At 32.1% G+C, this 55,306-nt stretch carries 43 protein-coding genes; 9 read left to right on the plus strand and 34 right to left on the minus strand.

Annotated features, from left to right (window positions below; genetic code table 11):
- Window positions 1-113 precede the first annotated feature (113 nt).
- The 10 genes from DWX74_RS07275 to prdR form a co-directional block, all read right to left on the minus strand.
- Window positions 114-998, minus strand: coding sequence for a sulfite exporter TauE/SafE family protein (locus tag DWX74_RS07275; RefSeq protein ID WP_006439716.1), 885 nt, complete (start codon window positions 996-998; stop codon window positions 114-116).
- Between the two features lie 175 nt (window positions 999-1,173).
- Window positions 1,174-2,181, minus strand: a complete 1,008-nt coding sequence (locus tag DWX74_RS07280) for a proline racemase (protein WP_006439715.1) — start codon at window positions 2,179-2,181, stop codon at window positions 1,174-1,176.
- A gap of 381 nt (window positions 2,182-2,562) precedes the next feature.
- The gene (locus tag DWX74_RS07285) at window positions 2,563-3,033 is read right to left on the minus strand and encodes a glycine/sarcosine/betaine reductase component B subunit (RefSeq protein WP_006439714.1); all 471 of its coding nucleotides are present in this window, start codon (window positions 3,031-3,033) and stop codon (window positions 2,563-2,565) included.
- 18 nt (window positions 3,034-3,051) lie between these two features.
- Window positions 3,052-3,825: a proline reductase cluster protein PrdD gene (gene prdD, locus DWX74_RS07290; protein WP_118549387.1), complete on the minus strand. Its 774-nt coding sequence runs from the start codon at window positions 3,823-3,825 to the stop codon at window positions 3,052-3,054.
- 93 nt (window positions 3,826-3,918) lie between these two features.
- Window positions 3,919-4,644: a D-proline reductase (dithiol) protein PrdB gene (prdB, locus tag DWX74_RS07295; RefSeq protein ID WP_083780550.1), complete on the minus strand. Its 726-nt coding sequence runs from the start codon at window positions 4,642-4,644 to the stop codon at window positions 3,919-3,921.
- Between the two features lie 75 nt (window positions 4,645-4,719).
- Entirely contained in the window at window positions 4,720-5,046 is a 327-nt protein-coding gene (locus tag DWX74_RS07300) for a CBO2463/CBO2479 domain-containing protein (protein WP_006439710.1), read from the minus strand.
- 63 nt (window positions 5,047-5,109) lie between these two features.
- Window positions 5,110-7,035: a D-proline reductase (dithiol) proprotein PrdA gene (prdA, locus tag DWX74_RS07305; protein WP_118549388.1), complete on the minus strand. Its 1,926-nt coding sequence runs from the start codon at window positions 7,033-7,035 to the stop codon at window positions 5,110-5,112.
- 157 nt (window positions 7,036-7,192) lie between these two features.
- Complete coding sequence (locus tag DWX74_RS07310; protein WP_118549389.1) at window positions 7,193-7,633, minus strand: sugar transporter; 441 nt, start codon at window positions 7,631-7,633, stop codon at window positions 7,193-7,195.
- Between the two features lie 47 nt (window positions 7,634-7,680).
- The gene (gene prdC / locus DWX74_RS07315) at window positions 7,681-8,973 is read right to left on the minus strand and encodes a proline reductase-associated electron transfer protein PrdC (protein ID WP_199647606.1); all 1,293 of its coding nucleotides are present in this window, start codon (window positions 8,971-8,973) and stop codon (window positions 7,681-7,683) included.
- Between the two features lie 415 nt (window positions 8,974-9,388).
- The gene (gene prdR / locus DWX74_RS07320; protein ID WP_118549391.1) at window positions 9,389-11,140 is read right to left on the minus strand and encodes a sigma-54 dependent transcriptional regulator PrdR; all 1,752 of its coding nucleotides are present in this window, start codon (window positions 11,138-11,140) and stop codon (window positions 9,389-9,391) included.
- A 154-nt stretch (window positions 11,141-11,294) separates the two neighbouring features.
- On the opposite strand from prdR, the gene DWX74_RS07325 reads away from it, so the two are divergent.
- From DWX74_RS07325 to prdC (DWX74_RS07335), 3 genes are all read left to right on the plus strand, one after another.
- Window positions 11,295-11,834, plus strand: coding sequence for a DUF4364 family protein (locus DWX74_RS07325; protein ID WP_118549392.1), 540 nt, complete (start codon window positions 11,295-11,297; stop codon window positions 11,832-11,834).
- Between the two features lie 149 nt (window positions 11,835-11,983).
- On the plus strand, window positions 11,984-12,232 hold the full coding sequence (locus tag DWX74_RS07330) for a TIGR03905 family TSCPD domain-containing protein (protein ID WP_199647608.1): 249 nt from the start codon (window positions 11,984-11,986) through the stop codon (window positions 12,230-12,232).
- A 768-nt stretch (window positions 12,233-13,000) separates the two neighbouring features.
- Window positions 13,001-14,302, plus strand: coding sequence for a proline reductase-associated electron transfer protein PrdC (gene prdC, locus DWX74_RS07335; protein ID WP_118549394.1), 1,302 nt, complete (start codon window positions 13,001-13,003; stop codon window positions 14,300-14,302).
- Window positions 14,303-14,667: 365 nt separating this feature from the next.
- Here prdC (DWX74_RS07335) and DWX74_RS07340 read toward each other — a convergent pair whose 3' ends face one another.
- The 4 genes from DWX74_RS07340 to DWX74_RS07355 all read right to left on the minus strand — a co-directional run bounded on the left by DWX74_RS07340 (window position 14,668) and on the right by DWX74_RS07355 (window position 21,172).
- Entirely contained in the window at window positions 14,668-16,404 is a 1,737-nt protein-coding gene (locus DWX74_RS07340) for an NADH-dependent [FeFe] hydrogenase, group A6 (protein WP_118549395.1), read from the minus strand.
- Window positions 16,398-18,233: an NAD(P)-binding protein gene (locus DWX74_RS07345; protein WP_118549396.1), complete on the minus strand. Its 1,836-nt coding sequence runs from the start codon at window positions 18,231-18,233 to the stop codon at window positions 16,398-16,400. The genes DWX74_RS07340 and DWX74_RS07345 overlap by 7 nt, the downstream gene beginning before the upstream one ends.
- Window positions 18,234-18,934: 701 nt before the next feature.
- Window positions 18,935-19,870: a phosphoglycerate dehydrogenase gene (locus tag DWX74_RS07350; protein WP_118549397.1), complete on the minus strand. Its 936-nt coding sequence runs from the start codon at window positions 19,868-19,870 to the stop codon at window positions 18,935-18,937.
- A gap of 39 nt (window positions 19,871-19,909) precedes the next feature.
- The gene (locus DWX74_RS07355; RefSeq protein ID WP_118549398.1) at window positions 19,910-21,172 is read right to left on the minus strand and encodes a D-alanyl-D-alanine carboxypeptidase family protein; all 1,263 of its coding nucleotides are present in this window, start codon (window positions 21,170-21,172) and stop codon (window positions 19,910-19,912) included.
- A gap of 259 nt (window positions 21,173-21,431) precedes the next feature.
- Between DWX74_RS07355 and DWX74_RS07360 the strand changes: the two genes are divergently transcribed.
- Window positions 21,432-21,926 carry a nitroreductase family protein gene (locus DWX74_RS07360; RefSeq protein WP_118549399.1) on the plus strand — a complete coding sequence of 165 codons (495 nt, stop codon included), beginning with the start codon at window positions 21,432-21,434 and terminating at the stop codon, window positions 21,924-21,926.
- A gap of 465 nt (window positions 21,927-22,391) precedes the next feature.
- Here DWX74_RS07360 and DWX74_RS07365 read toward each other — a convergent pair whose 3' ends face one another.
- Together DWX74_RS07365 and DWX74_RS07370 are read right to left on the minus strand one after the other, a co-directional pair.
- Window positions 22,392-23,330, minus strand: coding sequence for a DUF4253 domain-containing protein (locus tag DWX74_RS07365; RefSeq protein WP_118549400.1), 939 nt, complete (start codon window positions 23,328-23,330; stop codon window positions 22,392-22,394).
- Between the two features lie 143 nt (window positions 23,331-23,473).
- Window positions 23,474-24,124: a DUF1847 domain-containing protein gene (locus DWX74_RS07370; RefSeq protein WP_118549401.1), complete on the minus strand. Its 651-nt coding sequence runs from the start codon at window positions 24,122-24,124 to the stop codon at window positions 23,474-23,476.
- Window positions 24,125-24,366: 242 nt separating this feature from the next.
- Between DWX74_RS07370 and DWX74_RS07375 the strand changes: the two genes are divergently transcribed.
- From DWX74_RS07375 to DWX74_RS07385, 3 genes are all read left to right on the plus strand, one after another.
- Entirely contained in the window at window positions 24,367-25,212 is an 846-nt protein-coding gene (locus DWX74_RS07375; RefSeq protein ID WP_118549402.1) for a DMT family transporter, read from the plus strand.
- A 78-nt stretch (window positions 25,213-25,290) separates the two neighbouring features.
- The gene (locus DWX74_RS07380; protein ID WP_286164268.1) at window positions 25,291-25,806 is read left to right on the plus strand and encodes a DUF4365 domain-containing protein; all 516 of its coding nucleotides are present in this window, start codon (window positions 25,291-25,293) and stop codon (window positions 25,804-25,806) included.
- Window positions 25,803-26,960 (plus strand): hypothetical protein, encoded by a 1,158-nt coding sequence (locus tag DWX74_RS07385; RefSeq protein ID WP_118549403.1) that lies wholly within the window; start codon window positions 25,803-25,805, stop codon window positions 26,958-26,960. Before DWX74_RS07380 ends, DWX74_RS07385 begins: the two co-directional genes overlap by 4 nt.
- Window positions 26,961-27,054: 94 nt before the next feature.
- Here DWX74_RS07385 and DWX74_RS07390 read toward each other — a convergent pair whose 3' ends face one another.
- The 4 genes from DWX74_RS07390 to DWX74_RS07405 form a co-directional block, all read right to left on the minus strand.
- A complete protein-coding gene (locus DWX74_RS07390) occupies window positions 27,055-30,396 on the minus strand; it encodes a DEAD/DEAH box helicase family protein (RefSeq protein WP_334294638.1) in 3,342 nt (1,113 codons plus the stop codon).
- 6 nt (window positions 30,397-30,402) lie between these two features.
- Window positions 30,403-31,713: a restriction endonuclease subunit S gene (locus DWX74_RS07395; RefSeq protein WP_118549404.1), complete on the minus strand. Its 1,311-nt coding sequence runs from the start codon at window positions 31,711-31,713 to the stop codon at window positions 30,403-30,405.
- A gap of 4 nt (window positions 31,714-31,717) precedes the next feature.
- Window positions 31,718-33,181 carry a type I restriction-modification system subunit M gene (locus tag DWX74_RS07400; RefSeq protein WP_118549405.1) on the minus strand — a complete coding sequence of 488 codons (1,464 nt, stop codon included), beginning with the start codon at window positions 33,179-33,181 and terminating at the stop codon, window positions 31,718-31,720.
- A 170-nt stretch (window positions 33,182-33,351) separates the two neighbouring features.
- Window positions 33,352-35,448 carry a hypothetical protein gene (locus DWX74_RS07405; protein WP_147382055.1) on the minus strand — a complete coding sequence of 699 codons (2,097 nt, stop codon included), beginning with the start codon at window positions 35,446-35,448 and terminating at the stop codon, window positions 33,352-33,354.
- A gap of 1,289 nt (window positions 35,449-36,737) precedes the next feature.
- On the opposite strand from DWX74_RS07405, the gene dinD reads away from it, so the two are divergent.
- The gene (gene dinD, locus DWX74_RS07410) at window positions 36,738-37,574 is read left to right on the plus strand and encodes a DNA damage-inducible protein D (RefSeq protein WP_118549407.1); all 837 of its coding nucleotides are present in this window, start codon (window positions 36,738-36,740) and stop codon (window positions 37,572-37,574) included.
- A 105-nt stretch (window positions 37,575-37,679) separates the two neighbouring features.
- Here the strand turns inward: dinD and DWX74_RS07415 are convergent, their stop codons facing one another.
- The 7 genes from DWX74_RS07415 to DWX74_RS07445 all read right to left on the minus strand — a co-directional run bounded on the left by DWX74_RS07415 (window position 37,680) and on the right by DWX74_RS07445 (window position 44,963).
- Window positions 37,680-38,453, minus strand: a complete 774-nt coding sequence (locus DWX74_RS07415; protein WP_118549408.1) for a metallophosphoesterase — start codon at window positions 38,451-38,453, stop codon at window positions 37,680-37,682.
- 28 nt (window positions 38,454-38,481) lie between these two features.
- Window positions 38,482-38,967 (minus strand): nucleotidyltransferase domain-containing protein, encoded by a 486-nt coding sequence (locus tag DWX74_RS07420; RefSeq protein WP_199647610.1) that lies wholly within the window; start codon window positions 38,965-38,967, stop codon window positions 38,482-38,484.
- A gap of 150 nt (window positions 38,968-39,117) precedes the next feature.
- Window positions 39,118-39,351 carry a DUF1653 domain-containing protein gene (locus DWX74_RS07425; protein ID WP_118549410.1) on the minus strand — a complete coding sequence of 78 codons (234 nt, stop codon included), beginning with the start codon at window positions 39,349-39,351 and terminating at the stop codon, window positions 39,118-39,120.
- Between the two features lie 418 nt (window positions 39,352-39,769).
- Complete coding sequence (locus DWX74_RS07430) at window positions 39,770-41,140, minus strand: peptide MFS transporter (protein ID WP_118549411.1); 1,371 nt, start codon at window positions 41,138-41,140, stop codon at window positions 39,770-39,772.
- A gap of 487 nt (window positions 41,141-41,627) precedes the next feature.
- Window positions 41,628-42,488, minus strand: a complete 861-nt coding sequence (locus tag DWX74_RS07435; protein ID WP_118549412.1) for a DegV family protein — start codon at window positions 42,486-42,488, stop codon at window positions 41,628-41,630.
- A gap of 2 nt (window positions 42,489-42,490) precedes the next feature.
- The gene (locus tag DWX74_RS07440) at window positions 42,491-43,861 is read right to left on the minus strand and encodes a radical SAM protein (protein ID WP_199647612.1); all 1,371 of its coding nucleotides are present in this window, start codon (window positions 43,859-43,861) and stop codon (window positions 42,491-42,493) included.
- A gap of 526 nt (window positions 43,862-44,387) precedes the next feature.
- Window positions 44,388-44,963, minus strand: a complete 576-nt coding sequence (locus DWX74_RS07445; protein WP_118549413.1) for a TetR/AcrR family transcriptional regulator C-terminal domain-containing protein — start codon at window positions 44,961-44,963, stop codon at window positions 44,388-44,390.
- 308 nt (window positions 44,964-45,271) lie between these two features.
- On the opposite strand from DWX74_RS07445, the gene DWX74_RS07450 reads away from it, so the two are divergent.
- The gene (locus DWX74_RS07450; protein WP_118549414.1) at window positions 45,272-46,681 is read left to right on the plus strand and encodes a glutamate decarboxylase; all 1,410 of its coding nucleotides are present in this window, start codon (window positions 45,272-45,274) and stop codon (window positions 46,679-46,681) included.
- Window positions 46,682-46,735: 54 nt separating this feature from the next.
- Here the strand turns inward: DWX74_RS07450 and DWX74_RS11400 are convergent, their stop codons facing one another.
- The 7 genes from DWX74_RS11400 to alr form a co-directional block, all read right to left on the minus strand.
- Window positions 46,736-47,047: a 4Fe-4S binding protein gene (locus tag DWX74_RS11400; protein ID WP_118549422.1), complete on the minus strand. Its 312-nt coding sequence runs from the start codon at window positions 47,045-47,047 to the stop codon at window positions 46,736-46,738.
- Window positions 47,048-47,094: 47 nt separating this feature from the next.
- Entirely contained in the window at window positions 47,095-48,453 is a 1,359-nt protein-coding gene (gene rlmD, locus DWX74_RS07460; protein WP_118549415.1) for a 23S rRNA (uracil(1939)-C(5))-methyltransferase RlmD, read from the minus strand.
- Window positions 48,454-49,009: 556 nt separating this feature from the next.
- Complete coding sequence (locus DWX74_RS07465) at window positions 49,010-50,227, minus strand: NAD(P)/FAD-dependent oxidoreductase (protein WP_118549416.1); 1,218 nt, start codon at window positions 50,225-50,227, stop codon at window positions 49,010-49,012.
- Window positions 50,228-50,231: 4 nt separating this feature from the next.
- On the minus strand, window positions 50,232-50,678 hold the full coding sequence (locus tag DWX74_RS07470) for a 4Fe-4S dicluster domain-containing protein (protein ID WP_006439675.1): 447 nt from the start codon (window positions 50,676-50,678) through the stop codon (window positions 50,232-50,234).
- A 13-nt stretch (window positions 50,679-50,691) separates the two neighbouring features.
- Window positions 50,692-52,578 (minus strand): anaerobic carbon-monoxide dehydrogenase catalytic subunit, encoded by a 1,887-nt coding sequence (cooS, locus tag DWX74_RS07475; RefSeq protein WP_006439674.1) that lies wholly within the window; start codon window positions 52,576-52,578, stop codon window positions 50,692-50,694.
- A 287-nt stretch (window positions 52,579-52,865) separates the two neighbouring features.
- Window positions 52,866-53,312 (minus strand): RrF2 family transcriptional regulator, encoded by a 447-nt coding sequence (locus tag DWX74_RS07480; protein WP_118549417.1) that lies wholly within the window; start codon window positions 53,310-53,312, stop codon window positions 52,866-52,868.
- A 378-nt stretch (window positions 53,313-53,690) separates the two neighbouring features.
- A complete protein-coding gene (alr, locus tag DWX74_RS07485) occupies window positions 53,691-54,857 on the minus strand; it encodes an alanine racemase (RefSeq protein WP_118549418.1) in 1,167 nt (388 codons plus the stop codon).
- Between the last annotated feature and the right edge of the window lie 449 nt (window positions 54,858-55,306).

The raw sequence follows: 55,306 nt of genomic DNA on the forward strand, positions 1-55,306 counted from the left end.
GTACATAAGTTTTCCACAGTTTTAAATTATTATAATTTCCTTAGGAATAAAAAAACCGTTATGGAGAAATTCTCCATAACGGTTGATTTTTATTTTATAGATTCTATTTTTTACTAAGCCTGTTTTTTGCTTAAGTGTGGTTTTAACATTGTTATTGAAGTATAAAGTATAACGAATACAACTAGCATTTTTAATACGTCCATTGGCATTATGTCTATAACTTTAGTTGCTAAGAATACACCGATTACCCCACCTATTGTTATCCATAAAGATATTTTTCTTGGATACTGACCTTCTTTTATGAATTTAGCTGATGCTATTGGCATAAGTACTGCACAAGAACCCATCATTATTGGGAATGCAACTTTTGGAGACATTCCTAAGAAGTAAACTAGTGCCATACATGGTCCATATAGTCCTATACCTGCTGTCATAAGTGCTCCTAGTATGAAGTTACCAACTACACCTATTACTAATTTAACACCTGATAATCCTATTTCATTACCGCCACCTGGCATTAAGTTTATCCAAGGATGAGATAAGAACATTAATATTGATGTTATAAGTAATGCAAGACCCATTACTAACTGTATTTTCTTTTCGTCCATTTTAGATATGATACCTGCTCCTATGTATGAACCAGCACCTGCTGCTGCAAGCATTGCTATTAATGTAACTGGTTCAACTTCTATAGTTGTTGTAAATATAAGTGCTTCTGTTACGACTGGTATTGTACAAGATACGTTTAACATACCAGGTATTTCTTTATCATGAACTTTCATTTTTGAGAATTTAGTCATAGCTACTATTGGTGCGAATGATCCTATACCTAATGTATCACCAAAGTTTGCTATAGCCCCTATAATTGCTGGTTTTAATGGTCCTTCTTCTTCAGAAGCTAGTCTACCATTCTGAGCTGACTCTTTATAGTCTTTTCCAAACATAAATGCGTAAATTACTGTTAAAACTCCTAATATTCCTCTGACTATATTTACCATTTACTCTACCTCCCACTTTTTATTATATTTTCTATTTTCTGAAAATTTAAAAGTTTTCACTAGGAATGGCTTAAAGCCATCCCTAGATAAAAACTATTTAACTAAGTTTGTTATGCGGTATACGAATATACCTTACTCAATACTATTTATTAAATGTGAACTCTTTACTCAATAATTATTTTAATATGAAACCATATTTAACTGGGTCATCTTCGTCTATTAAGAAGTTATTGAATCCTGTCATGTAAGCAGAACCAGTTATTTTTGGTAATACTGCATCGAATTCTCCAACTTTAGTAGTTCCTACTATTTCACCTTCGAATAATGTTCCTAATATACTTTCATATACGAATTTTTCGCCTTCTTTTAATTCTCCTCTAGCATGTAAAGTAGCTAATTTAGCACTTGTACCTGTTCCACAAGGAGATCTGTCAACCTGTCCCTGTCCGAATATAACAACGTTTTTGTAAGTTGCTTTTTCGTTAGTTGGTTCGTCCCATATTTCAACAAGGTCTACAGTTTTTATATGTTCTAATGTTGGGTGCTGTATTTCGATATCTCTGTTTATTATATCTCTTAATTCCATAGCTAAGTCAGTTAATTTAGCTGCATTTTTAGGTTCTATTTTTAATCCTAACTGGCTAGCATGAACTATAGCGAAGAAAGATCCACCGAATGATATATCAAATTTAACTTTACCTACACCTGGTAATTCAACTTCCTGGTCTTTTTTGTATAAGAATGCTGGTACGTTGAATATAGAAACAGACTGAACTTTTCCGTTTTCTACTTTAACATCACCTTTTATTATTCCTGCAGGAGCTTCCATAACAACTTTTGTTACAGGTTCTTCCATTGGAACTACACCAGTTTCAACTGCAACTGTCATTGCACCTATTGAACCGTGACCACACATGTTAAGGTATCCGCCACCGTCCATGAATATTATACCGAAGTCAGCATCTGGATCACAAGGCTGAGTCATAACTGAACCGAACATATCATTGTGTCCTCTTGGTTCTAACATTATAGCTGTTCTTATGTGATCTAAATGATCTTCTAAGTACTGTTTCTTTTCTGGCATTGTATTACCTTTTATGTTTGGTATTCCACCTACAACTATTCTAGTTGCTTCTCCAGCTGTATGAGAGTCTATAGCCTGAATTGTTCTGCTAAATTTCATAACAATTTCCCCCTTAGTTTATTGCCTTTGGCAATTATATTTTAAGTCTTTCATAAAGACTTATTTGCGAATTCAATTCCAGATATGTTAATTATAAAATAAACTATCTGTTATAATAAAAAAGTTTTCAATTATTTTTTTAATATTATCTATATTTTATTATATATTATATGATTTCTTTTTTCTTTTATTAATTTGAAATCTTTTTCCTTATATCTCTATTATATAATAAAATTGTATTTTTGTCATCTATTTATCAATATTTTATTATAATTTTTTTTAATTATTATAGAAGTTATCTATATATTATTTTATTGAGATTTGAGTTTGTATATTATTTATATTCTGACTTTTTGTAACGCGATAACATAATTTTTAAAATTATTTACCCCGTTTTCTCATTTTTAGTTTAAGGAACGCAAGAGCTTTTCTTGCATCAGTTTTATCGACGTTGTTTTCGCCTACTATTTCAGTTTCTGTTCCAGATTCTGATTTGTTTATATCTACTATTGTGTCCATATATTCATTAGTAACTACAAATTTTGCATTTGTACCATTAAAAGTTACCCCTACTGTTGGGATTCCTCTTTTACCTATTTCTTCAAATGTGTTTGCATAGTCAACATGTGAGTTTCCCCATCCATCTGCAGATAGTATTACTCCATCAGCTCTCATACCTTCTAACCACTGAGCTGCTCTCTGTCCAACAAGATTTTTATATTTATTATCCTGAGGAGTACCTACTACTACTACACCTAATAGATCTATGTCAGTATCTTCTGAGCATATTTCTAGAATAGGATCTCTGAAATGATGTAAAGATGTTTCTTTAGTTGAAGGACCTATACCCATAATTTTCCAACCCCTTCCTTATACTAATGCTCTAAGAGCACCGTCTCTATATTCATTAGGAGAAAGTATCATCGGCATATTGCACATATCTATAATAGATGTTCCTCCTTCAAAACCACTTGGCTCATCAGAGAATAACTGGTTGTCATACATTGCTCCCTGACCAGCAATCTGTTTAACTATTACAACTTTTTTTCCACCAGGTCTAACTTTATCGAAGAATTCATGAGATTCTGAAGCATGACGCCCATCTTCTCTCTTTAATATAGCTCTTATATCCTGGATAAAATCATCACATGCTTTGAAGCAGGCATTTGGTAGATGTCTATCGTATGGAAGTCCACCTTTGATAGTAACATCCATATGTATTATGTAGTCATTTTCTGATGGAGTACCACATTTACCTAGAACCATCTGTTCAGCAAGTCTACCTTCTGATGATCCAAATTCATGCATCTGTCTTCCATCTTCATCAACTCCTGTAAGCATTACATAAACACCTGTTATAGTGTGTGTAAGACCTTCTCCAAGAGTTCCTAATACTTTAGTAGATATTGGTATAATATCCATTATTGTGTTAATTTCCCTGTCATAATCAGCAGGGTTTTTAGCTTTAGGTTCAATTACTTCTAGTTTAATATCAGTTATTAAATCATCTGCGTCTATAAGTTCCTGAACTCTATTCTTATTTAATAGAAGTTTTTTCCCTTTTAGAGCTACAGTAGATCCCATTTCCACTTCCTCTATGTGGAAAGATTTAATAGCTAATCTTCTCATTACTATTTCTTCCATAATATTGACCACCTTTTTTTAAACCCCCTCCCCGGAATTCCGGAAAGGGGGTATTTTTATTTAATGGATAAACCCACTATTTAAGCTCACTAATTATATAGCAGCGTGGTATTCAAATGGTAATGGAACTATTTTACCAGCTGATGGTATTTCTACTAACTGCTGTAAAGTAGCTTTTAATATACCTGTCTGCATTTCAACGTTGTGAGGTTCACCAGCATTAGCACCCATTGGAACCATTGGAGCAACTGCTCTTGGAGATCCATTCTGTCTAACAACTGGAGGTAATGCTGCTATTATTATTGAAGGTATACCAGCTTCTTCTATTGCTCTCTGCACGATCACGGCAGTTCTGTGGCAAGTACCTCAACCAGCAGTCATAACGACACCGTCAACATTTTCTTCTTTTAATTTTCTAGCTATTTCTGGTCCAGTTTCTTCTGTGAACACGTGCTGGTTACCACCACCACCCATGAATGTGTAGTGCATTGGTGCAACAGCTTTTATGAATCCTTCTGCTGCTAGTTCATGTAATCTTTCTATAGGGAACATGCAGTTGATATCTCTATTAACGTCAGAGTTATCGTATCCCCCATGTGATACCATTAAATCTTCTGGTTTAGCTGTATCTGGTACCATTCTGTAACCAGTATCACCAGCTAAGTTAAATCTTTTATCAGTTTTTAAATGTACACCTGCTGCTGTAGCTAAAGCTATAACCATGTCTTTTAATTCTTTAGTTACAGGAGTCCATACTGGAGGAGGTGTTATTGGAACGAATATTTCAGACTGAAGTCCTTTTACTGTAGTAAGACTCATTGTTTAATCTCTCCCTTCAAATTTAAACTTAAATAATATATTTTTAAGTTCATGTTGTTTACAATTTTAGATTTCTTATTTGCTTTCTTCTTCAATTTCTTTTAGAAGTTGCTTTTTAAGATTTTCTCTTGTTCTAGCCATTACTTCGGCTTTTTTCTTTTGTTCTCTCAGAATGTTTTCTACATACTCTGGATTAGGATCTGGACTTAATACCTCAGGATAACTTAGCATAAATCCAACTTCTTGTCCTATCTTCGGTTCGTAGTCAGTTATAAGCATTCTGCTAGGTATTTTGAACTGTCCAAGTCTACCTTTAAGATCTATAGTGAATGCACCATCGTGTATTTCAACTATAACACCTTCGAAGTATGATTCTGAAGAGATATATCTTAATTTTTCCATTTAGATACCTCTTTCTTGTTAGTTCAATTTGTTTTTATTTTAGATTTAGAAAATTAAACGTTCTTATTTTTCTATTTCTTTTACTTCAACTATTCCTGCTTCTATATCATCTTTTTCATAGATTTCTCTTCTCTTCTTAGATGTTGGAAGTACAGTTTCGTTGTCTTCTAATTCTATTTTTATTCCTAATTCTTTTTCTATTGCTTCTATGTTGTTTAATTTAACGTTAGGGTTCCATTTTCTTTCTGGAGCTTTAACTTCAACACCAGCCATAGCATTTTTAAGCATGCACATTATTCTTATAGCTTCTTCTGGAGCTAATGTGTTGTTTCCAAGTATTTCGTTTTCTATACCCTGTCTAGATTTGTTGTTATCTACCATGTGAGTCATGTATTTGTTACCAACAACTAGAGCACCCTGAACAGCTGAGTAAGTAACACCAACTACTGGCACACCTCTCATACCTATCTGTTCTATATGAGATGCGAAGTCTATATGGTTGTTACCGAATCCTTCTGTAGTAACTACAGCACCGTCAACTTCCATAGCTTCAACTAACATACCTAATCTTCTAGATACATAGAATTTTTCAGAGTTAGCCTGTGGAGATCCTACGAATACAACACCTACTAAATCTACTTCTTCATCTTCCATAGCTCTTATTACTAATGGTTCTCTCCAGTAATGTCTAGACATTTCTTTTGAAGCAGGTCCTATACAAGTTAATGCATGTATACCACCGTCTAATACTTCAAGTGGAGATAATACAACTGGAACGTTACCTAAGTCAACGTTTGGTCTAGCACCTAATGTACCAACTGGTTCAGATGGTAATATTAAGTTATCGTGCATTGCACCCTGTCCCATTATTTCTTTAACTATAACTATTTTCTTTTTACCTTCTCTTCTGAACTGATCTATAACCTGAGTATCAACTACTAAAGATTCATCAGCTTTCTTTAAGGCTTCTCTTATTTCCTGAGTTATGTGGTCAAATGCTTTGTGAGCAGCTAGAGGTCCTGGTCTTTCCATGTTAGTACCTTCTTTTATAGTTACTTCACCTTTTATGAATATTTCACCTTTATCAGCTGCACCTGGTCTACCCCACATCATTGTAGTAGACATTTCACCTTCAGAAGAACCGAATTCACCTATCTGAACTCCGTTAGCATCTGTTCCTGATAATACCATTACAACACCATCTATAGTTCTAGTGATACCTTCTCCAAGTTCACCTTCTTCTTTAGTTGCTATTGGCTGTATATCAAGTATAGCTTCTGAATATTCGTTGTATCTATCTGGAGTTATTATATCTAACTTCATGTCGTAAACTAATTCTTCAGTGTCAACTGCTTCTTTACATAAGTCTTCTGGAGTTCTTAATGTTAAAGTAGTTCCTTCTATTTTAGTTTCTTCACCAAATACAACTTTGTCTATTTTGAAGTGTTTTTTAGTTAAGCTTCTTATTAATGTAGTTTTTTCTTCTTTTTTAGCTTCTTCAACAGCTGGAACTGCTGCTTCTGCTACTGCTACTGGAGCTACTGCTGCTGGAGCTGCTGCACCACCCATTGCACCTAAAGGTATTTCTAAGTTTATATCTTTACCTTCTCCTATGTGAAGTTTGAATACTCCACCTGCAACTGCTGGAGCTGCTACTGGAGCTACTGGAGCTGGAGCTGCTTCAGCTACTGGAGCTTCTTCTACAACTTCTTCTTCAGCTGCTGCTTCTTCTCCTGCTGAGAATCCTTCAGCGTTTTCTGGAGTAAGAGCTGTTAAAGCATCACAAGTTGCTGTTAATTTAGCACCTAAAACCTGTCCTATTGTTAATGTGTTTTCTGGTAAAACTAATAATCCTGATTCAACTAAATCTGGGAATATAGCTGGATCCTCTAAGTTAGCTGGTTCTACCACTGTCCCTGCTTCGAATCTGCAGCATGTTACTGCTGGGTCATTAGCGTGGGCCTGAGCTGTTTCTACAGTTATTGACATAGCAAAATACCTCCTAAAATTTTATTTTTTCTTTATACAATCTCTGTTCAAGTCCTCTTATAAGCAACTTGTACTTTGATTATCCGGTGCTCTATTTTAGAGCACCGGTAGATTACTATGTTTATATATATTTGAATTTTAATAATTCACTTGGTTATTATAATTCCATAGCGGCTGCTACACCTAATGGAATCTGTAAGTCTATATCTTTTCCTTCCCCGATGTGAAGTTTTAAGTATCCAGAACTTACACTTACTGTTGTTGCTGCTGGAGCAACTGGATTAGATTCTACTATTTCACTTTCTACAACTTCAACTTCTTCTTCAGCAGCTTCTTCTTCTCCTGCTGAGAATCCTTCAGCATTATCTGGAGTAAGTGCTGTTAAAGCATCACAAGTTTTAGTTAATTTAGCTCCTAAAATCTGTCCTATTGTTAATGTGTTTTCTGGAAGAACTAGTAATCCTGATTCAACTAAGTCTGGGAATATAGCTGGATCTTCAAGATTTGCTGGTTCAACTACTGTTCCTTCTTCAAATCTGCAGCATGTAACTGCTGGATCATTTGCATGAGCTTTTGCTGTTTCGATTGTTATAGACATAATAATAAACCCCCTGTTTACTATCTTATTAGATTATAAGATTTGTTTTATTTTTTTCTTCTGTATAATCTATGTCCGCCTGCTCTTAATGAATGATCTGTACTGTGATATACAGGCAATCCTAACCTAGGTGCCACTTGCATAACTGTGTTTGTTCAGTCTTCGCAGTTACTTATTAGTAACGCTTCAGCACCTTTTCCTTTTAGTTTAAGAACTGTTTCTGCCTGTCCTGGACACATACCAGGAAGTGAACATCTGTATCTTCCTCTACCATCATCTGTCATTCTCTTACATCTTTCTTCTGCAACTACTTCTGCACCCATAAGAGAAGCTATTTCGTGTAGTCTTGCTTCCTGAGCTCCACATTCACAGCAGATGATTCCTAATTTTCTTTTTTCCTGAATTAGCGGCATAGATACGATTATACCACCTAATGTTTTTGTTACAGGTGAATCTAATTCTCCATGTTTACCTGTGAAAGGTCCACCAAGAACTATTTCACCATATGGTTCTAATATTCCACCACACTGGTCTATAAAGTAACTTACAGGCATTCCTATTGGAACGTTTAAGAATACTCTACCAGTCTGAGCGTCTGCATCTTTAACTCTACCAGCTACTGTTAAATCTTTAGTTATAACTGGTTTTCTTTCTTCTATAGCTGCAACTACATTTTTAACTGTTTCAACATTTGATATTATAGCTTTTGCTACACTTGGAAGCTGACCTGGTTCAAGTTCAACTCCTAGTAATTCTCTAACTATAACTCTTTCATCTCCTGCTGGATACATATTTGGAAGATATTTTATTTCTATATTATCTTCGTTTTTAGTTGCTTTTCCTAGAGCTATAAGCTGTTTTGTGTGATGAGGTTTTATAGCTATATAACCTTTAGCAGCTTTAGTTATTTCTAATAAATATTTAAGTCCTCTTACTAATTCTTCTGCATGGCCTTCTATGTAAGCCATGTTGTGAGCTAGTATAGGTTCACATTCAGCTGCGTTTACGATTACGTAACCACCTTCTATATCACCTTTAAATTTTATACCAGCTGGGAATCCTGCCCCACCTGCTCCAACAACACCTGCTTCTATTATTGCGTCAAGATTAGATTCTGTATCTTTTATCTTAACGAATTCTTCAGGCTGTTCTTCATCCGCTTCTATAAGTATAGCTGTTTCAGTTATTTCTTTAACTGTTCCGTATACTGAAGAATGGATGTTAGCACCTAGACCTGTTGGTTCTGCTATTAGCTGACCTTTTTTTACATGTTCCCCAACACTTACTATAGGCCGGCAAGGAGCACCAACATGCTGTCTTAGTTCTAATCTAAGTACCATATTAAATCACCCCCATATTAATCTGTCGCACTATTAATTATAAGCAATTTCTATGCCAAAGTTCACAACTAATGTTTTTTTCTATAATAACATTGAAATTGCTCGATATTTAGTCATATCTTTAAATTAATTATACCAAGTTAAAGTGATAATTACAAGCGTTTTCAGGGTTATTTATGTCAGATTTTCGACAATTTAACGTTTTATCAGTCTAAAACTTTAAATAAACTAACACCTTTTGTTTATTTTTAGCTATTCGTTAGATAATTATATAACTTTCGTCGATTTTTAGACATTTTGTCGATTTTTAGACGTTTTTTAGCCAATTTTTATAAAATATCTCTTTTATAGCTTTTTTTTATAGTTAAAAAATTATTTTTTAAATTTACATCTATAATTAAATTAATTTATAAATTTATTTAATTCCATATAAATCTAACTTATAATACAGTGTAGTCCTAGGAATATTTAAAATCTTTGCAGCTTTAGCCTTATTTCCATTTGACATTTCTAAAGCTTTTGTAATATTTTTTATTTCTAACTTTTCTATAGCAGAAGTTAAATCAAGAGGATAGTCTTCATCATCATTAGAATTTTTTGCACTCTCTACTATATAATTAGGTATATCGTCTTTTTCTATTATAGAAGAGTCCGATAATACAACCATATTTTCTACAGTATTTTTTAACTCCCTTATATTCCCCTTCCATCTATAGTTTTCCAAAATCTTATAAGCTTCTTTACTCAATGTAAGACGTGGCTTGCCATTCTCCCTACACATCTCATCTAAAAAATGGTGTAATAGAATTGCAATATCCTCTTTTCTCTCTCTTAAAGGAGGAATTTTTATCTCAACAACATTTAATCTATAGTATAAATCCTCTCTAAACTTCTCTTCTTTTACCATCTTTTCAAGATCCTTATTTGTTGCAGAAATAATTCTAGGATTTATTTTGATAGTTTTTTCTCCTCCAACCCTTCTTACTTCCTTCTCCTGAAGAACCCTCAGAAGCTTTGCTTGCATATTTAACGGTAAATCTGCAATTTCATCTAAGAACACAGTCCCATCTTTTGCAAGTTCAAAAATACCACTTTTACCTTTTTTATTAGCTCCAGTAAACGCTCCAGACTCATATCCAAAGAACTCACTTTCAAATAATTCAGCTGGGATAGCACTACAGTTAACTGGAACAAAAGCCCCTTTTCTACCACTCTGCTCATGTATAGCTCTAGAAAACACCTCTTTACCAGTACCACTCTCTCCCCAGATAAATATACTACTACTAGTCTTTGCAACCTGTTTAGCAATAGCCTTTGCCTTTTCTATCTTGTCACTCTTTCCTAAAATACCTTCAAAAACACCATTTGATAGATTTTTTACCTCGTCCTGAAGATATTTAAGCTTTTCGTTAGTTTTTTCTAGTTCAAATGATAAATTTCTAGCCTCTGTAACATCTAGCTCAGTACATACAACCCCGACAAACTCTCCACCAAAGAAAATCGGATTTGCATGAACAAGCCCGTACATATCTTGCTTCTTATATGTAGAATAAACGTCGCTTATACCAATTCTTCTTCTAAGAACTCTCTCACAAATAGTATCTTCAAGAAAATCGCTTATCGGTCTTCCTACAATATCATCTGACTTTATACCGTATCTTTCTTCCATAAAGCTGTTCCATAAAATAACAACACCTTCATTATTTACAGCACAAATTCCTTCCTTAATATGTCCTATTATATATTTAAGTGTAATCCCGTATTCTTCAAGTTGCATATAAAGGTAATCTCTTATATGCTCCTGTCTTAAAATACCAAGTATCTTCCCAAAATTGTCTACAACTGGCAAAATACCTATATTTTCCTTTATCATGAGATTCCTACATTCATCTATAGGCATACCTTTCTTTACGCTTACAACATTTTTCTTCATTATATCCTTTATTTTTACGTCTTCAATTCCTTCACTATTAAGACCTAAATTATGAATATCCGTTATAGAAATTATTCCACTCATATCACCGTCGTCATTAAGTGCAACCAAGGTCTTTTTATTCGCCTTTATAATCTCACTCACTGCATTCTTTACCGACTCATTTTCATTTATCGTATTAAAATTTATATCCATAACGTCTTCAACATTTTTCATTTCTGGTATAGAAAACATCGCATCACCATCCAAATCCATTTTATATTTTCATTATACCATAACAGATGACTCGCTTATGTAAGATAGCTTTTAAAAATAAGTAAATTCTCTTTAAATTTAGACGATTTTGGTTTAATATATTATTATACAATCATTGAGAGGGAGTGATGAAATGTTTGAAAACTCGTCAGAAGAAATTGTATATCATAAACTTTTGATTTTACATATATTAAAAAAAGCGGAAATGCCTTTAACAAATTCACAGATAACTCAGGTAGTGCTAGACACAGAGATGATGAATTACTTTTCACTTCAGTCGCTACTTTCTGAGCTTACAGACAGCAAACTAATTGCTACATATAAAGAATCTGGTAGGGAGTACTACACCCTTACATTAAATGGGGAGGATTCACACGATTACTTCTCTTCTAGAATTCCTGAAACTGTTGTCGAAAAAGTAGACAAATACATAAGTTCAAATAAAGGCAATCTTCTTGCCGATACTCAGATTAAATCTAGCTTTGTCAAACAGAGCGAAAATGAATACATAGTAAATCTAAGGGTAGTTGAAGACCAATCAAATCTTATAGATTTAAATCTAAATGTATCTTCTGAAAAACAGGCAAATAGTATATGCAATAATTGGAAAAAGAACGCATCTGAAATGTACACAGAGATAATCTCTCTATTAATAGAAAAAAGAGATAATTAAAATATATATTATATTTTTTCTTTAATTTAACATTTGTTTTTTTATATAATGTTTACCATACAATATTCGATGTGTTATAATCTTAAAATGAAAAAGGGACCTAGTCCCTTATTTTATTGAATAATTTACTTGAAAAGGAGATTGAGATAATGAAAAAAGTTACTTTCGCACCAAGCGGTGTATGCTGCAAAATGATGGAATTTGAAATCGATGACAACAACAAACTACACAATGTTGTTTTCACAGCTGGATGCAACGGAAACCTTAAAGGTATAGCTAAACTAATAGAAGGTATGGATGCTCAGCACGTAGCGGACTTATTAGAAGGAAACACTTGTGGAAATAGACCTACATCATGTCCAGACCAGCTTTCAAAGGCAATAAAAGAAAATTTATAAAATAAAAGAATATAAACCTAAAATAAAAAACGGGTATCTCTAAATAACACTATAATTATTTGGATATACCCGTTTTTATTATTCTTTTTTTCTATACATCTTTTAATAACTATTGATTTAATTATAAAACCAATTCTTATGTTATCATTTGTCAATTCTATAACTTTCGCTATTTTACAAACGTTTTTAGCATTTTTTATTCAATTTTAAATTACTATAAATTTTTTCGATAGGTTTGAAATTATACATTCGTAAATATCAATAATCAAGCTTATTGACTATTATACATATATGGTTTAAATTGAATGTGTCAACAGAAATATAATCAGACAACATCAAATGACACTTTCTTTTGTAAGTTTTGATTTGATAAGTTAAATTTTCATACGAGTACAAGCTGTTAATTAAAAAAAGCCGAAACTATTTGTTTCATGTTTGCAGATACGAAAAATAACTTGACTTCCCAAAATTCAATTTATAACTTTCGTAGCCGATAACTGGAAAACAAATCATCTCAGCCTATGAATATTATATAATAAATGGGAATAAAAATCACCCTTTCTGTCGCGCTTTTTTATATTTATTTTTAGGTTTTGTGATTTGTGTTGATTAAAATTATATTAATTAATTAGTTTGTATGTTGTAAATTAAAATTAAACTATTTTCATTTAGTGTTAATCCCCAACTAACATTATTCAAATACTTATCATTGTGTCTGTTTTTCCAGTATATCGGTTTATTTGAAGAACATTAAGGAGGATATTCCACATGCAGATAAATTACGATTTTTTACTTAGCCAGGGAGTTGGAGCACCTAGTGAACCAGTTGTTGAAATTGGCGAAGAAGTAAAAAGAGGACAGCTTATAGCTAAATGTCCAGATGGAAAACTTGGGCAGAATATACACGCTAGTATATACGGAGTTGTAGAATCAATAGATGATAAAAAAATAACTATAAAAGCTAATGAAGAACAGGACGATAAGTTCGTTGAATTAACTTCAACTGAACCAATAGACCTTGTTAGAGAAGCTGGTATAGTTGGACTTGGTGGTGCAGGATTCCCTACTCATGTAAAACTTGGTAAACCATTTGAAAAAGGTGGCGTACTTCTTATAAATGCCGCTGAATGTGAACCAATACTAGATCACAATATGAGATATATAAACGAAAATGCTGAATACGTAGTAAAAAGCGTTAAAACTGTAATGGATATGGTTAATGCAGAAAAAGCTATAATAGGTATAAAGAGCTTACATACAGAAGAAATAGCTAAGCTTGAAGCTGCTATAGACTGCGATAACATAACTATACATGGCCTTGAAAATATGTACCCAATGGGTGAAGAAAGAGCATTAATAAGAGAAGCTTTAGGTACTTTATTAAACGTAACTGATCTTCCTCTTGCTGCTGATGCAATAGTTATAAACCTTGAAACATTATACAGAATTCAGGAAGCTATAGAGTTCAAAAAACCTCTAATAGACAAAGATATGACTGTTGCTGGTTTAATAAACGGCGAAAACATAAAAACATTTAGAAATGTTCCAATAGGTACTACTGTTGGTGAAATGATAGAAAGAGCTGGTGGACTAGCTACTGAAGAATACGGAGAAATAATAATGGGTGGGCCTTTCACTGGAAAGAGAACTACATTAGACTCTCCAGTTGTTAAAACTACAGGTGGTATAATAGTTACTAATCCATTCTGGAAAGCTCCTGAAAAAATGGGTCTTCTAGTTTGCGCTTGTGGTGGAAACAAAGAAAGACTAGAACAGTTAGCTGAAAGTATGGGCGCTAAAGAAATAGTTGGTGTAGAATACTGTAAACAGGCTATAGAAATGAAAAACGGTTCTCGTAAATGTGAAAACCCAGGACATTGTCCAGGACAGGTTCAGAAAGTTATGAACTTAAAGAGAGCTGGTGCAGAAGCTATAATTATAAGTAACTGTACTGACTGTTCAAACACTGTAATGTCTTGTGCTCCTCAGCTTAAAGTACCAGTATTCCACTGTACAGATGCCGCTTTAAGATCAGTAGGAATGATGCTTATAAGAAAAATCAAAAAATAAAAATTTACAAAATCTTTATTAACAAGATTTAAACTTTTTAAAATGTAAATATATAATCGTGATTTAAAAGTCACATACTTAGTAATTAATTAATATGATTGCAAAATTAACCTTTTAAAATATAACCAACAAAAGAGGGCTTGGATGTCTTTCCTACATCCGAGCCTTCTTTATATTGCAACGACAATCCGCAGAACTTTGCATCCTTTTGAAAACTTCGCTTGAAAAGCAAAGTTCGAAGCCTGGAGTAAAATATAATATCAAGGTTTCTTGCTAAATTTTCGCTAAAAATATACTCATTCCAATTTTAAGCATAAAAAGAGCCACTACAATTTCTTGCAGCAGCTCATTTTTCCTATATAAAATTAATCAAATTTTGGAGATAAAGGCATATCCCAAGATTCATGATCAGTATGAAGTAATTTATGAGCTTTTTCTGACATTGGAGCTCCTAAATAATCTTCATAAACTTTAACTATTGATGGGTTTTCATGAGAGAATCTTAAATTAGCTTCTTTATCTAATTTATAAAGATTATCTACTCTGTTAGAAGTCTGACCTAAATGTATAGGCTGACCTCCACCACCTGAACATCCACCAGGACAAGCCATAACTTCAACAAAGTCGTATTCAACTTCGCCATTTCTTATAGCCTGTATTAATTTATCAGTGTTTTTAAGTCCACTTGTAACAGCAGTCTTAACAACAGTTCCGTTTATTTCTATCTGAGATTCTTTCCATCCATCCATTCCTCTAACTTCTTTGAATGCATCTGGATCTGGGTTTTCACCAGTTACTAAGTAGTATGCTGAACGTAATGCTGCTTCCATAACACCACCTGTAGCTCCGAATATAACTCCAGCACCTGTACCTACACCTAGTGGCATATCGAATTCTTCTTCTTCAAGATTAGCAACATCTATATGTTCTGCTCTTATCATTCTATCAACTTCTCTAGTAGTTATAACAACATCTACATCTTTGTCAGCTTCTGTATCATTGATTGTTGGTATATCACATTCATGTTTCTTAGCTATACAAGGCATTATAGATATTGAGTATATCTTATCTGGAGAAACATCTAATAATTCTGCATAGTATGATTTAGCTATAGCCCCGAACATCTGCTGTGGAGATTTTGAAGTAGATAATAATTCTACCATATCTGGGTAATGAGATTTCATATATCTTACCCAACCTGGACAACATGATGTAAACATTGGGAATTTATTGTTTTCTTTATTTTTAAGTTTTTCAACAAATTCACTACCTTCTTCCATTATAGTAAGGTCGGCACTGAATGTTGTATCAAATATGTAGTTGAATCCCATTTTTCTAAGAGCTGCAACTAATCTCTTAACTGTAGCTGCTTCTCTTTCAAGTCCTAAAGATTCACCCCAAGCTGCTCTAACTGCTGGAGCAACCTGAACTACTGTTATTTTTTCTGGATCTGCTAAAGCATCGAATACTTTATCAACATCGTCTCTTTCTCTTAAAGCCCCTACTGGACAGTGAGTTATACACTGACCACAAAGTGCACAGTCAGACTCTTCTATTTTTCTATTTAAAGAAACCACTACATCAGTTCTTGAACCAGTGTTTCCAACTTCCCAAATTCTAGTATTCTGTACATTTTCACATACCTGAACACATCTCATACATTTTATACATTTTGAAGAATCTCTTATAAGTGGGAAATCTTTATTCCAAGGTTTTTTCTTGAATTTCTGATTGTATGGAAGATCTATTATTCCTAAATCATTAGAAATTGTCTGTAATTCACAGTTTCCACTTCTAACACATGTAGCACATCTACAATCATGCTGAGATAATATTAACTCAACATTTACTCTTCTTGTTTCTCTTACTTTTGGGCTATTAGTATGTATAACCATTCCTTCTTCTACAACATTATTACATGCTGCAACTAACTGGTCACATCCTTCAACCTCAACAACACATACTCTACAAGCACCTATTTCATTTATATCTTTTAGGAAGCAAAGAGTAGGTATTTTTATTCCAGCCTGAGCAGCTGCATCTAGTATTTTAGTACCTTCCTGTACTTCTACTGCTATTCCGTCTATTGTTAGTCTTACCATCTCTCTACTCTACCTCCTCTGAATATTCCGTAACCGAATTTATCACATCTTAAACATCTTGAAGCTTCCTGCATAGCACCTTCACAAGTCATGCCACATTCAATTTCTTCAAAGTTAGTTTTTCTTTCTGATGCTGGTTTTTCAGTTATATTAACTCTACCACAAGCTGGTTTATTTTCTAATCTAGGCTGTGGTATTTCTACATCACATTCTATTTTGTGGTTGAATCCAAGATACTGGTCTATATTAGCAGCAGCTGTTTTACCTGCAGCTATAGCTTTTATAACAGTAGATGGTCCTGTTGCACAGTCCCCACCTGTAAATACTCCTGGCATTCCTTTTATTGAAGTATCATCTAAAGATATTAAATTACCCCATTTAGTTGGTATACCGAAGTCTTCACAATCTTTGTAATCTATATTCTGTCCTATAGCAACTATTACTATATCACATTCTATTCTTTCTTCTGGTAAGTTAGCTTTTACTGGTTTTGGTCTACCTCTATCAACTTTTCCTATTAACTGAGGCTGAGTCCAAAGTGCAACAACTTTTCCATTTTCATCAGCTTCAACTCTAGCTGGAGCCTGAAGTGTAACAAGTTCGCATCCTTCTGCTTCTGCACCTTCTATTTCTTCAAGAAGAGCTGTCATATCGTCTTTTCTTCTTCTATAAACTATCTTAACTTCATCTGCTCCTAATCTTACTGAAGATCTAGCAGCATCCATTGCAACGTTACCTCCACCGATAACAGCTACTTTTTTACCTGTGAAGTCTGGTTTTTCACCTAGACCTATATTGTGAAGCATTTCAACAGCAGATACAACTCCTTCGCTGTCTTCACCTTCCATATTAAGTTTTTTGTCAAGCTGAGCACCTATTGTTATGAACATTGCATCGTACTCATCCTGTAATTCTTTTAATGTAACGTCTTTTCCTATATTAACACCGTATTTAACTTCTACTCCTGTAGATAATATAGCGTCTATATCTTCATGAAGTCTTGCTTCTGGTAGACGGTATTCTGGTATACCAAAGTGAAGCATTCCTCCTAATTTATGTTCTTTTTCAAATACAACTGCTTTGTGTCCCATTAATGATAAGAAGTATGCAGCAGTAAGACCTCCTGGTCCTCCACCTACTATTGCAACTTTTTTACCTGTTGATGGTGCACATTCTGGTGCTGGAACAATTCCTGCATTATCAGCTGCAAATCTTTTTATACCTTTTATATTTATAGAGTCATCTATCATATTTCTTCTACATTTTGCTTCACATGGATGTTCACAAACAAGAGCACAAGCTGTTGGGAATGGGTTGTCTTTTCTTATTAATCTTATTGCATCCCGGTATCTTCCTTCTCTAACAAGTGCTATATATCCTGGAATATCAACTCCTGCTGGACATAGAGCAACACAAGGAACTGCCTGGTCTTTAAATGACTGAGAACATACTCCATGTTCTATATGAGAAACGTAATCGTCTCTGAAGCCCTGGACTCCCTGTAGAACCATTCTAGCTGCTTCGTATCCTATTGCACAATCAGCAGAATTTACTATAACTTTAGCTGTTTTTTCTATTAAGTCTATAGTTTCTAAATCTGCTTCTCCCTCTAAAACGTCTGTTAATAGTGCTTTTAACTGTTCAAGTCCAACTCTACATGGAACACATTTTCCACAAGACTGGGCATGACACATAGTTAAGAAAGATAAAGATAAATCAACTGGACATAGTGCTGATGGTCCAGCTTCTAGTCTTCTTTCTAAGTCTTTATAAAGACCGTCTACTACTTTCTGAGCACTGTTTGGTGTTGTAAGTATAAGTCTGCTCATCACATATCCTCCAATATAAAGTTAATTTGTTTTTAAGATTCATTAAAACTATATATAATTTTAACATATTTTTTTACTATAAAAAACCTTTTCTTTTTTACTTTGTTAATTACTATTATTCTCAACATAGTTTTATAATATGATATTTTGAAAGGTTTTACTGTATAATTTCTAATTCTAAATTGAAATTTTTGCAATTTATTTTTTCATTTTTAAGCTTAATTTTTATTTTTCTTTCTTTAAAAGTGTTTTTTATTAATTTTATTTTTTTAATATATTTCTTTATTTTCATTGATTTTTTATATATTCAATACTACCTTTAAAAAAATTTATTTTTATAGTTTTTTTCTATATCATTGTACTTTTAAAAGAATTTTCAGAAAAGTCCTCAATTCTACTTTTATATACTAAGTATAACGTAACATATTTAACCACAATTTCTTTTTTAGTTTTTTTAAATATAATTTTATTTTTACTTAAAAAAATGCACAGCCAAAAAATCAAATTTTTTCTCAGCTGTGCAATATTTCTTAAATTTATTATTTCAAATTTTATTTTTATTCTTCAAAAATTAAATAGATTTTTTTTATAAATCTACAAATTTTAATAATATTTTCTTAATATTTTTCATAAATCAATATCAAAAAAATATTAATCCAATCAAATTTTTCACACTAATTTTCAATAATTTTTATGCCAATTTAATATCCCCTCATTACATCGACATATTTTTCAGGCTTGCCTGTTTCAATAAATGCTTTTAGATTTCTATAAACATTTTCAAAAAGCCTCTCTTCATTTCTATCAGATACCCAAGAATTATGTGGAGTTATTATAAGATTTTCTACATTCCAAAGAGATCTCTCTTTTGATAATGGTTCCTTATCAAAAACATCTAGTGCAATCCCTCTAAACTTAGGCGCATACTCTTCTAAATCATCTAAGTTTACAAGATTTCCTCTGCCTAAATTCATAAACACAGAACCTTCCTTCATCATTTCAAACTTATCTCTATTAATCATTCTTTCTGTTTCCTTTGTTGAAGGCATAACTGCGATTACAATATCGCACTCTTTAAAAATAATATCCATATCTTCTGATTTGAAACATTTATCGAAGTATTCTACATCTCTTCCAGAAGTATTAACACCCCATACCTCAACACCAAAAGCCTTTAATCTCTTGGCAGTTTCCATACCAATTCCACCAGTACCTAAAATACCAGCTCTCTTACCTACTAATTCTAAAAGGGACATATCAACCTTCCATAAAGATTCGTCCTGATTTTTGAAGAACTTTTTAGAATTCTTGTATATATTTAACACGTTCATCACCGCAAATTCTGCAATAGGAACACTATATCCTCCGTTATTATTTGAAAGGTATATATTATTTTCTACAAAAACTTCCTTTGGAATATGATCAAATCCTACACTAGCAAGCTGCAGGAATTTTAAATTCTTCATCTGAGAATAATCAAGCCTAGAAGTATAGTAATAAACATAGGCAACATCAACGCTGTTCACCTCTGGAGTATTTTGAAGCTTTCTATCCTCCATAAAAACTATCTCATATCCAAGGTCTTCTATCATCTTCATCTTTTCATCGTCGAATTTTTTAGTAATAAGTAATTTCATAATAACACCCCAATTTAACCTATATAACTTTTCTACAGACTAAACAACTACTGTATATGGTAGCTCCTTTTTCTCATCTGTTTTGTCCATATTGAATAATCTCTTTATCTTATTACCCATTAATTTTGCCCTTGAAACAAGCGAAATATGCTCTAAATTGCTGCTAATAAGAGGTACAGACTGTATAACATCTCCGTACTGGTCTATGTAATCTAGGTACGCCACAGTAGTTTCTTCATTTGGTGTAGCGTCTATCTTCACATATCTAACCTTTTCAGTTATATCCTCGTTATTTTTAACAACACCGTAGCAATCTCTCTTAGGCTGTAAATCTATATTATCCAAATCTGATATATTGTCTATATTACCTGTTGCAACAGTTTCACCTTTTTTACACATAAGCTTAGTTTCAAAATTTTCCCCTAAATTATAAAGTGCATTTGCAGACCGAACTCTGTCCTCTTTGCACCAGTTACCCATAACAACACCTATCATTCTGTTGTCTATGTCGCTTTTTCCATCTGAATTCATCTTATCTGTAAATACTAAGCAGTATCCTGCTAAATCTGTATATCCTGTTTTTAAGCCGTCTACATTTGAATGCATATGAAGAAGTGGATTTGTATTGTAGTAATTGCAATCTCTTGAAGGATCGTGGTCAAGCTTGCAATCTGTAATAGCAATAGTTTCTTCTTCATAATCGTCAAGTAAGTTCTTTGTCATAGTAGCTATATCTCTAGCTGTAGAGTGGTTCTGTTTTGGATCGCCGTCTTTTTTAGTCCAGTCGTATATAGGTAGTCCATTTGGATTTATAAAATAAGTATTTTTCATACCTAATTCTTTAGCTTTTGCGTTCATTCTATCAACAAATGCATCTACATCGCCTTTACATACATGAGATGCAATAGCAACTGCACCGTCATTTGCAGATACAATCATTAGCCCTTTTAAAAGCTCGTTGAATTTAACTTTTTCACCTTCTTTAAGGTGCATAGTAGATCCGCTAACTTTTAGCATCTTCTTGTCTATTGTCACTAGGTCATCTTTTTTAACTTCTCCGTTCTTTATCGCATCCTGAGCAACATAGAAAGTCATAACCTTACTAATACTAGCAAGTGGAACCTGTTTATCTGGTTCTTTTGAAGTTATAACCCTTCCCGTCTTTTGGTCTACTAGTATTGAATTTTTAGAGTATATCTCTACAACCGGCTTTTTCTTTACTTCGGCTGCATAACCAGTGGCTGGTATAACAAATAGTACAGCCAACATAATTGCAGTTAGTTTTTTTAGTATTTTTCCCATATTCTCTCCTTTACTAATTATAATTTTAATTATCTCACCTAAAACACATATCTTTTTTTATTTTACTACAAAATTTGTATACTGTATAGAAATAGAGACCAATCTTTAGATTTAAAAAATCTATTTTGGAATCAAAAATATAAATCTGTACAAAAATTAATATTTATACAAAAAATTAAAGGATTTACCTATATTTTAGAGAATTTTAATATTAAATAAGTTCAATTTTTTACTTGGATTTTAAAAAGGAGTGATTTTTATGAATAGTATATTCCACAGAACTAGTGTAAGAAAGTACACTAATCAGCCTGTAGAACAGGAAAAAATAGAAAAAATATTAAGAGCTGGTATGGCAGCACCATCTGCAATGAACCAACAACCATGGGAATTCTACGTTGTAGAAAATAAAGAAGTGTTAGAAAAACTATCAAAATGTAGCCAATATGCGGGAAGTGTTGAAAAATCAGCAGTTACATTTGTCGTATGCTACAGAAACGACTCTCTTCGTGCTGATTACAGAGAAATAGACTGCTCTGCTTGCACAGAAAATATGCTTCTTGAAATAGATCATCTAGGACTTGGAGCAGTTTGGATTGGTATCGCCCCAATAAAAGAAAGAATGGACGATGTCGCTAAAGTATTAGATATGCCAGAAAACCTAAGCGCATTTGCACTAATAGCTTGCGGATATCCAGAAAACATAAAAGAACAACAGGATAGATTTGAAGAAAATAGAATACATTATGTAAAATAAATCAAAATTTACCGAATATCTATTTTAAGAGCAGCAAAGAGTATATAGACAAAATCTTCTCCAGGCTTCGACGTGTGTGTGAGTAACATACTTTGTTGTATTTAAAATACACGTCTGCAGATTGTCGAGTGATTTTGTCTATATACTCATATGCTGTAGCTTATAAATAGATTTGTAAAGTTTTGATTTAATCATCATTTAGCAAGCTAGTAAATTTATAACATATTGAAACAAAAGGACTTGTTGAAAATATTACATCGGTTATCCTCAGGTTCTGCTCAAATCGAATTTTATAGGGATAATATCTAACTTAGTGGATTGAAGTGCATAGACAAAACTCTCTCGACAATCTGGAGACGTGAGGTTTGTTTACAATGAAACAATTTACTTGTACACACGTCGAAGCTGGAGAGGAGTTTGTCTATGACTTCAATCCCTGAGAGAAATTAACGTATAAATTTTGATTTAATTCCAGCAGAAATGCCAGATTTTTTCCCCATATATTTTTTTAGCCAATTTATCTATATTAAAGTTTTCCATATATTTGTCCACACTGTCTGGACAAAATGCGTAAAATTCTTCTGTGAATCTGATTTTATCCTCATCATCAACAGGTTTTTCAACTATATATTCAAGAGTGTTATGACTTATTTCAAAAGGAATTGCTCCGTATTTTTCAAACCAATACTTAGAAATCGACATAATATCCTCATTTCCTGGGCAATCATTCCAACCACCAAATGGAATATATGCAAATATTTCCCAAGGATTTTCCACAGGAATTTCTGCAATTAGGATTTCTCCATGCTTTTCCATTTCATCTTCAAAATCTAAATCATCCACATCAGCAGTTGGATCATCTTCTACCTCAAGCTCGTCCTTTTCAAGCTCATATCCACCAAAATATTCTCTATTATTCTCAATCATCTCGTCTAATAGATCTTTTCCAGCAGAAAAGTCCTTAGAAACCATATTTTTTCTATATCTTTCTATCACTTCACTGGTTTCAAAGTCTATTATTCCATTCTTGAAGAACTCATCTCTTTTTTTATTCTCCCTAATTCCCAAGTCCATTATGCTCTCAGAATCGTCGTCACTGTCTACAACAGTATTCATAATAACAGCATCTAGTAAATTATCACTTATATCCACAATAATAGGGATAAAATGCTCCTCTTTTGACCTTTGAAGCGACTCAAGATATCCACATATGATATCGTTATCCTCAGTATTTAGTGGATAATATTTACAATTGCAGTTTAAAAAACTCTTCATTATCTTTGCTTGCTTAGACATTTCCTGCTCAATAGGAATTTTATTTTCTGAGCTCTCTATCTCACTAGGTATATTTTCTATGTAGTTTTTTTCATTTTCTATTAGTTCTTTTAATTTATTTATCAACATAAAAGCCTCCTAAAAAGGTCTTATTTTTTATAACTACTCAATTAAAAGTATATACTTCATAGATTATTTTTTCAAGAAAGTCGTATTTTCAGCAGAATAATCACCAATCTATCTTAATTTTGTCGATTTTCACTCACCTAGTTCTATTTTTCTTCTTCATCTTTTGGTGGGAAAAATCTCTTTTTAAAGTAGAAATCAGCTCCGTAAATAGCAGCAACTGGGTTATGTCCTGTCACTCTGTCTTTTGTCACACCAGTTGTAACTAATGCATCAGAGTATTTGTAGAATAAGCTATCGTGCCCTACACATAGCCCCATCACAATATTTAGCTCAGTTCCAGCTTCATTTAAAAGCTTAGCCTGAAGAATTGGGTTGCACATGTTTTCACCGATTTCGTTGCATCTCTCTGGGATACCGACGTCAACCTTCTTCTGAGTACCAACCTTACAAGCCACACCGTAAACTTCAAATCCGTTGTATCTTAGGATTGAAGCAAGTTTTCTACTCTCACTGATTAGACCAACACAAGTAGCTATTCCAAGCTTTTTCATTCCCATTTTTCTAGCATAAGCCATTATTTCCTCAACTCTTGTGTACTGGCAATAATGGTCGTGCTCAACTTCACCAGCAGCTATCATTGAGCGACGATTTTCGTCCTCTTTATAAAGTTCCATTGCTTCATTTAGCACATCTTCGTCCATATTTGTTGTTAAGCAAAAATCAGGAAACTCCTTGTCCTCTTTGTTGCAATTAGTGACAAAACAGTCTATACAAGTTAATTCTTTCTTTTCCATACTAAATCCCCCTAAAAAAAATTTGACCTTACTTCTAATATTATCTTTTTTTATCGATATTCCTCTTATTTCAAGTAATAATATTTTTATATTTATATTCAAAAATCAAATAATACTTTGTTGTCAATTTGTAATCTTATATATAATTTTTATATTGCTTTTATATTAAAATCTTATTTACTCTATTAAAATCTGCCTTTATACTATATTTTGTGAGATTATTTTTAGAAAGGAATTAGATTATGGCAAAACCTCTTAATAGAAAAGCTTCCGAGGTGCTACTTGGCTCAGTTATCATCGCAAGGGCGACGTCGTTTCTATTTTTAAAGCTTCTTTTAGAAAATATGGGACAGTTCACTCTTTTAGGAATTAGGTCGATGATTGCATTTGCAGTTCTTGTAGTAATCGGATTTAAAACACTTAAAAAGACCGACAAAAACGATTTATTATACGGATTTTTGGTTGGGGCATCATTTTTCGTCGTTATGTTCTTAGAATTAACAGGACTTAAATACACTACCTCAGTTTCGATAGCATTTGAGGAAAATACAGCAATTATAATAGTTCCGATTATTTTAGCAATTATGACCAGAAAATTTCCAGATAAGAAAACAATTTTGATGTTCTTTATGTGCGGAATAGGGATAGTTCTTCTTAACTTCAAGCCTGAGGGATTTGAGTTCAACTTTGGCGATTTGCTTGGAATGATGACAGCTCTGACTTATGCAGGTACAATTATCTTGACTTCTAAAGTTGCTGACAAGGCAGATCCGATAAGAGTTGGTATTTATCAGGTGGGTACGATGGGAATTCTTTCGCTTATTGCAGCATTTATATTTGAAACTCCTGCACTTCCTGCGACTGGAATTGAGTGGACTTATATGTTGTATCTGGCAATTATATGCAGTGTGTTTGGCTTTACACTTCAACCTTATGCCCAGAGTGGGACTACTGCAGAGAGAGCGAGTGTGCTTTGTGCGTTAAACCCTATTACTGTCGCTGTTTTAGGAGCGTTGTTCTTGGGTGAGACTCTTACTGTTAAGGGGATTATTGGAGCAGTGTTGATTATAGCGAGTATAGTTGTTTAAATAAATTTATATTATTATATTGATAAATCTGAAATTTATGATATAATTACCTCAAATTAAGAACGTGGGGGAATAAAAATGAAAAATATGCTTTCTACAAATGATAAAGAAGATATTCATATCAGTTATATGTCTGCTATTTGTGCTAGTGCTGGTATTTCATTTGATATTCAGAGGCATGATCATGATAGCACCGATGCTATAGTTAAAAAAAAGTTTAATTTTATTGATGGATGTTATATGTCATCTTTAAGAATTCAATTGAAATGTACTTCTTCTAAATCACAATATTCTGATACAGATTCAGAAATAAAGTATTCATTAAAAGTTAAAAACTATAATGATTTATGTTCTAGATGTACAACACCTATAATTTTGGCTCTTTTAATATTACCAGAAGAAGAAAGTGAATGGGTAAAATGGTCCAAAGAAGAACTTTTAATTAAAGGTACTATGTACTGGGCTGATTTTTCTAGTAAACAATTGTCTAATAATACAAGCTCAGTAAGTGTAAGTATAGACAAGAAAAATATTATCAATAAGGATACTCTATTAAATATATTAGAAAAAATAGCAAAGGAGGAATGGCCATGATTTATTCAGTTAATTTTTTGGATTTAACTGAAAAAATAAATCCTCTTGCTGTATCAAAATATTTAAAAGATACTGGTTGGACACAATTTAAAACAAAAAAAGAATATATTAAAATATTTCAAAAGTATACAGCTGAAGATGAATTTTATCAAGTTATCATTCCATTAGATAAAACTTTATCTGATTATAAGCAAGCAATGTATGACTCAATTGAACAAATTGCTCTTGTAGAAGGACAATCTACAGAACAACTTATGTTATATCTACTTAATCCTAATACAGATATATTAAAAATCAGACTTCAGAAAAATTATATTGAATCTGGAAGTATATCATTTGATGATGCAATAAGTCTTTTTGAAAATACAAAGAAATTAATAGCTGCAACTGCTCAAGATGTTCTTCATCCTAAACCTTATCATCAGGGTAGGCAAGATGATGTTGTATCAAAGTTTGTAAGTAATTGTAAGTTTGGCCAAACAGAAATTGGAAGTTATGTCATTTCAGTTGTATGCCCATTTGCAGAATTAGATGATTCAGAGGAATATAAACAACTTAGTATTTTTTCTGATGAGGAACAATGCGCCAACTCATTAACACGCAAGGTAACAAATAGAATTATGAGAAATATTACAACAATTAAAGAAAATATTGATAATGATGAATTAGAAAAATTAATTTCCAGTGATAAAAATACAATAATTAGCACTAACTTTTATGAAGCATTAGCTGGTTTAAATATTGATTCTTCAGATACAACTGTTGAGTTTATTGCTCAATGGTCTCCGGTTGTAAAATCTAATCGTTTTAAAATAGATAAGATTTCTATATCAAATGATTATTATCAACCAATAATATCAACTATAGATAAATTAAAAGAAACAATTAATACACACACAAAAATAGTTGGAAGAATAAAAAAATTAGAATCTATACCAGATGCATCTAAGAGAAAAACTGGAAAAGTTTCAATTGTCTATTTAGATGAAAATAATAACAGAAGAACTATAAATGTTCTTCTCGAAAAAGATGATTATAATAAAGCTCTTGAAGCTCATGAGTCTGGAAATCATGTTGAAATAATAGGTGATATTGAAAATACAGGAGGACGAAAACGCTTAATGACATGTGAGTCATTTGCTATACTAGAATAATATATTAAGTTTAATTAAACAAGAAGAGTATGTAAAATCTATACATACTCTTCTTATTATTTATTAAATATAATTATTTTTTATATTTTTAATCTTACATTGCATTTTCATTTATCTCATCAATTTTCTTTATAAGCTTCATTTGTACTTCTCTTACTTCTCTAAAAATAGTAATTCCTCCAGCAGTTCTAAATGGTTCTTCTTTTAAAACAGCTTTATCCATAACCCCATTCTTAACAACATAATCAACAATCAGCTTAACAAAATGAATCTGATTGGCGTTCAAATCCTGACTATTCAAAAACTCAGAGAAAATCTCATTAGCTGCATTAATATCCAGTCCAACAATTTCTCTAATCATCTTTCCTACAGGCTTATCCCGATACTCTCTCTCATAATCAGACTTAGTACCAAGCTGCTTAAACAGAACATCTTCCAAAGTTTCAAAATCTTGCTCTGTCAGCTTCTTATTATTTCTAAGCTTGTAAATAGCCAAATCATCTCTATGCTCCTTAAGATAATGCTCTACCTTCTTCTTATAATTCTTCAAGTCGTTTACATTGTAAATAGAGCCATTACTTTCCTCAGCGATTATCTCATCCTCAAAATTAGTGTAGTATATCTTTTGCACCTCTTTTTCCAAGAAACGAATTAAATCTCTAAGTGCTTCCCTAACCTCTTCAAGATTGAAAATATCAACATCTTCCCAGAATTCTTCAGTCATAACTTTTTCGATAATATACTTCTTCTCCATAACCTGTGGAATACTTCCAAGTCTTGAAAGCTTCTCTGCTGTATCAATAACGCTCTTAATATTAGCACTCGCATTGCTTCCATTTAAGCTAGCAAGCTGAATTGTATACATAAGAATATCAAATCTCTTTGCAAATTCATTATCATCATCTAGCTTTATTATAGGTGTTATATATTCCTTAATCTCAGCTATATCAATAGCTCCAAGCCCATTCCAAGCAGACTTATCTCTATACTTATCTACATATCTCAGACTAGGCTTAACCATAAAGCTCTCTCTATTTAGCCCCTTAATATATCCAATCATCTCATCAACCAAATTATCTCTAAACTCAGCATAATCCTCATCTGAAGAATAACTAATATCCTGCAGCTCTCTGATAATATCTACCTTCACATTTAAAACTCTCTGAGTCAATGTTTGAACATTTTTAGTTTCGTTTCCATTAGGATTAACCCTAAAGAACTCAAAATTATTGCAGAAATCCAAAATCAAGAAACATTCCTTGTTCTGACCAACACCCAAAAGCTCTGGACAAAGTCTAGTTCCCCTACCAATCATCTGCCAGAACTTAGTCTTACTTCTAACTTTTTTAAAGAACACAAGATTCAAAACTTCTGGAACATCAATCCCAGTATCTAGCATATCTACAGACACCGCAATCTGTGGCATCCTATCCTTTTCAGAAAAATCATCTATCAAACTATCAACATAACTAACATCATTGTAGATAGCTTTGATAAAATCTCCACCGTACTCTGGAAGAATTGTATTAAATCTCTCAACAATCCGCTGAGCGTGCCTTTTATTATTTGCAAAGATAATTGTCTTTCCTAATTTATCTCCACCTTCTATTTTAAGACCTTTTTCCATAAGATTTTTAATAACCATATCTATCGTATCGGCATTGAAAAGCCATTTATTAATCGCCGAATTTCCAATATAATCTCCTACACTATCATCGTCGTCAAAAGTTTCCTCATAACGAGCCTTTTCTTCCTCTGATAAACTATCATAAGAAATACCCTCTTCCATAACCCTAGTCTTAAACTCTAAAGTAGTGTAATCTACAAGATATCCGTCCTCAACCGCCTTTTCATACTCATAAGCGTAAGTCGGCACACCATTTTCCAAATCAAAAACACTATAAGTATTCTTGTCTATCTCGTCCTTAGGTGTAGCAGTAAGTCCAACCAAATAAGCATCAAAATAATCAAAAATATGCTTATACTTATTATAAATTGATCTATGACTCTCATCGACAATAATCAAATCAAAATATCCAGGAGTGAAAAGTAACTTTCCATCCTTAGACTTAGTATCATCTATTGAATTCATCATAGTTGGATAAGTTGAAAATACTATCCTTGCTTCTTCTGGATTGTCCTTGCTATCTAGCATATTGCAAAGCGGCATATGAGGAAGCAACTTAGAAAAATTGTTCTTTGCCTGCTTCACAAGCGCCTTTCTATCCGCTAAAAACAGAACATTTTTAACCCAGTTGTGATTTGAAAGCACATCCACTAAAGAAATAGCTGTTCTAGTCTTTCCTGTACCTGTCGCACAAACAAGCAGCATCTTTCTCTGTCTTTTTTCAAGTGCCTCACAAACGTTTTGAATCGCCTCTTTCTGATAATATCTATTAGAAATCTCATCTTTTACAACAATTTTGTTTAAAGGCTTTTTGTTCTTTCTTCTGTCAATCATCAGTTGTAGCTCTGATTTTTTGTAGAATCCGTAAATCCTTCTCTCAGAATATCCATTGTAATCATCCCAGATATAATTTTCATATCCGTTGCTCAAAAATATAACTGGTCTTTGTCCATACTGATTTTCTATACAATCGGCGTAAAGTTTAGCTTGCTGCTGACCAACTTTTGCATCTTTTGAAGTCCCCTTTGCCTCGATAACTGCTAGTGGTTTTCCGTTATCGCCAAATAGAACATAATCTGCATATCCTAGACCTGTGTCGTTTGGCATACCTCTGACCTCAAGCTCTTCTCTAATATCTCTATTAAAATCCCACCCCAGAGATTTTAGCTCGATGTCTATGTATCTCTTTCTTGTTTCAAATTCGCTAATATTGTCTATATTGAAATTGTAGTCTTCTTTTTTTAGTTCCCTTTTTTCTGTTAATTGCTTTCTTAGCTCTTCATTTTCTTTGATCATCTGCTCAAGCTTTTTATCCTTTGATGCTTGTTCTTCATAGATTTTTTTAAGCACCTCAGGATTTGTTCTCTTGTTCTCTTCTTTATCTATAAGCTCCTCATCAAAATCCGATGCTGTGTATTCATCTGAATAGCAATAATCTATCCAGCTCACAAACTGATGAAGGTTGTGAAGAGAAAGAATTGCCTCTTCTCTAGTAATCATTGTGTTTGTGTGAACTGAGTTGTTCCCAAGCTTTACAATGTATTTTAGAAGGTTCGGCATTTCAAAATCTACAAGCTCTAAAAAACTTCTGCTGTGTATAAGGGAGCTAAGGTTGTCTTGGTATGGTAATTTTAAATAATCATCGTTTGCATATAGCCATTTCACTGCTAGTTCTAGCGCTCTTCTTGATAGGATTGCACAGTTTGCAGGACTTATCGACATTGCTTTTTCGGCTTCGATGCATGCATTACTGAAGCTTGAAAAGTTTTTGTTATTTAGTAGAAAGTCGAAGTTATTCAAAATTTTCACCCCCTCTTAGAATAGTTCTGCTTTGAATGCTTTTTGCATTAGTGAGTTGAAGTTGTCTTCTAGTTCTGATAGACTTGATTCCATTTTTGAACGGATTGAGTCTATTTGTGTTACGAATTCTGCGAATTCATTTTGTAGCTCTATTGGTGGAATAGGTAATTCAAAATTTTTAAAGTCGTTCATTACTACTCTAGGCATTTTTGCACCAGATACTTTCTCACTTATATAATCAACAAAGGATTTATTTCTTAGTGAATATGTTAAATATTCTCTATTTAATACTTTTTTATTTGGTTTTAATGGTATCATCTCTGATGTTGCATATCCTATTCTCTCAGGAATTACTACTTTATTTAAATATGGTCTTAATTTTGAATAAAGTACATTACTTGTGTCAAAAGTACAAGTAGAACTACCTATTTCTTCCTTATCAACATAATTAAAATCTATTATTCTCCCTGAGTTAGATTCAACCATATCTAAATTAAGTAGCCATATTTTTTCTTCATTAAATTCACCTTTATAATTTGATACTGGTGCAACTTCATTGATTTTCTGTTTTTTCCAATCCTTTAAATTACTTACAGGATCTCCAAACATTTCAATAAATCTAGATTTTACTAATTCATCTAATAATTCTATCTGCTCTCTCTTTTTATCAATTAAAGATTGTGCTTTGTCTAATGCAGTTACTATTTTTTCCTGTATTTCTATTGATGGAATTGGAATTGGTAAAGTTTTTAATTGTGTTTTATTGAATTTTAACATTGATGTTCCTGATGATATAGATTTTATAGCATTTTGACCATAATTTGATTTGAAGTAATAATACATATAATCTGCCAATTTATCATCCGTAAACTTTATCATAATTGTATTAGAAGCCAATGTCATCGGCTTATTCAAGTAAGGTACTTTAAATACTTTTCCTATAGATCCAATGTTGCTTAAAATAAGCTCTCCTCCAAATAGATTTGAGTTCGATAAAAATTTATAACTGCTTTCATCTGTATAAGTTAAATTTTTTGTAAAATTATTAGCAAAATCTGCTGTTTTAACCATTATTGCATAATTTTCAGTATTATAATAATTGACATTTTCCTTTATCGAAGCAAAACTACCACTTGCAACATAATCTGTTGCTTTTAAGCAGTAATCGCCTAATCTAATCCATATCCAAGTATCTGGTAATTTACAATATTTTTCTCTATCAGAAATTTCCTTTTGAGGTTTTTCCTTTCGAATAATACCATTTTCAATAGCTTTTTCTTTTTCAAAATTAATTTTTTCAATTAGTTTTTCAACACTATTCTCCATACTCCTACACCCCTAGCATTCTTTCTAATTCTTCAATTCCAGCAGCTATCTCACCTTCAAGCTCCTTCACTCTTCCTAAAATCACGCTCGGTGCATCGTATTCAACCTCTTCATACACAATTTCCTTGTACTTATTAATACTCAAGTCATATCCATTTTCTCTGATTTCCTCTACATCTACAAAGAAACTCTGCTCAGTTCTCTTTCTGTCCGCCTCTTTTTCAAGGTTATTAAATCTTTCAACTATGTCTGGTATGTCGTTTTCGTCTATTTCTGTTCTCTTATCGTCAAGTGAGTATCCGTCAGCCTTCATATCATAGAACCAAACCTTGTCAGTTCCACCTGCATTAGTTTTAGTGAATATGATTATCGCTGTCGAAACCCCAGCATAAGGTTTGAATACTCCACTCGGCATTGATATTATTGCTTCTAGTTTCTGGTTTTCGATTATTTCTTTTCTTATCTCTTTGTGTGCTTTTGTGCTTCCGAAAAGTACTCCATCTGGCACGATTGACGCACATCTTCCACCCATTTTTAGCACTCTCAAGAATAATGCTAGGAATAGAAGTTCTGTTTTTTTAGTTTTTGTAACTTTTAATAAATCCGCACTAACTGCTTCATAGTCCAAGCTTCCTTTGAATGGTGGATTTGCAAGTACTAGAGTGAATTTTTCTTTGTCTGTATTCTGTTCTGATAGCGAGTCTTTGTACTCTATGTTAGGGTTGTCCACCCCATGTAACATCATGTTCATTGCACCTATTCTCAGCATAGTTCTATCCATGTCAAATCCGTAGAACATATCGTTGTTGAAGTGATTTTTTAGTTTTGCATCTAGGAACATTTCCGCTCTGTTATCCCTTAAATACTGCTGTGCTGACACCAAAAATCCAGCACTTCCCATTGCAGGATCGACTATTATATCATCTGCTTTTGGCTGCATAAGGTTGACTATCATATCTATTATGTGTCTTGGCGTTCTAAACTGCCCATTTGTCCCTGCTGCTGCCACTTTTGATAGTAAATATTCGTATAAGTCCCCTTTTGTGTCCTTATCTCTGTCTAGTTCTAGGTTGTTTATGCTGTCGACAATTTTCGCAAGCATTAAAGGAGTAGGTATTTTGAAAATAGCATCTCCCATATATTTTGCATAGGCTGATTCTTCGTCACCATGAAGATTTTTAATAAATGGGAATACCTCGTTCGCCATTATGTCGTACATTTTTTCTGGATTTCCCTCATTTGAAAACTTGCTCCATCTTAGGTGCTGCTTGTCCTCTGGGAATACTCTGTCAAAATCAAGACCAAGTATTTCAGCTTCTTCCTCGTTTAGTGTTTCTGTTTCATCAAGACCTTTTATGAATAGAAGGTATGTGAACTGCTCTATAACTTCTAGTGGATTTGTGATTCCTCCAGTCCAGAAAGTCTCCCATATTTTATCGACTTTATTTTTTAACTCGCCTGTTATCATTTTTTGTCCTCTCTTTTTTTATTTTGATTTTTTTGTTTTATATAATTCTATTTTACTATGTTTTGTTGTTTTTATCTATGTAAACGAATAGTTATTTTCTTTTGAATAATAAAAAAAGCCCTTGTAATTTATTCAATCACATGGAGCTTTTGTTAATTACTATATTATTTCTACATTTTTTCTATAAATTTTTTTATATCCTCTACTGTAAAAATTTCTTGACAATATCCTTTTTCTATTTCAAAAATATCTAATTTATCTTCTTTCGTTATATAATCTAAATCATTTAAATTTTCTTTAGAAATATCTTTACTACTGTAATATCGTGGATCATTTATTAATTGTGCATTTTTATCTATAAAATTTATGATAATTTTGATATCGTTTCTTACACATTCAATATTAATATTATCATAACTTTCATTTAGCCTCTTCTTTATTGGATTTAATACACTATTTATTAATTCATATGGTTTCTTTACATATGTTTCTAATCCATATAAATAGTTTAAATCATAAACTGTTTTACAAAATCCTAACATTTGAATCTGTTTTAAATATTTAATTAAAAAATGCTTATTATAAATATAAGAATAATTTAAATTACCTATAATATTCAAGTTATTAAATTTTTCTAAAATATAAATATAGTTTCTTCTAGATGTTAAATCACAATAACTTAGACACTCTATCAATTCTAAAGTTATTGTTTTTACTTTATAATATTCAAAATAAAAATCTATTACTTCAATCCATTCTTCATTTTTAATTTCTTTTATATTTAAAGATTTAAATATTTCACCTTCTTTACTTATTTCTTTTCCAAATTTCATTACTCTTTTACTATATTCATCATCATAGTAATCATTCATAAATTTTTCATATGATTTAGCTCTTTCTTCTTTCGTTTTATTTATTACCTCTTTCATAAAAAGACTTGTATTTTTTTCATAGTATGTGTATTCCATTTTACCACTATTTATTATATTCCAAATTATTCTATCCTTTTCTCTATTTATATTTTGATTCTTTAATTTTAACTCTAATTCAGCATTTTCATTTGCGAATTTATATCCAAAAAATTCAAAAATAAATATTGGTATTTTATTTTCTTTTTTAATAAGTATTTTTTCTATATCTAAGTCATTATATTCACAGTAAGTAATCCAATCTTCTACAGTACCTTTTTCTTTATTGTATTCTAATAAAAATGTATCTAATAAACTTTCACCTGGTATAATCTTTATATAAATATCTTCACAAAAATGTTTTATGAAAATCAAAGCTATTACAGTACTTTTATTTTTCATGTACCTATCTTGTTCTTCTATAACACTTATAGTTTCATCTAAAAAGTGTTCTATTTTTCTAATTGTAAAATAATATTTTGAACCAATATATACATCTATTGTATCAAATCCAAAAAAATTAAAATCTTCAATTTTTAATTTGCAATTTTTATATTTATTCATTTTTAATAAATATTTCAGAATAGAATTAAATTGTATTTCTGTAATATTTAAAATAAATGGAATATACTTTTCTAAGTAATCTCTATTTATACCCTTCAATTTGAGATTTTTTCCAGAAAATTGATGCAATATCTTTACTTTGCTACTAGAAATTTTTTCAGATATGCCTAATATTTTCTTTATAACATTTGTATCTTCTACTCTATCCAAGTCCTCATATATAATAAGTATCGTTCCATCTATCTTATCTAAATCCTTAGCGAGTCCAGTCAATACGTCTGAATATAGAGTATCATCATTTACAAGTACATCTCCTATATTTTCAAAAAATCTTTCTTTTCTAAGTATTTTTTTTAGCTTAGGAGAATATGATGAAAATATTCTCTGATTCTTTAATAATTTATCTAATTCATTCAATACTACTATTTGTATATCATCCTCATTACACGCTAATAAATCTATTTTTATTTTTATATATCCTTCTAAATGATCTGTTAAAAATGATTTCCCACTTCCCCAATCTCCATCAATCCCAACAATATTAAAATCATTTAGGTACTTTTCAAGCCTTTTTAAATCTTCTTTTCTTTCTTCAAATAATTCTTTTTTATCTTCTAGTCTATTATTTATTTTATTATGCACTTTACTTTTAAAAATATTTTTTAAATTAAATAATATAACTATTACTAAAAATAATATTAATGGTATTAATAGTATTTTTAGTACTTCTTTATTCTGTTCTAGATTAATTTTAAATAATTCTATTTTAATATTACTAAATATAGGATACTTCATACATCTATTAAGAAATATATTAACTATTAAAAATGAAAATATATTTACAACATAATATGCCATAATATTTAAGTAAAATACTAAATTTTTACTTATACTATATTCAATTAGTATATAAATTAATGTTCCTAAAATAATAAAAACATAAATTTCAGTTGGAATTTTTATAAAATAAAAAGCAACCAATGATATACAAAATACCCATATTAAATTTTTAATTAATTTACTAACTTCTTTCGTGGTTATTTTCATAAATGTATATTCTCCTCTCAATATAATAGCCCTACTTTATATTATATCTTTTATCATAAATTTATTTATATTAAATAGTATATATTACAATAAAAAAGGAGATAGCAAAAACTATCTCCAAAACTTCAAAATTTTATTCAACTATTTCCTCCCTCTAATGCGTATGGCTGTGATAGAGGTAAGCTTGTATCTGAAGGCCAGAACATACTTGTCAATGATGTCGCAATTACCAATGATAATAATGTTTTTAATTTTTTCATAAATATCCCTCTTTTCTAGTGAAATTTTAACTTAAAGCATCTAGTTTTTATTGCTTACTTTTACCTTGCTCTTTCACACTCCTCATATCTATGAATTGTCATAAAAATCAGATAATTTATTATAGCATTGATAGATTTATTTTTCAACGATACCCCACCAACCATAACTACTGAACATAGTTCATTTCATACACAAATACTAGCAGATTTTATCAGCTTTATATTTTTTTAATTATATTCCTTTATAATATTAAGTTTAATATAATCCATTTAAACTATTTTTTTCATTTTTTATTTTTCTAACAATATAGTATTTTCAATATCTTGAACATTTTGTTGACGTCAACAAAATGTTCAAAAAAACGCAAAAATTTACTTGTATTAAACTTTACTTATTTTTTATTTGATATACATCTAACATCCATACATTTTAAAAATTTCTTTTCTTTAAATTTAGTATTTTCAAGACTTTGAACATTTTGCCGACGTCGGCAAAATGTTCAAAAAAACAATAAATTTCACTTACATTAGACTTTATTTTATTTAGATAATTTTATTTTTTATTATTAATCTAAAATCTATTATTATTCAAATCAACTGTAATATGAATATATTCAATTTTTTCTGCTTATCCTTTACTTAGGAAGGAGAATCTTATGGATAATATCGATTTAAAATTTAAAATAATTTACTTTTATTATTCAGTATATTTTGGCTGATATTTTTCTTTCTACTTTTTAAACAAAATAAAAACAAAAGGAGAATATAAAATTATTTATGAATGATATAGAAAATTACAATGATATCGTATTTGAAAAAATTAAACAAATCGACGAAAATGGAGTAGAGTTCTGGTATGCAAGAGATTTACAGCTTATATTTGAGTATAGAGAGTGGCGTAATTTCACAAAAGTTATCGATAAAGCTAAAGAAGCTTGCTTAAATAGTGGGTTAAATATAATAGATCATTTTATATACATAAATAAAAATATAACTTTATCAAATAATGCTACTCGTAAAATTGAAGATATAAAACTTACAAGATATGCCTGCTACTTAATTGTTCAAAATTCAGATCCAAGAAAATCCATAGTAGCTCTAGGACAAACATATTTCTCTATGCAAACTAGAAAGCAAGAACTTCAAGAGAACTTTGACTCCCTATCAGAGGAACAAAAAAGACTTGCTATAAGAAAAGATTTAAAAGAACACAATAAACATTTGGTGAATGCTGCTAGTGATGCTGGTGTAAAAACAGCCATAGATTATGCACGCTTTCAAAATTTTGGATATAAAGGCTTATATGGTGGACTTGATGCTAAGGGGATACATACTAAAAAAGGACTTGAAAAAAATCAAAAAATATTAGACCACATGGGAAGTACGGAACTTGCAGCAAATCTATTCAGAGCAACTCAAACGGAAGATAAACTAAGAAGAGAAGAAATTAAAGGCAAAGAAAATGCTAATAATACACATTTTGAAGTTGGAAAAGTAGTTAGGAACACAATCAAAGAACTTGGTGGAACAATGCCAGAAGATTTACCAACTCCAACTAAAAGTATAAAAGAACTTGAAAAAGAAGAGAAGCAAAAAAAGAAAATAAAAAAATAGTTTATTTTCTATAATGTAGATTTTCCAATACTTAGACCATTTTCCTAACATCAGGAAAATGGTCTAGTTTTATAAAAGTAATTACATTCAATAAAAATATCCTCTTTAATCTTCAACAACAATACAGTTAACTTTCTTAGAAATCGTAGTACAAGCATCCAAAGCAATAATTCCATCTGCATAATACGTATCAAAGTTAGGCTTATTGTCAAACTCACCGCCATCTCCCTCATACTTGCTATGCCCAAAAGAACAATGCCAGTGCCCACAGACAACAGTCTTTCCATCGACCTTCGCACCATAATGTGCAGCCTCCATACCGTTGATCCATCTCGCCTTTTCCCAAGACTTGATACTAGCATCTCTCCAATTCTCATCTATCTCATAACCTATTAACTTTGTCTTGTCATATACTTGAGTGCAAGGAACCCAACCATGAACAAAAACATATCTCTCAGTTTCAAAATAGTCTACCATTCTCGGTATAATTGTTCTAATAGACTCATTTCTGATAAGCTTCCTAGCGACATCGTCAGGATTATAATAAATCTCGTCCATATTAGAATTTGTAAGCTGGCAAACTGTATCTAACGTACCATTTGACGAATGATGCATCTGAAAATAACTCCTATTGCTCCAACCATGTAAAAGCTCCATAAGCAAATCCTCGTGATTTCCTCTAATAAGAATAACTTCATCCTTAGAAATCAAATCAAGAACAAACTCCTCTAATTCCAAAGCCTCAGTTCCTCTATCAAACAAATCACCACAAACAACCAACTTATGTGGCTCCTTATCCTCAAAAAAGCCCTTCTCCTCAAGAGCTGCTTTCATCTCACTAAAAAATCCATGTACATCTGAAACAACATAATATCTCATCACTAATCAAAACTCTCCTTTAACTACCTTAATAATTCTGGTATATCTTTATCCCATCCTTTAATATTTCATTTATTAAATCTAGATTATTATTCAATTGCTCAAAATTAAGTAAATCAACCTTTTTATTTAACTCTTCTCTTAATTTTTCTATCAAATCATAGAATTTTAAACCTGAAATATCAGTCTTTACCATAAGATCTACATCACTATTATCATTTGCTGTTCCTTTAGCATAAGAGCCAAAAAGATAACAATACTCTATCTTCAAACCTTCAAATACTCTCGTACAAATTTCTCTAATTTGCTCTATACTTAAAACACCATGGCTCTCATCTATAACCCCATATTCTTCTAACTTTTGTAACATAAATGCATATTTAATAGAGCCCGATTTTGACTCATCATTTTCATAATTCTGATATGTTCGAAGTGGAATTCCAAGATATTCAGCACATTTAGCTTGAGTTAATTTTTTCTCTTTACGAAGATTTTTAAGTTTCAAATTTATCACCTCACAGTGATTCTACAACAAAAAAATAATATACGCAATAAAAATACGCAACTTTTGCGTATTATTATATGATATAATACGCAATTATTACATGCTTTTATTTTTATTTTTACGCAATTATTGCATATTTATTTATATAAAAATATGCATCTACTTCTCATAAAGCTCAAATCTATACTTCTGCCCAGTAACATTTCCCTCTCTCTTAGGATCTATCTCCTCTAAAAACATATCCACTGGTCTAACAAAAGTCCCATACTCTCCGTACATCGCCTGATACACAACCATCATCTCACCAGTTTCCGTATGCTGAGCAACATCCTTAACATAATACAAATTCCCCTTAAAATGTCTATATAACCTATTAATAATAACTTCTCTCATAACCAAACTCCTTCCAAAAATATATACTAATTATATAATACCCCATTTTTCAAAAAAACATACACCAAACCCACTCCCCCATCTTCCAAAGAAATAATTCTTACAAACGAAATGCCTCATATTTTCTCTAGCATCTCCTTTTTTAGCTTTATATTAGTAGGTGAAGGTTTAAATTTTTCCGTAAAGTTTTCTAACTTTTAGGCTTAACTTGACATACACTCCAAATTCAACAATCTGCAGAACTTTGCAACCTTTTGTTAGCTTGAAAAGCTAACAAAAGGTTGCAAAGTTCGAAGCCTGGAGAATGGGAGTGTATTCAAGCTAAGCCTTAGTTTAAAATGTACGGAAAAATTTCACCTTCACCTCTAAATAAATAAAAAAGAGATGCCTAGAAAACTGAGGCATCTCGTTTATAAAATTATTCTGCTTTTTCCATTTCATCAAGTTTACCACTGCATAACCATAGTATTACACCTAAAGCTATTATTACAGCAGCTAAACCACCGTAACCAACAGTGAAGTTTAAAGTTTTTAACCAAGCGTATAGACTTGGGTATATATACTGAGCTATGAAAACAGCTATTGGCCAGAATCCAAGTAATAATCCTAGAACCTTAGCTGGGGCTAACTTAGATATAAATGAGTTTCCTAATGGTGAGAATATCATTTCACCTAAAGACATAAGCATACTTACAAGTGCTAACCATAAGAATGAGCACTGTCCGTTTGCCATAGCTATCTTATCAGCTACAACCATTACTATGTAAGAAACACCAACTAGTATTATACCTAGTGCAGTTTTCTTGAACATACTTATATCTCCCTGAGGTCTCTTAGCCATTTTAGCCCATACAGCAGCTAGAACTGGTCCAAGTGCTATACAAACTAATGCGTTCATTGAGTCGAACCAAGAAGTTGGTATCTGGAAACTTCCTATATACCAGTTTGCTAAGTTCATGTAAGATGAACCATCTCCCCATCCAAATCTGTAGTATGCTGGCATGTAAGCCATGTACCATACCATCCAGAATATAGCTGAGAATAATGTAACTAATACTATAGCTCCTATACGTTTTGCATCTCCTGAAGTTAATTTATCTCCAGCTGCATCATCTTTTTTAGCTACAGTTTCGAATTCACGCTGGTCAGCTTTGAAAGGTTCTTTACCTGCATCACCTAAAGCTTTACCATTTAATATGAACCAAGCTGCATCTATGAACATAAATATCGCACATATTAAGAATACAGTGTTGAAGCTTGTTTTTATACCGAATAATCCAGTAGTAGCTAACATTGCTATAAATGTTGTTCCTATGAAAGAACCAACGTTTACGAATGAGTACTGAATTGAGAACGCTTCATCAAGCTCATCTGAGTTATGGAATAATAATCCATTTATACCAGATAAGTTACCTTTGAATAATCCTGTTCCTATTGAAACTAATACTATCATTGCCCAAACTAATCCCATAGAATCTGCTTTCCAAGTACATAAATATCCAAGTCCCATAAGTATCATACCTACTGGAACACATATTCTTGGACTGATCCAATGGTCAGCTATGTATCCACCAAATATTGGTGTTATATAAGTCCATGCTACAAATGCTGCTGACATTGCAACACCTTTTTCATCTGGTAATCCTAATCCACCAGATGCTACTTCTGTTACTATCCATATAGCTAATAAGTATTTTGCTGTGTAGAATGCCATACGTTCAAATGTGAATCCTAAAGCACATACATAAAAGCCAAATGGTTTTTTCTTTTTAGTTTTAGTTGCTTCCATTTTTACCCTCCCTAAAAGATTTTTGATATTTTGATATAATTTATGTTTTGTGAATAAATTAGTAAATAGAGCTTTGGTTTATTTTTTCACAAAACATTTCCAAATGTATTATATCACAGCACTTATTAAGGCGCAAACAAAATTTAACCTACTTATTATTAGCTAATTGTATTTTTAACTTGAATTTTGTTATTTATATAAAGTTTTACTTCTTTTTTTACAATTTTTTATAATTTAAGAAAATTTACCTATGCCAAAATTAATAGCTTTTTGATATAATTTTATTATCTTTAAATTGCTAAAACAACAAAAAACGATATCTCTTCACATTTTCTTTTATTAATCAATTGTATTTTTTTATTAATAGACTAAATAAAATTTAATTTACCATTTTAAATTAATTATTTATTCTTTCCAAATTTGAATTTTTATATTCACATTTTTTTCATTTTTTGTAAATTCTTCACAAAATAATTTTGATAAATTTCTATCTTTCTAATCCCCAAAATACAAGTACCATTACTCCTGGGCCTGTATGCGCACCTATTATTGGCCCTATTTCAGATATGCAAACTTCTGCATCTGGCAATCTCTTTTCCACACACTCTTTTAGTTCTTCTGCAGCTTTCAAATCATCTCCATGAGCTATTACTACAGATTTACTTATCTCTGGGTTCCAAGTCCTTGCAATACATTCAACTTGAGCTGCCATAGCTTTATGACGTCCTCGAATTTTTTTGACAACCCGAAGTTTACCTTCTTCATCTACACGTAAAAGAGGCTTTATATTTAATGTATTACCAAGAGTTGCAGCAACTGCAGATACTCTTCCTCCATGTTTTAAATGATCAAAATTATCTACAGTAAACCAATGGCATAGATTCATCTTGTTGTCCTCTATCCAGTCTACAAGCTCATTCATTGATAAACCTTCTCTCTTCTTTTTATCGACCTCTTTAACAAGAAGCCCCTCTCCTACTGCAGCACAAAGACTGTCTACACATACAATCTTCTGCTCTGGATATTTCTCCATAAGCTCGTTTCTACAAAGGCATGCAGTTTGATATGTTCCAGACATTCCAGAAGAGAAGCTGATGTATAAAACATCCTTCCCTTCTTTTAGTGCCTCTTCAAAATATTTTTCGTATTCTAATACATTTATCTGAGAAGTATGTGCATAATTTCCCTGTCTTTGCAGTTCGTAAAACTCTTTGCAGGAAATATTTCCCTGTGGTCCATATACATAATCATCTTCTCCAATTTCAACGTTCATAGGTATTACTTTTACTGACTCTAAATCCTCCTGTAAATCAGAAGTTGCGTCAGTAAATATTTGATATTCTTTCATAGTTATTCACCCTTTTTGCAATTATCACAGCCACTGCATCCATGCCAAAGTTTATCTGCTGTAGGCTTCCAATTTTCAGCGTATTTAACAGTCTTATCACATAGATGGTCTACACTTTCAAAGCTCTGATAGTCAGTATTTTCTGCTTTTGTTTCTTTAACCATCTGTCTTAAATATTCAGGATTTTCTAGCATTGGACATGGACGAAGCATATTGTCGTTAAATGGCTGATTGTCGTGGTAAGCCATAAATAATGGACTCTTATATGCGTCTAATAAGCTAGTATAGTGAATATTACAGTTTGAATAGTGTATAAATACACATGGTTCAACATCGCCTTTAGCATTTATGTGTAGGTAGTTTCTTCCTCCTGCTATACAACCATGTACGTACTGAGCATCGTTTTGGAAGTCCATTGAGAATATTGGTTTGCATTTTCTGTACTCTCTTATCTTGTTAAACATTAACTCTCTCTGCTCTGGACTAGGTAGTAGCTCAACTGCTGCATCATTTCCAACTGGCATATAGTGGAAGAACCATACAAATAACGCACCGCTATCTATTATTAAGTCAAAGTATTTTTCGCTGCTTACATCTTCAACATTTTTGCTTGTGTAGCAAGTTGAAATTCCAAATGGTAATTTATGTTCTTTTAATAATTTCATTGCATTCTGTACTTTCTGGTAGACACCTTCTCCTCTACGTCCATCGTTTGCTTCTTCAAAGCCTTCAAGAGATATAGCAGGAACAAAGTTTTTCACACGAAGCATTTCATTACAGAATTCCTCGTCTATTAAGCTACCATTTGTAAATGCTAAGAATGCACAGTCTGGATGCATTTCACAAATTTTCATTAAATCTTCTTTTCTAACTAGAGGCTCTCCACCAGTGTATATGTACATATATGTTCCCATTTCTTTCCCCTGGCGAATTATTGAGTCTATTGTTTCTAAGCTTAGGTTTAATTTATTTCCGTATTCTGCTGCCCAACATCCAGTACAGTGCATATTACAAGCAGAAGTTGGGTCTAATAATATAGCCCAAGGTACGTTACATCCTTCTCTTTCTGACACTTCATGCTGTATAGCACTTCCTTTTAGGCTGGCATTGAATAAGAAGTTTTCAAAGAAAGCTCTTCTAACACCGGGATCTAAGTCATATACTTTTAAGATTAACTGATACCAATGATTTTTTTCCTCTATCGCAGTTCTAATAGCATCACGCTGACTTTTATACCAATACTCAGGAGTCAGTTTATCTACCAACTTCATAAGTTTTGGTATATTTTCTCCTGGGTTTCCTTCTATGTATTTTAGTGCTTTGTCAACTGCAAAATTTTGCATACTAGATTTTATACTATTGTTCATATTCATTTGAATTCATTCCTTTCAATTGAAATATTTTATATAGATGGTTCATTTAAACAAATTATAAAAATAATACAATTTTATTTCATTAGACAAAACAATACAATTGTCCAAAAATGTTACAAATATAAATTTTTGTTACATTTTAGGACAGTTGGTAAATTATGTCTATTGTTTATTAAGTCCTTTGAGATTATCATTGTAAACAAGCAATAAGTATAATATTTCAAAATAAAGTTAATTATATAATCAACATACTCTATGTAAGAGTTGTATATTAATAGAATTTACTTTATAGGCAATCAATTTTGGAAAAGCTGTTAAACTCTGCACCTTAACAGAACTTTAAACAAAATAGAAATATGAAAATATACCAAAACTAGTTTTCAATATTTAATTTATTTTAGCGACTACTTACCTTTAATACGAAACTTAAATATACTTTTAAATTTTGAAGCAGAAATAAAAAAATCGGTAGGTTATATTTCCTACCGATTTTTCTTGTTTTCAGTTTATTATTTTTCATAAAAATTTACATATCCATTTCTTTCTGTATAAGCATTATTGATGTTCTAACAATTACTAATATTTTGTCTAAAAATTCATCTACATGCATAAATTCATTATTTAAAAGCCATCGCTCAACTGCACACAAAATAGCATCAGTTAAAAAATCTACTGTAAATTCATCTACTTTTATATCATTCTTGTTTATATGTGAACCCAACAAATATAGTATTCTTTGTTTAACTAAGGGCTGTATATATTGCCAGAAATGATCTGAAAATGAGTTTTGTCCTTTAATCATTAATGCCTTTTGATAGAACTCTCTATTATTGTAAAAATAGTTACACATTTTTTCTATTAATAAAATTCTTTCATCATAGTTTTCTGTTAAATTCCGCTCAGTTGCGAATTTAGAAAACTCTGTGTCAAAAATCCAGTTTACCAAGTCGTATTTATCCTTGAAGTGATAATAGAAACTTTTTCTATTCATATCACATCCACTACAAATTTGAGTCACAGTTATTTTTTCAAACGGTACAGTTTTCATAATCTCTTTTAAAGAGTCTGCCAAAGCTTTTTTAGTTATATTAGAATCAGCCATTAAAAAACCTCCCTTACATCATCAAAATAATTCGTTTTACATAATTATACCAATAATAATACTATATCACATTATTCACTCTAAAAATCATTTTACTCTATCATATTTTCTTCTTTTATCCACATTTTCACATAATAATCCACCTATTTTACTAATGTTTGTGTGTTTTTCTTCATATTTATTGCAACTAATTTTTCTCAGTGTTAAAATTGATGCAAATATAATTGCAATTTATTATGATAAATATACTTTTCATCAAATTATATTTTTATAATAAACATATTATCTATTTTAAAGGAGATGCATTTATGATGATGTATAAGACACACAAATTTGACCATAAAGTCGATGAAGATGTTATTTTCGCTTCTAAAGATTCAGAATTTATTTTACCAAAATATAAAATTCCAAAGGAACAATCTGACTCTAAGGCTATTTTAGAAATTGTAAAAGACGAGCTATTTTTAGATGGAAATGCCCGCCAAAATCTAGCTACCTTCACTCAGACTTATGAAGACGAGTACATCAAAGAAATAATGGAAATTGGAATGAATAAAAATATGATAGATAAGGATGAATATCCTCAAACTGCCGAGATTGAAAACCGTATAGTTTCTATGCTTGCAGATTTATGGAATTCTCCAAATGAGCTGACTTCAATAGGTACATCTACTGTTGGTTCTTCAGAAGCTTGTATGCTTGGAGGGCTTGCGATGTATCATCGCTGGAAAATGAAACGTATTGCAGAAGATAAAGATATAAGTAAACCAAACCTAGTTACAGGACCTGTTCAGGTTGTTTGGGAAAAATTTGCAAGATATTGGGGTATAGAGCTTAGAGAAATTCCAATGGAAGAAGGCAGATATTATATGGATCCCGACTCTATGCTTGAATATATAGATGAAAATACAATCGGTGTCGTTACAACTCTTGGACTTACATTTACAGGAGAGTACGAACCTATAGAAAAACTTTCTCACGCACTTGATAAGCTTGAAGAAAAGACTGGTTTAGATATAGATCTGCACATAGATGCAGCATCTGGTGGATTTTTAGCACCATTCTGCTCACCTAAGATAAAATGGGACTTTAGACTTCCTAGAGTAAAATCAATAAGTGCATCAGGGCACAAATTTGGACTTGCTCCTCTAGGATGTGGATTTGTTGTTTGGCGTGATGAAAAAGATTTACCTGATGATTTAATTTTCCACGTAAACTACTTAGGTGGAGATATGTCTGTGTTCCAGCTTAACTTCTCAAGACCAGCTGGACCAATTATAGCTCAATACTACCAGTTACTTAGACTTGGTTTTGATGGATATAAAAAAGTACACATGAACTGCTACAAAACTGCCCAGTATTTAGCTAAAGAGATTGAAAAATTAGGTATTTTTGAGATAATTTTTGACGGAAATCCAAACAAAGGTATCCCTGCAGTTACATGGAGATTAAAAGAAGACTCAGAGGTTTCGTTTAATTTATACGATTTTGCAGATAAGTTAAGAAGTAGAGGCTGGTTAGTTCCTGCGTATTCTCTTCCAAAATACGCTGATAATGTAGTTGTTCAGAGGGTTCTTGTTAGACAAGGATTTGGACTAGATATGGCTTCACTTCTTATGCAGGATATTAAGAGAACGTTGAAGTATTTTGAAACTCACAGAGTTGTTTCTCATTTGAATGAGGAAGATGTTGCGAGCTTAAACCACACAGGAAGATAGAAAAAGATAAGAAAAAAAGGATTGTCACAGTTAAACTCTGTAGCAATCCCTTTCTTATTTATGAATTGATTTCTTCACATATTTATTTATACACTCGCCACATCTTATACACTCCACACTATTTGGATTTTCATACGGTTTTATTCCCATTTTGCATTTTTTCCGACACAGCCCACACTTATTACAGCTGCTATCCACCTTATATCTAAACGGAGATATTTTATTAAACAAACCTAAAAATACCCCAAAAGGACAAAAATATTTGCAAAACGGTCTAAATATGAATAGTGACATCAAAAATACTGTACTAAATCCAAATAATTTTACAAATATCTTAGCATCTCCAAATATACTCTTATCTTGCATAATGGAAACTGGCACTAAGATTATCAACGCAATAAATATAATGTATTTTATTTTCTCTCTAATAATGCTACATTTTCCACATGTACACTGTGAGGGAACATATCAACTGGCTGAATTTCAACACATTTGAATCCTCTCTCGTCCATATACGCTAAATCTCTCGCCAAAGTAGATGGGTTACAAGAAACGTAAACCACTCTCTCTGGATCCATAGAAACTATAGTATCAAGCACTTTTTCGTCGCAACCCTTTCTTGGTGGGTCGACAACTACAACATCTGCTTTCTTTCCTTCTTTGTACATCTTTGGAACAACTTCTTCCGCTTTTCCAGCATAGAATTCAGTATTTTCAAGTCCGTTAAGTTCTGCATTTCTCTTAGCATCTTTTATCGCATCCTCAACAATCTCAATTCCGTATACCTTCTTAGCTTTCTGTGCTAAGAACAGAGAAATTGTACCAATTCCGCAGTATATATCGAAAACTGTTTCATTTCCAGTTAAATTTGCATACTCTAAAGCCTTGTTGTATAACACTTCTGTCTGCACTGGATTTACCTGGAAGAATGAAAGTGGAGATATTTCAAACACAAGATTTCCTATATAATCGTTGATTTTCCCTGTTCCACATATAACTTTATTCTCTCTTCCAAGAATTACATTTGTTTTATTTGTGTTTACATTTACAACTAAAGTCTTAAATCCTTTTATTCTTTCTTCAAGCATTTTCGCAAGTTTGTTTATATTATGGATATTTTTTCCATTCGCAACTAATACAACCATAACTTCTCCAGTTGTAAATCCGATTTTTGTAACTATATGTCTTAAAAGTCCTTTGTGCTTCACTTCGTCGTACACACTTATATTATTTTCGACAATAAATTCTCTAACAACCTCTATTATTTCGTCATTTAATTCGTGCTGAATCATACACTTAGCTGTTGGAATTACCTCGTGGCTCTTCTTTTTATAGAACCCAATCACAGGCTCTCCTTTTCTCATCTGAACTGGGAACTGAGCCTTATTTCTGTATCTAAATGGAGTTTCCATACCTATTGTATCGTGTATAGTCGCACCTTCAATCTTACCAATTCTTGAAATAACCTGCTTAACCTCGTTAGTTTTAAGCTCAAGCTGCTTATTGTAGTCAAGCTCCTGAATCTGACAACCACCACACATCTTTAAGCTATCGTCGCAAACTCTATCTACTCTGTATGGAGAATGCTCGATAATCTCAACAAGATCACCAACCGCATAATTTTTCTTAGACTTATTTATCTTTACCTTAACTTTTTCTCCAACTAATGCACAGTCCACAAAAACTGTAAATCCATCGTATTTACCAATCCCGACACCAGACTCACCCATATCCACTATGTCTACTACATACTCTTTATTTTTCTCTAGCATAATATCCTCCATTTTCTAAAATTTTCATCTATCTCAATCAAATTCTTTACAAAATTATTGTTTCTCAAAATCACTTACTTTTGACTTTTTCAGACCTAAAAATTATTATTCTCAAAATTTAATTTTAACAGAAAAAAGCCCTGTACTCAAGTACAAGGCTCATTCTCTATACTATTTTTCAAACAAACTTAGTTATATCAGCTTCATGTAAACTATTTAAAAAAATATTATACTTATATATAACAAAAAGGAGAAATTTCAACTGTTACTATATTTTTCTAAGCAGTCCTTTATATTTAAGCTACTACAAATTTACTAACTTAAAAAGAGTGGATAAAATCAAAATTTACCAAAACTATTGATAGTATGTAGCATATGAGTTATATATACAAACTCTCTCGACAATCTGCAGGCGTGTATTTTATTCACAATGAAACGCATCGCTTACACTCACGCCGAAGCCTGGAGAGAAGTTTGTATATATCTCATATGCTTCGTATAGTAACAATAAATTGGTAAATTTTGACTTATCCACTCTTTCCTAAGTAGTAATTTTTTAGTAATTCCAGATATACTTTCCTCTTTCTCCTGTTCCATAGAAATCAGCAAAAGTTATGTCAAAAATATTATCTTTAAAATCTACATCTATCTCATTCTTAATGATATACTGCCAAATTCCTGAATGAGAAATATCGCCCTGAAGAAGAATTCCCTTAAGCTTACCATCTCTAACAACTGCCTTCTTGTAGTTCTTAGAATCTTCTTGCTCTACAACCTTGTCTCCTTCCTCTTCTCTTATATTTCCAAGACAAAGAGTAACTAGTCCGTAGAAGTTCATAGTATTCTTCATAGCAAATCTATCTTCGTATTTTTCCGCCATACCAGTCATATTTCTAGCTGCAGTTTTTCCCTGCTTCATAGCATTTGGCCATATTCCAGAAAGACCTGCAACATCTCCTGCTGCATAAACATCGTCAACACTAGTTTTCATAAAGTCGTCTACAACAATCCCTCTGTCTACTTCTACATTGCTTCCTTCTAAAAATCCTACTGCTGGTCTAACCCCAGCTGCAACGATTATCATATCGCAAGCAACTGTTTCTCCTGTATCAAATGTAACTGCGTGAATCTTTCCGTCCTCAGAGCACTCAGCCTTATCAGCTTTGCATCCAAGATAGAATTTTGCACCTGCTTCTTCAAATTTTCTCTGGTATTCCTCAGCTGCATGTGGATTTAACTGAACAGGAAGTATACTAGGAGCCATTTCGACTATTGTTACATCCTTACCTCTTTCAAGAAGTCCATGTGCAGCATCAAGTCCAACAAGACCTGATCCAACGATAAGTATCTTTTCTGATTCCTCTGCCATCTTATCTATTGCCTGAGCATCTCTTAAATGTCTAAGACCAAACACATTAGATGCCTTTCTAAAATCTCCAACTGGTGGTATGAAACTATTTGCACCTGTTGCAATTAGAAGCTTATCGTATTTTACAACATCACCGTCTAAAAGGACAACTTCCTTATTAGCTGTGTCTATTTTATCAACTCCAACCTTTTTCCAATCTATATTGTTTACTTCGAAAAAGTCTTCGCTTGTGAAGTTTAGAGTCTTTTCATCTCTCTCATGTGATATATATTTATGTAGCATACAACGAGAGTGTACAAACTGATCTTCTGAAACCATTGTAATCTCAGAGCATTTGTCTAATTTTCTTAATTCTTCAGCTGCTGTAATACCTGCAGCCCCTACACCGATAATTACACACTTCATCAGCCTACACCTCCTCTACATGAATTGCTTTTTTAGGACATGATTTTACGCAACTTGGCTCTCCACCATGCTCTAAGCAGAAATCACATTTTATAACTTTTGTCTTAGTTATTCTGTCTGGTTTTAATACACCAAATGGACAGTTCATTACACACATAAAGCAAGAACCACATCTTTTTTCATCGTATGTAACAAGTCCTGAGTCTGGGTCTTTTTTAAGAGCACCACTCATGCAAGACATCACACATTCTGGTTCATCACAATGTCTGCAGAATATTGGACGATAATTTCCTTTTTCGTCTTTATATATAAAGTTTCTTGATTCATTTTCTGGGTCAAGAAGGTTTAGTGTATATACATCGCCTTCATCTTTTCTGTGAGCCTGCATACATGCTACTGAGCAGTTTTTGCATCCATCACATTTTTCGTAGTCTACAATTATTCTTTTCATATAGGCGCCCTCCTTAGATATTAAGTGCAGCACGTTTTTCTTCTATAATTTTTTCAAGAATATCAGCTGTTTCTTTTGCATCTGGGTTTATTATTACCTGTCCACCTGTTAACTGTTTCATATCTTCAGTTAATACTTTTACCGCTACATCACTTCCTGTTACAAATGGAGGTAATCCTAAGTGTAGTGGTAATCCTAAAGCAAGTCCGAAGCATCCATCAGCAAGTGCCTGTTCTTCTAGCCACTGAGCTGCTGATAATACAAGTGGTAACTGAGGTAAATCTATACCTATAGCTTCAGCTAATTCTGTAGCTACTATTTCTAGTCTTCCTATTGCTAGACATGGACCGAAGTTTAATACTGGTGGTATTCCTAAAGATTCACATACTTTTCTTAGTTTTGGTCCAGCGTATTTAGCAGCTTCTGGATTCATAAATCCGCAGTTTTCTATTCCTCCTGAAGAACATCCAGCAGTTAAAACTATTATATCTCTTGATATTAATTCTTTAACTAAATCAACACTTAAAACATCGTGTCCTCCAGCAGTTAAGTTTGAACATCCAACTACTCCTGCAACACCTTTTATTTCTCCAGCTACTAATAAGTCTATAAGTGGTTTCCAATTTCCACCTAAGAAATCTTTTAATGAACCTTCACTTACACCAGTTAGTGCATTGTCGAATCCATGATCTTCAAATAAGTTTAATTCAACGTTTCCTCTTCTTGATGTATAAGATTCTATTATTTTGTCTATTATTTCTTCTGAAACAGCTTCTCTGTTTTCGAAGTCGAATTCTTTTAATTCTGCATTTGCTTTTTTAGCAACGCTATCTATACATATCTGTTTTATTTTTAATTCGTCGCATATTGGCTCGATTCCTGGAAGTGTACAGTTGAATTCTGATATAACTGCATCTATTGCACCAGTTGCAAGTATTGCTTCACTTGTGTAGTTGTTTCCAGCGTGTCCATCGAATATATCTTCATAATGAGCACCTCTTAGCTGTAAGTCCTGTCCAACACAAGTACATCCAACTAATTTGAATCCTTTTGCTCCAACTGCCTCAGCTTTTTTAACAACATCTTCTTCAGTTAATCTCTTCTGAAGGTATGTGAACATTGAGTGCTGATGTCCAGTTATCATTATGTTTATGTAATCAGGGTTTACAACTCTCATTCCTACAGGAGCAAGTCTTATTTCTGGCTCTCCTAAAACTATATCGTTTAGTAGGTTTGTAAGAGTTAATCCGTATATACCTGTTGAAATTCCTAGTTTTAAGCAGTCTTTTAACATATCAACTGGGTCTGAGTTTAAGTTTGTTGAACATTTTACAACACCATGACATACTTCTGATTTTGCCCCACCAGGTAGTATTCCAAGTTCTTTCCAGTTTTCATATCTTGGAGCATAAGCCATTTTTTTGATTAATTTCATTTCTTCAAATTCAGGAAGATATAAATCAGCTAATACAGCATCTGCAACCATTTCTGCTCTTTTGTGCATATCTTCTTCATGTATTTCAAATATATCTGCTAATTTGTTTAACGCATTTATTCCTTTTATTTCGCCTTTTTTCTGAGCTACGTCTTTTACGTTTCTAGCTGTATTTTCAACAACGTGTATGTAGCATCCTGATCCTGATGCAACTGCTCTTAAAAAGTTTCTTGTAACTATTGTGTCTGCATTTGCTCCACATATCCCTCTTGGAGACTCTGGAGTTATTCTACAAGGACCATTTGAACATAGTCTACAGCAAACGCCCTGTAAGCCAAATCCACATTTAGTTTTCTGAGTGTCTACTCTGTGATGAGATGTTTCAAATGGAAGGTTTCTGATGTAACCTTCTAAAGGTTTGTCTGCACTTTTACATGTATTACAGCCATAGCATTTATGATTCATAATTTTACCTCCTGATATTGGAAATTAATTTTTTTAATTATTTTTTTCTTGTTTTTGTTTTTTAATTGTCTTTAATTTAAAGATTTATTATTGCTTCGATTAAAAACTTGATGAATTTTGTTATTTTATTTGACGTCTTATTTGCCAATTTGCATTTTTTAAAATTTTAGTTTGTTTTTTGTTTGGACTATTTTAGTCCACTTTAATTCTAAAAATTTTTTAGCTTGAAGTTATACAAGCTTTTTTTATTTTTTATAATGCAAAATTTAACTTTTTAATACTCTTTTTTACAATATACTTTTTCTACTATCGAAGTCTTTAGATTTACATTCAAAGTTTCTATCCTCTAATATTTCTTTAAGACTTCTTCTCTTTAGCAGCATCTCTACTTGATTTTGGATAAATATCAGTTCTTTATGTACTTTGCACATCCCATTTGAACCATTTCTGTTGCAAAAGCTGTGTATGCACTCCATAACAGCAAAATCTGGATCAACTGCGATTATTACATCGTACAGAGTTAGTTCGTTTAGGTCTTTTTTTAAACTATATCCTCCATTTGCTCCTCTTTTTATCTCTACTATCTCGCTCTTTGCAAGCTTTTTGATAATCTTGTAAGCAAATGCCTCTGGTAGTAATTCTCTTTCGCATATTGTTTTAATTGTTAATTTTTCTTCGTCTTTTAGCGCTCTAACAATTCTTATTGCGTAGTCGCTTTCCCTTGTAAATAACATTTTCCATCACCTACTATGTCTTAATCTTATCAAACTAGATAATTTTTGTCAACATTATTTTGTTAAATTTTTTTCATCTAAATAAGACGATTTATAAAATCTTTTGAAAAAACAAAAGGGAGATATATGTAGCCTTCTCTCCAGGCAATCGAGTTGCATTGTCGAGTTCGGCTACATATATTCTCCCTATTTTTTGTTTTTCAAATAGATTTTTTATAAATCGCTACTTCTTTAATCTGAAAACATATTTAACAAAATTGTTGACTGCAAATTTGCGTGCTTTTGTACACTGGTTTATATTTTGTACAATGTTTTATTGTCAGTCTTTTTAATTTTTTGCCTAGTTGTTAAAATTTTTTATTTTAAATTTTTAAAATACTAATATCTTAAATAGTCATCGTATTTTATTATGTCTTCATGTTCGATGAATACTCTAGGTATTCTTCTTGATATGTTGCACATTATTTCGTGGGCAATTGTTCCGCAGTCGTCTGCGAATTCACTTATGCTTACTCCACCTTTTCCAAATACTACAGCTTCGTCTCCAACTTTTATGCCGTCGTCCATTCCTATTTTTATCATGCACTGATCCATACATATTCTTCCAACTACTTCATAGTATTTTCCGTTTATACAAACTTTTGGATTTTTTCTTCCTCTTACAAATCCATCTGCATATCCTATTGCAAGTGTGGCAATTCTTTCTTTTTCCTTAGCTTCGTAAGTGCATCCGTAGCTTATTTTTTCACCAGGCTCTATTGTTTTTATGTGAGAAACTCTAGTTTTTATAGTCATTACAGGCTCAACAGGCACTCTTTCTTTCATAATATCATCTGAAGGATAGCATCCATACATGATTATCCCAGCTCTTACCATGTCGAATTTTAAATCGTCGCAATCCACTATAGCTGCACTATTTGCCGCATGAACTAGTGGCACTTCAACGCCTTCTTCTTTTAATCTATTTAACATATCCTTGAATTTTTCACCCTGCATTTCTGTAAAGCTCTTGTCAACTTCATCGGCTGCAGCAAAATGAGTAAATATCCCTTTAATACTAATTCTATCCATTTCGCTAATTTCTTTAATCTGCTGAACAGACTCCTCAGTAACCTTAAATCCAAGTCTATTCATTCCTGTATCTATCTTTATGTGAACCTTTGCGTCCATCTCTAAATCTTCTGCAGCTTTATTTAACTTCACAGCGTCTTCCATAGAATAAACAGTAAACATAACATCATTTCTGATTATATCTCTATATCTCTGCTCTGGAGTATAGCCAAGTATCAGAATTGGAAGATCTAGCCCCTTTCTTCTAAGCTCCATAGCCTCCTCAGCTCTAGAAACTGCAAGATACTCAACATCATTTTCCTCTAAAGTCTTTGCAATCTCAACAGAACCATGACCATAAGCATCAGCCTTTACGATTCCACAAATTTTTTCCCCATTATTTAAAACATTTCTTATGCTCTTTAAATTTCTCTTAAAAGCATCTAAATCTATCTCTGCCCAAGCAACAGCCTTAATTCTACTCTTATCTATCATCTCAAAACCCCCAGTCTAAACTAAAACTAATATATCTAAATAACCTTAATACTTCATTTATCTAAACAAATTATATCTAAACAACACAATTCTTTAAAAAATATAACAATTAATAATTTTATACATCATTAAACTAAAATATCAATGTCTAAAATCAAAAATCTCTTAATAAACTATATAATAATATAAATTACTTTACCGCATAAAAAAAGAACCACACTGCATTAGTTTTTGACACACTACGGTTCCATCTTTTCCATATATCAAACAGTATAGAAAACTGCTACGAAATAACTAAAAGATTAGTATTTAGGGCTTTTGAAAATTTTTTCTTAGAGCTTTCTCTTTTGCTTGTGATTATAAACAAATACCGCTCGACAATCTGCAGTCGATTTCTGAACTGCTCCCCTCTGAGTGGACAAGTGAAATAAATAAATTCACTTTAAACT

Origin of the sequence: Peptoclostridium sp. AF21-18 (assembly GCF_003478825.1) — a bacterium.
Classification (GTDB): domain Bacteria; phylum Bacillota; class Clostridia; order Peptostreptococcales; family Peptostreptococcaceae; genus Peptacetobacter.

What these genes read in the sequence shown, in the direction of transcription:
- DWX74_RS07275 (WP_006439716.1), bottom strand. Translation starts at nt 998, where the DNA reads ATGGTAAATATAGTCAGAGGAATATTAGGAGTTTTAACAGTAATTTAC.
- DWX74_RS07280 (WP_006439715.1), bottom strand. Translation starts at nt 2,181, where the DNA reads ATGAAATTTAGCAGAACAATTCAGGCTATAGACTCTCATACAGCTGGA.
- DWX74_RS07285 (WP_006439714.1), bottom strand. Translation starts at nt 3,033, where the DNA reads ATGGGTATAGGTCCTTCAACTAAAGAAACATCTTTACATCATTTCAGA.
- prdD (WP_118549387.1), bottom strand. Translation starts at nt 3,825, where the DNA reads ATGGAAGAAATAGTAATGAGAAGATTAGCTATTAAATCTTTCCACATA.
- DWX74_RS07300 (WP_006439710.1), bottom strand. Translation starts at nt 5,046, where the DNA reads ATGGAAAAATTAAGATATATCTCTTCAGAATCATACTTCGAAGGTGTT.
- prdA (WP_118549388.1), bottom strand. Translation starts at nt 7,035, where the DNA reads ATGTCAATAACTGTAGAAACAGCTCAGGCCCACGCTAATGACCCAGCA.
- DWX74_RS07310 (WP_118549389.1), bottom strand. Translation starts at nt 7,633, where the DNA reads ATGTCTATAACAATCGAAACAGCAAAAGCTCATGCAAATGATCCAGCA.
- prdR (WP_118549391.1), bottom strand. Translation starts at nt 11,140, where the DNA reads ATGTTTTCTATACCAGAAATGAAAAATGTTGAAGACGTTATGGATATA.
- DWX74_RS07325 (WP_118549392.1), top strand. Translation starts at nt 11,295, where the DNA reads ATGTTTGAAAACTCGTCAGAAGAAATTGTATATCATAAACTTTTGATT.
- DWX74_RS07330 (WP_199647608.1), top strand. Translation starts at nt 11,984, where the DNA reads ATGAAAAAAGTTACTTTCGCACCAAGCGGTGTATGCTGCAAAATGATG.
- prdC (WP_118549394.1), top strand. Translation starts at nt 13,001, where the DNA reads ATGCAGATAAATTACGATTTTTTACTTAGCCAGGGAGTTGGAGCACCT.
- DWX74_RS07340 (WP_118549395.1), bottom strand. Translation starts at nt 16,404, where the DNA reads ATGGTAAGACTAACAATAGACGGAATAGCAGTAGAAGTACAGGAAGGT.
- DWX74_RS07345 (WP_118549396.1), bottom strand. Translation starts at nt 18,233, where the DNA reads ATGAGCAGACTTATACTTACAACACCAAACAGTGCTCAGAAAGTAGTA.
- DWX74_RS07350 (WP_118549397.1), bottom strand. Translation starts at nt 19,870, where the DNA reads ATGAAATTACTTATTACTAAAAAATTCGACGATGAAAAGATGAAGATG.
- DWX74_RS07355 (WP_118549398.1), bottom strand. Translation starts at nt 21,172, where the DNA reads ATGGGAAAAATACTAAAAAAACTAACTGCAATTATGTTGGCTGTACTA.
- DWX74_RS07360 (WP_118549399.1), top strand. Translation starts at nt 21,432, where the DNA reads ATGAATAGTATATTCCACAGAACTAGTGTAAGAAAGTACACTAATCAG.
- DWX74_RS07365 (WP_118549400.1), bottom strand. Translation starts at nt 23,330, where the DNA reads ATGTTGATAAATAAATTAAAAGAACTAATAGAAAATGAAAAAAACTAC.
- DWX74_RS07370 (WP_118549401.1), bottom strand. Translation starts at nt 24,124, where the DNA reads ATGGAAAAGAAAGAATTAACTTGTATAGACTGTTTTGTCACTAATTGC.
- DWX74_RS07375 (WP_118549402.1), top strand. Translation starts at nt 24,367, where the DNA reads ATGGCAAAACCTCTTAATAGAAAAGCTTCCGAGGTGCTACTTGGCTCA.
- DWX74_RS07380 (WP_286164268.1), top strand. Translation starts at nt 25,291, where the DNA reads ATGAAAAATATGCTTTCTACAAATGATAAAGAAGATATTCATATCAGT.
- DWX74_RS07385 (WP_118549403.1), top strand. Translation starts at nt 25,803, where the DNA reads ATGATTTATTCAGTTAATTTTTTGGATTTAACTGAAAAAATAAATCCT.
- DWX74_RS07395 (WP_118549404.1), bottom strand. Translation starts at nt 31,713, where the DNA reads ATGGAGAATAGTGTTGAAAAACTAATTGAAAAAATTAATTTTGAAAAA.
- DWX74_RS07400 (WP_118549405.1), bottom strand. Translation starts at nt 33,181, where the DNA reads ATGATAACAGGCGAGTTAAAAAATAAAGTCGATAAAATATGGGAGACT.
- DWX74_RS07405 (WP_147382055.1), bottom strand. Translation starts at nt 35,448, where the DNA reads ATGAAGTATCCTATATTTAGTAATATTAAAATAGAATTATTTAAAATT.
- dinD (WP_118549407.1), top strand. Translation starts at nt 36,738, where the DNA reads ATGAATGATATAGAAAATTACAATGATATCGTATTTGAAAAAATTAAA.
- DWX74_RS07415 (WP_118549408.1), bottom strand. Translation starts at nt 38,453, where the DNA reads ATGAGATATTATGTTGTTTCAGATGTACATGGATTTTTTAGTGAGATG.
- DWX74_RS07425 (WP_118549410.1), bottom strand. Translation starts at nt 39,351, where the DNA reads ATGAGAGAAGTTATTATTAATAGGTTATATAGACATTTTAAGGGGAAT.
- DWX74_RS07430 (WP_118549411.1), bottom strand. Translation starts at nt 41,140, where the DNA reads ATGGAAGCAACTAAAACTAAAAAGAAAAAACCATTTGGCTTTTATGTA.
- DWX74_RS07435 (WP_118549412.1), bottom strand. Translation starts at nt 42,488, where the DNA reads ATGAAAGAATATCAAATATTTACTGACGCAACTTCTGATTTACAGGAG.
- DWX74_RS07440 (WP_199647612.1), bottom strand. Translation starts at nt 43,861, where the DNA reads ATGAATATGAACAATAGTATAAAATCTAGTATGCAAAATTTTGCAGTT.
- DWX74_RS07445 (WP_118549413.1), bottom strand. Translation starts at nt 44,963, where the DNA reads ATGGCTGATTCTAATATAACTAAAAAAGCTTTGGCAGACTCTTTAAAA.
- DWX74_RS07450 (WP_118549414.1), top strand. Translation starts at nt 45,272, where the DNA reads ATGATGATGTATAAGACACACAAATTTGACCATAAAGTCGATGAAGAT.
- DWX74_RS11400 (WP_118549422.1), bottom strand. Translation starts at nt 47,047, where the DNA reads ATGCAAGATAAGAGTATATTTGGAGATGCTAAGATATTTGTAAAATTA.
- rlmD (WP_118549415.1), bottom strand. Translation starts at nt 48,453, where the DNA reads ATGCTAGAGAAAAATAAAGAGTATGTAGTAGACATAGTGGATATGGGT.
- DWX74_RS07465 (WP_118549416.1), bottom strand. Translation starts at nt 50,227, where the DNA reads ATGAAGTGTGTAATTATCGGTGTAGGGGCTGCAGGTATTACAGCAGCT.
- DWX74_RS07470 (WP_006439675.1), bottom strand. Translation starts at nt 50,678, where the DNA reads ATGAAAAGAATAATTGTAGACTACGAAAAATGTGATGGATGCAAAAAC.
- cooS (WP_006439674.1), bottom strand. Translation starts at nt 52,578, where the DNA reads ATGAATCATAAATGCTATGGCTGTAATACATGTAAAAGTGCAGACAAA.
- DWX74_RS07480 (WP_118549417.1), bottom strand. Translation starts at nt 53,312, where the DNA reads ATGTTATTTACAAGGGAAAGCGACTACGCAATAAGAATTGTTAGAGCG.
- alr (WP_118549418.1), bottom strand. Translation starts at nt 54,857, where the DNA reads ATGATAGATAAGAGTAGAATTAAGGCTGTTGCTTGGGCAGAGATAGAT.